Origin of the sequence: Sphaerisporangium album, from assembly GCF_003323745.1 — a bacterium.
Taxonomy (GTDB): domain Bacteria; phylum Actinomycetota; class Actinomycetes; order Streptosporangiales; family Streptosporangiaceae; genus Sphaerisporangium; species Sphaerisporangium album.
On record NZ_QOIL01000003.1, the window covers coordinates 1 to 53,620 of the forward strand.

A 53,620-nucleotide genomic window follows, 5' to 3' on the forward strand; every position below is an offset into this window, starting at 1 on the left:
TGCCCTTCGTCGGCGAGGTGCCGCCGCCGACGAACTCCCCGGTCACCCGGAACATGCATCCGATCTTGTCGGCAGACAGGATGCCGCATTCCGCCCACTACATCGGCATCTTCAAAGTCGTTCAACAACATGTCCTGCGTGCCCGGGTTCGACATCGACCAGGTACCCGCCGACGCCCTGCCGGGGCTGGCCGAGCGATGCGGGGCCCTCCTTGACCAGATCGCCCTCCACCTCGCCTTTAACCACCAGGAGCTGAAGGGCGCCCGCCCGGTGATCCGGATCGGCACATCCGTCGGCGACACCTGGTCGATCTGGCATCCGCCCACTCCGGAGCCTCCCGTCCCTCGCTGAACCAGACCCGCTTCCCCTCGCACGCAGACTCACCCAGGAGCACGCCGTACATGGCCCGCAACCCCAACCAGCGGTTCATCCCGACCGCAGAGACGATCGAGAAGGAACGCCGGGCGTTGGAACTCCGCCGCGCCGGCGTCACCTTCGACGTCATCGCCGAGAAGGTCGGGTACGCCGACCGCTCGGTCGCGAAGAAAGCGATCGATCGAGCGCTGAGGCGGACGCTGCAGCCCGCAGCCGACGGACTGCGCGAACTCCAGGGGGACCGCTATGACCGGCTCCTAACCGCCTTCTGGCCCAAGGCGCTGGGCGGCGACTACCACGCCGCGGATCGGGTGCTCAAGACCATGGCCGCCATCAACGAACTGTTCGGGCTCCGCCACTCCGACGGCATCGCTGAACGGCAAACCCGCATGGCGGAGGAGCAGGCCGCGCAGGTCCTCGGCGTGCTCGGGCGCGTCTTCGACCGGCTGAACCTGACGCCAGAGCAGCGCGCGCTGCTGGGCCGCGTGGTGCCGGAGGAACTCGCCGCGGTGGCGGCCCTCGAGGCGGATGCGGTCCTGGACGTCGAGGTCCTCGACGAGGGCCAAGACGACGAGGGCGACTCATGATCATGCCTCAGCCCGGCCACCGCTGACCACTCATCTGGCACCGCGACCTGCACGAGGCCGGCCCCGCCAACGCCCTGAGGGTCGTGGCCGCCAAGGGCGCGAGCGGCCACCACGAGATCAACCGACCATCCCTATCGACCAGGAAGAACAGTCCGATGACCACGCCCCTCATGATCGACCGCGAAGGCACCCTCGACCGCGACGACGCCATCCACGTCCAACCCGACAGCCACGGCGGCTGGTACCTCACCGTGCACATCGCCAACGTCGCCGCCGCCCTCCAAGACGGCAGCACCTACGACACCCAGGCCCGTCACCGCGGCCACACCGTCTACGGCCCGACCTGGACTCGCAGCATGCTCCCCAAGGAGCTCGAACAGCAGCTCACCCTGCACGAGCACCGGCCCAATGCCACCCTCGCCATCACCCTGACCATCCGCGCCGACGGCACCGTCGAAGACACCTGGATCACCCGCGACACCCTGCGCGCCCCGGTCGCCATGTCCTACGACCTCGTCCCCGCTGCCCTGGCCGACTACGCCCACCCACATCACACGACGCTCAGCCTCGCCGCACACCTCGCCACCACGCTGCTGAGCAAGCGCCGCGCCGACGGCGCGCTCGCCGTCTACGACCTCATCCGGGGCTGGGCCACCAACGACGACGGACAGCTCATCAGGGTCGACGCCCCCGAACGCAACATCGGCTACATCATCGTCCAGGAGGCCATGATTGCTGCCAACGCGGCGCTCGCCGCCTGGGCCATTGAGCGCGACGTGCCGATCCTGTTCCGCAACCACACCGCCGCGGCCGCCACGCCACCCGTGCGCGATCTCGCCGCCGACCTCGACCACGTGATCGCCAGCGGCGTCACCAGCGCCTTCGAAGCGACACAGCGACGCCTGGCGCTGGTGATGCGGCCCGCCCTCTACGAATCGACCGTGCGCGGCCACTACGCGCTCACCCTCCCCGCCTACAGCCACGCCACCTCGCCCCTGCGCCGCTACGCCGACCTCGTCACCCAACGGCAAATCATCGCCGCCCTCGACGGCCGCACCCCGCCGTACACCACAGGCGACCTCGACCAGATCGCCGACGAGCTCAACACCGCCGCCCGTGAACGACGTGAACGTCGCAGCCAGGCGCTCAAGGACCGCGCCCACACCGCGGCCCGCACGAAGGCCGCGACCGCCGACGACCTCGCCGACCTCACCCCCGCCCAGTTCGCCCCCGTCCTGAAACGCGCCTGCAAGGAGGGTGCCTACTCCGACGACCTCGCCGCCGAGGTCATCCGCCGCAGCCACGCCGACGAGCTCGCGCTGCTCGACCAGCACATGGTGCTGTCGGTGGCCACCGACCCGAGGTGGGCGCCCGCGCGGCGGGTACTGCTCGACCACGTCGCCGCCGACCCCCAGGACGCCGTCAGCCTCCTGAACATGCGCTCCCAGCAGCACCGCTGCACGCCGGTCTCCTTCACCACCACCGTGCAGGAAGGCCCGCCGCCGCTGTTCACCGCGTTCGCCACGATGCAGCTCGACAACGGCAGCGCCTGGGGAGCCGGCCGCCGTGCCCCGGTGAAGAAGCTCGCCCAGCAGCTTGCCGCCACCAGCCTCCTGGCGGCGCTCGCCGGCGTCGACGACCCCACCGGGGACATCATCCCCTCCGAGTCGACCCCCGCCGAGGACCCCTTTCTATCCCCTGGCCTTCCGCCGGCACCGCCGCCCGGCCAGCATCCGGTGAGTTCCCTCACCGAGTACACGCACAAGGGGTACGCCTCTGACACCCAGTGGGACGTCAAGCGCACCGGGCCCGACCACGCGCCGAAGTTCACCGCGTGGGTCACCGCCACGATCCGCGGCCGCGGCGAGCTGACCGCGTCCGGACAGGCCGGGTCGAAGGCGGGGGCCCGCGAGCGCGCGGCCGCCGCGCTGCTTGAGCAGATCCACGCCGCTCCCCTTCCGCAGGTGGAGGTCTCCGATGTCGCCTAGCCGTGCCAAGATCCTCACTTCGCCGCTCCCGCTCGCTGTGCCCTGCGGCGCCTGCTCGGTCTGTGCAGGCCGCGTCCCCGGCACCACCGAGTGCCTCAACGCCGACCCCGCCCGCCACCAGGAAGCCGTCCAGGTCGCCCTCGCCAACATTCAGCACCTCGCCCACGCCTGGCACGGCGACGCCGCCGAGCGCGCAGCTGCGGCCACCGATCCCGCCGAGCAGCAGTCTTGGCAGACCGCCGCCCAGACTTGCAGCAATATCCTCGCCGCGTACACCACGCCCGGCGCCGGCGCCACCGGATGCCCGCACTGCCCCGACGGCCACGCCCGCCCCCTGTCCCGCTCTTGGGGCGTCTACGTCGCGCCCACCCGCGACGGCGACGGCCAGCCCACCACCATCCACATCGCACGCTCCGACGGTTCCCATGTCGCCGCATCCGACGCCGAATGGATCCGCCGCCTGATCGACGGCGACCAGACCTCCGCCGCACAGATCATCGACGAGCTCCTCGCCCCGTTGAACGCGCAGATCACCGTCGCAGAGTACGAGCAGCGCCAGGCCGTCGAGCGAGCCAACGCCGCGTACGCCACACTCGCCCAGGCGCGGTACGCGGCGGGCCGCCTGACCGCCGTCCTGATCGCCGTGGCCGACCGGCTCGACCAGCCATACACCAACGCGCCCGAGCAGACGCCATGGACCCGGTCCGTGAAGCCCGCGCTGAACGCGCTCAAGACCGCGCTCAGCGGGGCCGGCCTCGCGCCGGAAAGCGATGCGGAGGCCGCCGTCGCACGGGTCCGCGAGTGGGCCGAGGTCCTACGCACCCAGAGCCCTGACGGGCTCGGCGGACACTTCCACGCCACCCTGCTGCAGCTCCTCGTCCAGCCGCCCGCCCAGCAGACCGGAGACAGCGATGACTGACCACCGAATCCTCGGTTTCCACGACGGCGGCGACGGCGAGTGGGGTGTCGTCTCGGTGGAGCGCGGTGACGGCGCCCGCGCCTTCCGCCGCCACCCCTGCGCCGGGATCACCCCCTGCCCTTGGCGGCGTGACGCCCCAACCGGGACCTTCCCACCCGAAGTCTTCCGGCACAGCGCCCGCACCACCTACGACCTGGCGACACACACCTTCGGCTGCCACGCGAGCGGTCGAGACGCCCCCACCACCTGCGCCGGATTCCTGCTCCGCGGCGCCAGCGACAACCTCGCGGTCCGCATGAGCTACGCCAGGTACTTCGGAGTGCATACCACCGTCGAGCTGTACGACGGCTACCAGGAGATGGCCATCGCCAACGGCGTCCACCCCGACGACCCAGCCTTGGTCCTCTGCCGGGGCGATCGGCCGATGGAGTACCCGCCCGCCGTGCAGGCCGGAGGCGGCGATGGCTGATCAGACGGCCCGCACCCCCAGCAGCCACCCCGAGACGCCCAGCCGCGGCCTAGCGGCGGTCGCCGTGATCGACGACCCCACGCGGCCCAAGGTCATCTGCCTTGACTGCGAACACCTGCGCGCCCACGACGGCCGAGGGCTCTGCCACTACTGCTACGGCGCCCACCAGTACGCGGGCACGCTCGACCAGTACCCCGTCCTGCGCACCTCGGTGAACCACCAGGCCCGTATGGAGTCCTTCGCCGAGATGTACCTCCGCCGCCCCCGGCCGACGCTCAAGGAGCTGGCAGCCGAACTGGGCGTGGGCGTGCGCTCCATCGAGCGCTACCGCGCGGCCTACCTCCGCCAGCACGCCCAGGCGGTGAAACCGTGAACCCCTCACGCGGCCTCCCACCCGCTCCCCGGCCTGAGGCTCCCATGGTCGATCGCACGAGCTCCCCCGCCCGCACCCTGCTGACCCGCGCCACAGCGAGCGTCCTATCCGCGCTGCTCGCTTCACCCGACAGGGCCCTCTACGGGCTGCAGCTCCTCCGCGCCACCGGCCTCAAGAGCGGCACTCTCTACCCGATGCTCCACCGCCTGCAGGCCCGCGGCTGGCTGTCCTCCCACCTGGAGGACGCCGACCCCGAGGACGAAGGCCGGCTACGGCGCCGCTACTACCAGCTCACCCCCGCCGGCGCCGAGCTCGCCCGTACCCGCCTGGCAGACCTGCCCGCCCACCGGCACCCGGCCATCCCGGACCGCCAGGTATACCCGCGCCCAGACGCCAGCACAGCGGCCGAGCACGTGGCCACCGCCTGGCGCGACGCCGCCCTGCAACGCGGAGATGCCGCCACCGACCCGGCCGACCAGGCGAAGTGGCGCGCGGTCGGCCACGTCTGCGCCAACATCCTCGCCGCCCTCCAGGGCGCCGACCCCAAGGAACTGCTGCCATGACCTTCCGCACGCCCCGCCGCCCCGACCCCTTCCGCATGCTCGCGACCACGTTCACCCTGCTCGCGCTCTGCGCCGCCGTTCAGCTCGTGATCTGGCTCATCGGCGGGGCTGTGCTCCGAACCTACGCCGATCTCCATCTCGGCCTGGTGCTGCTCGTGCTGGCCGGCGTCGTCGGGTTCGCCGTGGACCACTGGCGCGCCCGGCGCCGGTTCAGGCGGGGGCGCCGATGAAACGCCGGCACACCAAGGACCTCAGGCTGGACCAGCAGCAGCGGCCCGGCGAGAGCTGGGGCCAATGGATCCACCGTCTCTTCCCCAAGCAGTGCGCAGCCGCCGAGCTTCGCCTGACGCGCAGCGAGCTGCTCTATCGATGGCCCCGCGTGAACGTCGTGAAGGCCACCTACCGCCGTCGGAGGAGGGCCCGATGACCTGGGTACGCCGCGCCACCCCACAGTCGCACCGCTGCAAGGCCCCCAACGACGGTCATCGCGGCAACCCCACCGGGCAAAGCGGCGACCTGTGGCGATGCGACGAGTGCCACGCCCTATGGCGGATCGGCCACGCCTGTGACGCCTGCGACCGCTACAGCACGCCTCATCCCGGCGCCCACGCCGTCGGCCTCGCCTGGCGCCCCGCGCGGTGGTGGCAGCGGCTCCGATACCACCGAACGGGATACCCCCAGCTCAGGAAGGACAACACCGCCCCGTGACCACCCCCACACGCACACCGGCCGAGATCATCGCGTCAGTCTTCGCCCTCACAGACGATCCCCCTGGTCCCGTCGAGCTCGCCTGGCCCCGCGAAATTCTGCGCGCCCTGGCGGCCAGCGGCTACGCCGTCGTTCAACTGCACCCCGACGCCACGATCCCGGCCGAGGCGCTCGCAGCCGCCGCCGAGGCCCTCGGGGTCGAGGCCAGCAACGTCACCCACTCCTGGTCCGTTGTGGTCAAGGTCGCCGTGGCGGCCGCAGCGCCGTACATCACCGCGCAGGCCCGCGCCCAGCAGCATCGCTGCGACAACTGCGACGGCATCGACCCGGCCAGCTGCCTGAACGCCACGCCCGCGGAGCGCCCCGCAACCGCCCCAGAACTCGGCGCTCTCCGCGATCTCATCGCCCAGGCCATCCAGGCCGAGTGGAACGGGCACGCCGTCGTCTGCGAACACACCCAGCTGATCCCGTTCGGCGCGCTCGCCGACACCGTCATGGACACGCTGCGCACGCACGCCTCGATACCACTCCGCTGCCAGGAACTGAACCACGAGGCACGCCTGACCAACGCCGAAGAACGCCTCGCCGCCACCGCGGCCCTATGCCTCGGCCAGCCCGCGCGCGAGGCCGCACGGATCCGCGCCGCGCGCGCCGACGGCCCGGCCCGGCCGAACCTGGACGACGCCACCCCGTCCGGCCGGTGCCGGCACGACGTCGAACACGGGCCCTGCGACGGCGACTCGGTCGAGTGCACCACTGACGCCGCTCGCGGCCAGATTGAACTCGCTCAGCAGCAGCGCCGCAGATGGTACGCCGAGGCGCTCGCCGCGAAGTTCACCGAGCCTACCTCCCGCTACGACCGGATGACGGACACCGAGACGGTTGAAGGCGCAACCCCGGCTGAGCGTGTTGATCGCCAGATGCGGGTCAGGTTCCTCGCGGGCGATGGACACCCGTCCTTCACGGGAGTCACCTGCACGGAGGCGGCCGAGGTGTGCGCCGCCGTACGCGACGACGCACTCGCCGAACTCCGCGCCCAGGCCGCCTTCGAAAAGCACCGGGGCGACACCTTCGCCGGAGACCTGCAGTTCCTCGAACTCCAGCACCGAGGGTGGAAGGCCCTCGCCGAACAGGCCGAGGCCACCCTCAAGGGGACCACCCACGAGCGTGACCTCCTCCGTGCCGCGCTCGCCAGGGTCATCGCCCTGGCCAAGGACATGCGCGACTGGTGTTCCCCGTACGGCGTTGTCCGCGCCTACTCCGACCGCATCGCCGAGGCCGTCCTCGGCGCGCCCTACCCGCACCGCCCAGGCGAAGCCATCGCCAAGCTCGAGGGAGACCTGGCGGCCGCGCTCCAGGGCTCCGCCGACGACTGGCGGCAGGAGGCGGCCGACACCAGCGACCGGCTCGTCCGCGCCTACGAGCTGCTTGCCGAGATCCTCGCCGTGTTTCCCCCGATCAACGGCCGGTTCAGCATCCCTGTCACGTACAGCGCATCGGTCGCTGGCAACGACCTCGAACGATGGCGCACGGAGCACCTCAAGCTCCTCGCCGCCAGCAACCGCACCCCGGAGGGGGGCCGATCATGAATGACCTTCCCCGCGCCTTAGCGAGCATCGCCGCCGACCTCGCCGAGCACGACCAGCTCACCACCGACCTCGGCCAGGACCCCTCCGACTACGTCGAGGTCCGGCGCGAGGACCTGGCCACGATCGTCGCGGCCGCCGAGCGCCACCAGAACGGCCACCGCCGCGGCTGGATCAACCTCGGCCCCGGCGGGCTCGCCAAACTCCGCGACCACCTGGAGACAAACCATGGATGAGGCGACCCACGAGTGCGCCGCCCGCAGCTGCAACGTGCGGATCCCGGCGAGCAAGCTCATGTGCGCGAAGGACTGGGCCCTGGTGCCTGAGCACGTCCAGCGCAGCGTCAACCGGACCTACCGCGCCCGCCCGAGGGACTGGGCCGCGTACGCGGTCGCCGTCCGCGACGCGCAGGACGCCGTCGACGCCACCACCTACCCTGCCACGCTCCTGCAAGCGGCCAAGATCCTCCGATCCCGGGCCGAAGCGGCCGGCGGCCAGCCGTGGGAAGCCGCCCACTTCCCCGAGGGCACCATCGTCCGCCCCGCCGGGAGCATGGTCAGCCTCTTCCGCCTGCACGCCACCGGCCCGCAGCGCCCCTGGGGCACGCCGTACGTCACGCCAGAGATCGGCGACTTCCTCGCCACCATGCATCCCGGACTGGCCAGCCTGTTCGCCGACCTCCTCGAGGAGGCCGCCGCGACCGCCACGGCCAACCTGCAGAACACGCGCCACCACCCGCGCGACGTCACCAAGGCCGTGGCCGCGGCCCACCAGATCACCGGAGACGACCATGCGTAGGCACACCCTGGACGGAATCAGAGCGACGCGGGCCATGCGCCGTGTCCTGCTGGTCCTCCTGACCGACGCCGCCAACCTCGGCGGCTTCACGATCACAAAAGCCGCCGGCGTCGGAGCGGGCTCCACTTACGTCTGCCTCGACCGACTGGAGGAACGCGCCTGGGTGACCGGCGAATTCGCCGACGGACCGTACCCCCGGCGCCGCTTCTACCGACTCACCCCCGCCGGCTGGAAGTACAGCCACCAGCTCCTCGGCCTCATCCCCTCAGAGGTGCGACGTGGCTGAACGCCTCCCGCCCATCGCGCGCCCCGCGATCCTCCTCCTAGGCGGCAACGCCGTGATCGTCCACGGGATCCTCGCCCACTTCGCCATCCGCACCGACCACCCGATCATGGCCGCGTACTGCATCATCGCCGGCGCTGGCCTCGGCCTGACAGCGGCGGCCGCTCTGCGCAGCCGACCGCGCGCATCATCACCCGAGCAGCCGACCGGCTCGCTGCCCGACGACCTGGACGTACTGGCCGAGTCCATCATCCGTACCGCCGAGCGCAACGCCCTGGCCCTGCGCGAACCCGCCGCCGACCTGGCCTATGCCTACCACCGGCTCGGCAGCGCGCAACGCCACCGGCTGCGCGCCGATCACCCGGACCTGCACTCGGCCATGGCGCAGATCGCGACCCACTTCGAACCCCGAGGAAGGAAAGGCAACACCCAGCGATGACCACCTCGTACAAGCAGATGTTCCGGTACGCCGTGCCGATCGACGACAACCCCCATCTCCTCCGGCTCGCCGCCGACCCGGTGAAGGTCGCCACGTGCACCATCGGCACGATGACGCCGGGCGTGGAGTTCTGGGCCGAGTGGCGCCACGACGTCCAACTCGCCGAGCGCACCTTCCAGGTGTTCGGCACCGGACACCCCGTGCCCGTCAACGCCATTCATCGCGGCACCGCCGAACGCGACATGCACGGTCTGGTCTGGCACCTCTACGAACTGGAGCCGAACCGTGGCTGACCAGCCGTACACCAACCCCAAGCCGCTCCCTGCCACTGCTGCCGCCATGCGCCAGGTCGAGGAGATCCTCACCAAGGCCGGATACGACCCCGCCGACATTTACTACCGGGTCGACCACGATCCCCTGCTCCTCAGAATGCCCACCAGAATGCCCCGCGACGAGGCCCACCAGCACCTCACGCGTTACGCCGCGGCCCTCATCGCCGCAGGCCTCGGCGTGGCCACCTGCGGCCGAGGGGAGCACACCGAGCGGCTCATCGTCGCCGGCGATCAAGCCACGGCCGACCAGCATGCACCTCACATCCAGGCCGACCTACGTCCGCTGGTCGCGCCCCTCGCGGCACCCCAACGAGAGAACAAGGGCCCTGAAGGAGCGCAGCATGGTTGACGTCTGGGGCCGGGAGGACCTCACCTGCCCCGCCACCCGCCAGCAGATCCGCCGCCTCGTCCGCATGGCCTACGCCCGCCCATGGCGCGGCGACACCACCGCGGACCGATCGCACTGCCTGGACACCACAGCGATCACCGAGCCAGGCAGGCTCACCAGGATCATGTACACCCTCGACTACGGCTACCACGCGTCCGGATGGTTCGCGAACTCCGACTACGAGCGGTGCCTGCACCTGTCCGTATCGCACCCCCGGCCCGACCTGCCAGTCGAAGTTCGCCAACTTCCCGCCGACCTCGGCCCGGGAGCGTATGCCGCCATGCGGACCGAGACCCCCAACGACGACGAGGTCCGCGCCTGGGGTCTGGTGCTCTTCCGCGAGCACGCCACCAAGGCATGGTTCGAGCCGGCCGTCGGGCCGAACGATCCGTACCGGGCGCCGAACGTGGTGCACCTGCGGCTGTACCTCGATCGCGAGAACCGGCCGATTCTGCCACGCGGCGAGGTGTACGACCTGCGGCCGTGGGACGACGGCACCTCACCCGCGAAGATCACCGAAGGACGGGCGGGCGCCGATGTCCGTTGAGCACCCCGACCAAGTCCGCCCAGAGGACATCCCCAAGGACCTGATCGCCAAGGTCTATCCGGTCGCTCTCGCCCACGGAATCCCCTGGCACGACGAAGCCCTGCGTATCATCGCCGCCGCGGTGCTCACCGAGGCTCACGCGCGTATCGCTCCGACGATCGAGCCCAACGGCGAGACAAAGGATCTCGACCTGGACGCTGCGGCCGCCATCGTCCAAGTCCTGCATAACCACGGCTTCCCCAATGCGGAGCACCGCGCCCGCACCGCCGCGCAAGCCAAGGGAGACATCACGGGATGCCCCGGTGTGGTCTGGAAGGTCCGGAGCGGCGGCACGGCCCGCAGCGCGTCGGACGCTCAGATCGAGGCATGGCTGACCGAGACCATCACGGAGAAGCTCGACGCGGGCGCTGGCGCAGGAATCCTGGTGGTGCAGCGCGCCGGAGCCGACCCGGCCGACGCACCCTGCTGGTGGGCGATCATGCGCGCCTATCAGCTCGAGTGCCTCATCAGCCCGAACGGCCTGTGGACGGTCGGACACAAGTTCCCCATCCGCATGCTCCTGACGGACGCGTGCACCCTGCTGCGCAGGGCTGGGTACGGCAGTCCGCTGCCTGACGAGGTGGTGGCGTGATGGCCGCGCGCGCCCCGATGTCCAGGCTCGCGAAACTCGCGCGCATCCTCGCCCGCCCGGAGATGGAGCGCCGCTCGTACTGGCGGCTTCTCGCCGGCCGCGACCATTGGGCGGTCATCCTCATCACCCACGGCCGCCCCGGCGAGCCACCCGAGCGGCAGCCTCAGACCCCGAGGATCCGCCCTGAGTTCCTCCGCCGCACCGGCGCCGACCTCACGCCCGAGCAACTGCTCCACGAACGCATCGGCCAGTACCTACGCGCCGACGCCCAGGGCGCACACCAGATGGACGTCGCCGCCGCCGCGGCGATCGCCACGACGGCCGCCGCAGTCACGCTCGCCGAACTCGGCATCGACCTCACCACCCTCGCCCGCCGGGCCGACCAGCGGCCCTCCACCCTCGAAAGGCGCCAGCCATGAGCGTTCCCCACGCTGTCCTCGCCTACGGCTACAACCTCGGCGGCTCAAGCTGGAACATCGCAGAGAAGGACGAGTACGGCAGCCCCGCCGTGCCCTGGTACAACCCAGACCATGGCGACTTCATCCGCCAGGCCGAAGCGGTGCTCCTCGCAGCGGCCGGCGTCGAGGCCGACCCCTGGGATCGTGACGAGCAGCTGAAGGCTCACTTCGGCCTCAAGTTCGAGAGGTACGTCTCCTGGGACGACGCCGAATACATGCTGGCCGCCCACGTCATCAGCACCGACTGGGAGAAGACCGAGGAGCTCGACCTGGCGGCGCTGATCACACAGGCCGCCGGCGAGGGCTGGGACGACAAGCTCCGCGCCGCCGTTGGCGTGCTCGGCATCACCCCAGAGCAGGAGCAGCCCCAGTGGGTGCTGTGCGCGTATCAGTCGTGAGCGCCATGCCTGAGCAGTCACCTGGCGCCGAGGGCGAGCAGGAGCAGGGGAGCCAGGACATCCCACAGCAGGCATTCGACGCAGCGGAGAAGGCGTTCCGCGGCGGGGTGCGCATCCGCCCGGGAGCGCGCGCTGCGGCCCAGCTCGCCGCTGGACAGTCGATCATCTCGTCCGGCACCGAGGCCGAACACGCCGCGCGCCTCGGCGTGGCGGCCGCCGCCCCGATCATCGCCGCGCACGCCCTGGAGACCGCGACGCGCGAGTACGCCACCGCCGCGATCGAGGGCGTCGTACGCCAGGCCGTCGCCGAGGCCCGGCCGCAACTGGAAGAACTGAACGAGAAGATCGTCGCTGAGACCCTCCAGGCCCACGCCAAGAAGTTGTTCGACCAGTTCCGTGCTGAAGTCGTCGCCGGGCTGCCCAAGGCGCTGGCCGATCAGGGCCGTGTCATCGTCGCCGTCAGCGACCTCGAAGCCATCCGCGCCGAGCTCGTACCCGACGGGCGCATCGGCCGGACCCTGCTCACCGGCAGCCACCCCACCGCCGCCAACCTCGCCCGCGACGAGTGCCTCGACCGGCTCCGCGCCATGCTCGCCGGACTGCTCCCCAAGGAGGACCTGGGTGCCTGAGCAGCCCCCGCGACACACCGCCACCGGGGAGACCCGCGTCTACTGGATCCCCGACCTGCCCAACCCCGACGCGCCCACGGTCGCCGATCTCAACCGGCCGGACGCCGTTCTGCTCGGCACCGACCGCCCGCTGCTTACGATCATGATCGACGTCGGACCGTTCGTCCGAGCAGCCGATGGCGTCCAGCGTGCCCTGGCCGCGGCCGCGCGCACCCTGTTCCCGGGCCTTCTGGGCAAGACCTCCCGATGGCAGCACGAGATCGAGAACGGTCCCCAGTACGCCCGGCACCGGCGCCGCTGCCGCGCCTGCAACCCGGCCGGCAACCCGCGGCCGCTCCCGATCAACGGCCACGAGTACGCCCGCCGGCGCCGCGCCCGGGCCCGACGGAGGAACCGATGAGCACAGACAAGACCGCCCTCGGGGACAGGATGAAGGCCTACGAGGCCGTGACCCGGGCCCTGCTCCCGCGCCGTACCTACGCGATCATCCGCGTCGACATCCGCGCAGCGCACTCCTACCTACGCGGAGCCGACAAGCCGTTCGACAGCGACTTCATGACCGCCATGAACACCACCGCCCGGGCGCTGTGCGAAGAGGTCTCCGGCGCGGTGGTCGCCTACACCCAGTCCGACGAGATCAGCGTCTTGGCCACCGACTTCGGGTCCACACACACTCAGCCGTGGTTCGGCGGCGTCACAGCCAAGGTGGTGTCCATCTCCGCGTCGGCCGCGACCGCCGCGTTCAACACGGCCGAAGGCGGCCGCAACGGCGCCCTGGCCCTGTTCGACGCCCGGGTATTCACACTGCCGAACCCGGTCGAGGTGGCCAACTACTTCGTCTGGCGGCAGCGGGACTGCATCCGCAACTCGATCTCCATGGCCGCGCAGGCCCGCTTCTCCGCTCGGCAGCTCCACGGGAAGAGCACCGGGGAGATGCAGGAGATGCTCTGGTCTGAGCACAACATCAACTGGAACGGCTACCCGGCCGACGCGAAACGGGGCCGCGTGTGCACCCGCACGACGGGGGAGCGGGAGGTCACCTTCGTCGACCGGCGCACCCACGAGGAGACCACGACCCTGGCGATCCGCTCGTGGTGGGAAACCGACGCGGCGCCGCACTTCACCGCAGAGCCGACCGGGTGGCTAGCCACCGTCATTCCGCCGCTGCCCGTGCTGCACCAGGAGCGATCGTGAGCCGCGTCTACTTCCACACCCCCACCGACGAGGCCGAGCTGCTCGGCGCCGAGCGCGCCCATGCCGGCGTCCTCACTCACGACCTCGCCGCTCAGCACATCACCCCCGTGCTCGACCCCCTGGGCGAGCTCACCGCCCACGGCCGACTCGTCGGCACCCCGCGCGCCCAGCTGGCCGACCGCTTCAACCTGTACGCGCGCACCGGTGGCACCCCGAACCTGCTCATCTGGCACGGCCGCGAACTCCGCGCGTCATCGCTGATGCTCAACACCGCGCTGGAACTCGGCGACGACGGCGTGAAGCTCATGGCCCGCCTGTACGGCCAATGCGAGATCCACGCCTACGTCGAGGGGCCGCACCGCGCGTGGCTCGCCGACATCATGGAACGCGGGCTGGCCACCGGCGTGCTCCGCCGCGGCATGGGCTGGGAAGGAAAACCCGACCACCCGCACGGCAAAGGCCGCGGCGTGATCCCGCTTCTGCGCTCCCGCGACGACGAACCGGTCGTCATGTCGTACTCGGTCTGCGACGGCTTCCCCAACCCGGTCGCCTGGGACTGGGAGCCGCCTGCGGAGTGGCGGCCGCCAAGCTGGACCGCCGAGGAATGGGCCGAACTCGACGGAGACGATCAGGAGGACTACCGGGCGAGCGCCGTCGACGAGGCCTTCGGAGCCCTACCATCCGACGAGCGGTGGCGCATCGCGATGGGCGCGCTCCGCGCCCGCTCGAAGGCCGGCCTCCTGGAACTGACCCCGGACGGCTGGGACGACTTCTGCTTCGGCCACGAGCTGTCGCTGTTCGACCTGCAGGCGGACGACTGGCGCGACCGCGTCGAGCGGGCATTGGACGCGCAGGCTCAAATCGAGGCTCTGTGGGCCGCGCGCAGCGACACAGCGGACTGGTTACGAGAAAGGTGAGGAAGATGGGCGGCGACGACTCCTCGAACGTGCTGATGAACATCCGCTTCTGGCACCAGGTCCTCGAGGACTCCAAACGCACCATCGCATGCTCCGCAGCCGACGCCCCCAGATGGCGCGCCGCCGTCGAAGCGGTCGCGCCGGGCACCTCATCAAAGTCATCGTGAGCCCGATCGTGCCGGACGGGGAGGCGTACGTGCTCGACGAGCAGGCCGTCGAGGCGGACTCGCGTGCGGAAGCTCAGCGGGGGGTGCACGACTGGTCGGGCGCTCTTCTGCGCCGCGGGGAGTTCATGGACCGGCCAGGCCGCGGTGGCTTCTCATGCCCCCGAGGACGTGGAAGGGAGGACTGTCATCTTGACCGCTGACCAGCAGGCCCGGGCGCTCCGCGTGCTCGCCGGCCTCTGCCGCGCCTGCGCCGCAGAGGCCGGCTCTACGTAGGGAAATGACGATCGAGCACCTCGGTGAACTCCGGCAGCGTCACGAAGCCCGTCCGTCCCTGCTGGAGAGTCACCAGCTCCACCAAGGCGGCGACGAACGGATTGCTCTGCTCGTGCAACGGCAGGGCGCCCATCGCAGCCTTGAGCCGGTCGCAGGCTGCCGGGAAAGCCATTGCCGCCCATTCATCGCGCTTGCACCTTTTCGGCGTTGACCATGAGATCCCACTCCAGTTCCAGGTAGGAGGGGCATTCGGGCGTGTGCCAGTTCTCAATCACTGTGTCGCCGTCGGGCCACATGACCGCGACGTTCGTCTCCGCTGGCTCAGCCAGGCAGATGGGACAGAGGTTGAGTCGCCGAGCGGGATCTTCTGACGGAACGGACATGGAGCTCACCTCGCTGCGGAAGAGGCCCATTGTGGTCCGATAGATGGATTTATGCCATAAACGATGCCGAAACGGTAGGTCGTAAACTACATATCCCTCGTAGCCGTCCCGGCGCCCCGCAGCGCATGGCATCCCACACCCATCTCGACGCCGGCAAGCAGGCCGCGACCATCCACCAGGAGCGCGGCCGCGTCGAAGCGATCCGTGACGCCCTCGCCGACATGGAGTGGAAAGCCTGCCGCGAAACCCAGCACACCCCGACGCCCGCGATCACGCCCGCGGCGCGATCCGTTCCCTGGCTGGCATCTGGGGCACCGTCGAGGAGCTCGAGCGAATCCCGGGGCGCCTGCCGAATCGACGGACGCCCCGGGATCGGCCTAGTCCCGATCGCCGCCAACTCCAGTGATCTTGGAAATGCCGTCTTCGAGCTCGGCGAAAGCCTGTTCAGTGGCCCCTGCCTCCAGACGCTGCATCTCCTCGGTGTCCTCGCGGGCGGCCTCGATCGCCTCGCGCTCCCGGCGGGCCTGCTCGTAGATCTTGAAGCGTTCGGCGACCATGGCCTCCATGTCCTTGTGGGAGACACGGCCGGCATTGGTCAACACCGCGTACTCGTTGAACTGGATGAAGTCGTTGGTCTTCACGACCCACTCGGCCATGGTGATCTGCTGGCGGCGCTTGGCGCGCGTCTCGGCGTAGTCCAGGAATTGGGTCGTCAGCCGGTTGAGGTCGTCGATCTCGTCAGCGTTCAGGTAGTTCTTCGCGACGGTGGTGTCCGCCTTGCGGACCTTGGCTCCCTTCCAGGAGGTGAGTCCCATGTTCGCCTTGGAGGGATCGGCACGCTTCACGACCAGCTCGGCGGCGGTGTAACCGGTCACGGCGAAGACCAGCTTGTTCTGGATCGTGGCGAAGAACGTGCTGGCGATGTCGGACTTGCTGTCGTAGTCCACGCTCGTCTGGGCGAAGACGTCCCTGACCTTCTGGTAGAAGCGCGCCTCGGAAGCACGGATGTCCCGGATCCGCTCGAGCAGCTCGTCGAAGTAGTCCACGCCGCCCGGGTGCTTGAGGCGCTCGTCGTCCAGCACGAAACCCTTGATCAGGTACTCCCGCAGGACGGTGGTGGCCCACTGGCGGAACTGGATGCCCCGGGGCGATCGCACGCGGTAGGCAACGCCGAGGATCATGTCCAGGTTGTAGACGTTGATCTGACGACCGACGAGCCGCGAACCCTCCTGTTGAACTATTTCCAATTTGGAAATAGTTGCCTCGGTCAGCTCGCCGTCCTCCAGGAGGTTCGCGATGTGCTTGTTGATCGCGGGAATGCCCGTGTCGAACAGGTGCGCCATCTCGGCCTGCGACAGCCAGACCGTGCCGTTGACGGGCCGCAGCTGCATCTGGACGAGCCCGTCGTCGGTGGTGTAAAGGATCAGCTCCCCCGAGGACTCTGCCACCTGGCCGCTCCCTTGATCTAGATGTGACCTTATCTTCCCCTTACGGGACACCAGTATGGCACTCTTTGGGCACGGCATGGGACACTCTGACGGCCAGTGATGAGCATCTCATTCCATGATATGCACGTTGAGCTGGGCTTTTCTTGCCGATAGCATGGGACATGTGAGCCGCCATCACCTTGAGACACACCCATGGATCAGCTTCAAGCTTGATCTAGAACGCCAGATCGACAGTCGGATGTGGATGCTCCTCGGCGAGGTGATCTCCAAGTCCGAGCACATCGCCGGCGCCCCCCTCAAGCCCGGACTGGCCGAGCACCTCAACGAGATCTACTTAAGCAAGGGCGCCCACGCCACGACATGGATCGAAGGCAACACCCTGACAGAGGAAGAGGTCCTGCAGCGCGTCCAGCGAAAGCTAGACCTCCCCCCCTCGCAGGAGTACCTCGGCCAAGAGATCGACAACATCGTCAAGGCGTACAACGTGATCATCGACGACATCGTGCACAGTCGATCCCTCGCGCTGACCCCAGAACGGATCGCCTTGTTCAACCAGTACGTCCTGGAAGGCGTGCCGATAGACGAAGGGGTAGAGCCCGGCCGGATACGCACCAAGGGTGTCGGCGTCGGGACCGACTACCGCGGAGCACCCGCCGAGGACTGCGAGCACCTGCTCGATCAGCTATGCATCTGGTTCGACGAGTTCCCCAACCAGCTTGGCGAGGAGTACCGCCAAGCCTTGACGGTCATCGCTGCACTGCTGGCCCACCTGTACATCGCGTGGATTCACCCATTCGGCGACGGCAATGGCCGGACCGCCCGCCTCGTGGAATTCCAGTTGCTCAACCACGCCGGCGTCCCAACCCTGTCCGCCCATCTGCCCTCGGACTACTACATGCGAACCCGCACGCAGTACTACCGAGTGCTCCAGCAGACCAGCCGCCCGCCTTACCCGGTTGGCAAGTTCCTGCGATATGCCCTGGAAGGCTTCGTCGACGAACTACGCGATCAGGTGAAGATCATCCAAGCGCAACAGCTCGACGTATCATGGGTCAACTTCGTCCACGAGATGGTCAGCGACGGTCACACACCAGCGAGCGTTCGCCAACGCTACTTGGTGCTAGACCTGCTTCCTTACCAATTCACGCAGATCAGCAAAATACCCGAGCTATCGCCCAGGCTAGCGGCCGCGTACGCGGGAAAAACTCGCCGGACGGTAAGCCGGGACATCAACGCCCTCGACGAACTCGGGTTAATCGTTCGCGAGCGCGGTGCGGTACGACCGTTCATCGAGCAGATGCAGGCATTCCTACCCCTGCGGGCTCGTACAGATGAGCCCGACAAGGAGTAGGCCGGTATATGCCGTGTGAGTCCCGTCCCTTTCAGCGCAACCGAGGCAGGCCACCAATTGCGCGCCGGCCCGGCCTCATACTCACCCCGGCGCTCGGCCGCGCGCCCTCCTGGCAACAGACCCCCCTCGAGCTCCTGGAGAACGGGCTGTATGACCGCTTCCAGCAGCTGCTCGTCGTGCCGTATGAGCCGCCCGACATGGCGGCGGTCGCACGGATGCGCGCGGAGCGGGAGGCCTCGGAATGAAGGCGTGGCGGACGACGTGAACCAAGAACACGAAGAACTGATACGGCAGCTCCCCGCCCGCGCCTCGCGCTGCCCCCATCGGCCCGCCACGGCCGCCGCGGGCCCGTATCCGCCGCCACACCCGCAACAAGATCGGTGACCGTGAGGGGTGGATCTGCGGGTACTGCCGCACCCACGTCGACCGCGACCTGCGCTGGCCCCACCCGCTCTCGCCCAGCACCGGCCACATCCTGTGGGTCGGCTTCGGCGCCGGCGGGACGGAAGACCCGGCCAACCTGCGCATCGAGCACCTGGCCTGCAACATGAAGAACATCCCGCACACGCTGCTGACGACGCTCAGCCCGCGCGCCCTGGCCGAGCGGGAGCAGGCCGGCCTGCCGCCATACACCGATGACGAGCGGCGGGCCATCATCGCCGAAGTCCTCGACAACCCGGCGCCGCCAGTGCCCCGGGACGAGGCTGTCCGCCGGTACTGGTCGCCGCGCTACGTCTCATGGAAGCGGTGGCACGCCGAGAACCCCGGCGCCTGCGACTGCACACCCGACCAGCCGGGCGCGTTCTGCCTGCCACCGCCTCTGGCCTAAGGGGGTGGTTCACCGCCCGGCTGTCGTGGACAAGGTGCGGGCGATGCCCTCCTCCCAGGTCCTGCCGTAGATGTCAGGCGCCAAGACGGCGGCGTCCTGCTGCCGCATGTTGGCCGTCTTGACCTTGTCATTGGCGTCATGGTCTGAACATTTCTCGCATGGACAGCTCATTGCAGGACATGGTGGTCATCGTTACCGGGGCCGGCACAGGCATCGGCCGTGCGACGGCGCGGATGTTCGCGGGGAGAGGCGCGCAGGTAGTGGCGGTGGGCCGCAGGGCGGAGCCACTGGCGGAGGCCGCGACCGGCTACGACAGCATCCATCCGGTGATCGCTGACGTCACCGCCGAGGATGCCGCGCAGGAGATCATGCGCGGCGTGATGGAGTCGCACGGCCGGTTGGACGTGCTGGTCAACAACGCGGCGATCGTCCGCAGCGCGGCGCTCGGGAAGTTGACCCGAGATTTGATCGAAAAGCAGGTGACGACGAACCTGGTTGCGCCGATGCTGCTGGCGCAGGCCGCGTTGCCAGCGCTGGAGATTCGTGGCGGAGTGATCGTGAACGTGAGTACGTCGGTCGGGCAGCGTGCTTGGCCGGGCAACTCGGTGTATGCGGCCACGAAGGTCGCCCTGGAACTGCTGACCCGCAGCTGGGCGGTGGAGTTGGCGCCACGCGGGGTCCGGGTGGTCGCGGTGGCCCCCGGTGGGATTGATACCCCGATCGGTGAGCATCAAGGGCTGTCGCCTGAGCGGATGGCCGCGGTCAGGGAGTGGCAACTGGCCCACACGCCGCTGGGGCGGATCGGGCGCCCCGAGGAAGTGGCGTGGGCGATCACGCAACTCGCCTCGCCACAGGCCTCATTCGTCACGGGGGCGGTGCTCCCGGTGGACGGTGGTGCGGTGGTCGCGTGATAGGACTGGCGGCGGAGGTGCGATCGGTGCGTATCGGCGAGTTGGCGCAGGCCACGGGCACGACCCCGCGTGTGCTTCGGCACTACGAGGATGAGGGGTTGATCACCTCCAGGCGGGCGCCCAACGGTTACCGGATCTACGACGAGGGCGTGGTGGTACGGGTCCGTAACATCCGCCATTTGCTGGCCGCTGGTCTCACCCTGGCAGATGTCCGTGCGTTCGTGCCGTGCCTGGATGGTGACGTGGTGGCCGCGCCACCATCAGGCAGGGGCATTCAGGTCGCGCTGGATCGCCTTGCGGTCCTCGAGGAGCGCATTGCTGTCCAGATCGAGGCACGCGACCGGCTGGCGGCGGCGTTGCGACAGGTGGTTGAAGGGAAGATTCGCTCGGTTGCGTGATCTGTGGTCGACGGTCACAGCCGTACCGCTGCCGACCGCAGCACGCGTTCAGAACGCGCGCTGCCTCTGCCCCTCCCGCAGAGCAGCGAAGGCCGCGTTCACCGGGTCCCGCCTGCCGACGGCCACCTGCTGCTCAGGCTCTGGGGTCGCCTCTGGCCGGTCGACCCGGCGACGGCCATGGGCACGCCCACCGCCACGGGCGGCCGCCTGCTCGGCCTCGTACCTGGCAGCTGCACGGCGCGCAGACCGCCATCGAGCGCCGTGCCCGTCAGGGATCTCAGCCCCACTGCCCTCCCGGCAGAACTGGCCGGGCCGGGCCAAACACCGAGGGCACCTGACCCCATGCACCTCCGCGACCGTCACCCGCACCTGCACCCGTAGGCGCTTCACGCGCATCCCGGGCTGATGATACGGAGCCGCCTTACGGGTGCCGGCGCCGCGGCCCCCGCGCGCGGCACCGGCCGACTCGGCGGTGCCGATCGCCTTCGGCAATTCGCCGGCCCTGCCCACGCCCAGCTGACGGCGGTACTCGGCGTCGTTGCGGGCGCGCTGCTTGGCCAGAGCGGCCTTGCGTTCCCTCTTGGTGGGCTTGCGCTTGCTCACGGCGATCACCGTAGGGGGAGGGGGCTGGTGTTCGATGCCGGTAGTCCGAGGGTTGACCAGCGCATTGGAGACCGAAGAGCCCGCCGCTCCGTGGGGTGCGGCGGGCTTCGTGGGACTGTCTGGCCTACGCCCTGTTGTCGCCGGTGCGAGCGAGCTGGGCGCGCAGGGCGCGGTCCTGGTTGGGCGTCGCGTTGATGTGCATGTTCTCCAGGCCGCCCCACCCGCGCCGGTACTCGATCAGCGCGCGGTAGTTGTCGGGGATGGTGACGGTGTAGAAGTAGCCGCCGACGCTGACTTCCACGCGGCCCCCCAGGTTGGTGCGGGTGATGTGCTGGGTGGCGGCCTTGGCGAAGGCCTCGTCGCTGTTGCTGTCGGTCGTGATGTTCATGCCCATTCCCTAACGTTGTCCCTATATACGGACAATGTTAGGGCGACCCCTTAACAATGTCCATACGTACGGACAAAGAAAACCGTCGGCCGGGAACCCGCCACCTACAGCCGCGGGTCATCGACCAGGACGAATCCATCGGCGTCATCCTGCGTGAGCCGCTCAACCGCGAACCGCCGCCCGGGAAGCTCATTCGCCGGCAGCCCGGCCTGCTCGGCGATCCGCTCGGCCGACACCTGCAGCGGCGCGGCCGCCGGATGCAGCGCGGTGACGAGCTGGGCGACGTCGCCGACCACGAGCAGGACGAGCGCCCGCCCGGGCGGCACGCTGACGGAGCCGGTGCTGAACAGAGACTTCCGCGGGCGGCCACCGCCGACCCCTCGGCCGGGGCGTGCCGCGATCGCCACGTCCAGCGTCGCGCGGCGGATGTGGTCCACGCCCTCCACGTCGAACCACCCGGGCAGGCGTCCGAGCGACTTGTCGGCGCGCACGGTGGAGTAGTCCACCTCGAGGTACTCGGCCGCGTCCTGCTCGTCGAGCAGGTCGTCCGGGTGCTGCGTCGTGCCGACCGGCAATGCGGGGAGCGGGCGGCCGTCGCGGGCAGCTTCGACCTGGGCGCGGTCGTACAGCAGGGTGCGCCGCCCCGGGTTGAGCGGCCGCAAGCCGTGCTTGTCCGCCAGCTTCTGGTTGCGCCAGGTCTGGAGCGACTTGCCGAGGATCTGCGCTGCGGTGCGGGCGTTGACCGCCTGGTGGTCGTGCGGGATCACAGGTTCTCCCTGTTGAGCGGGACGTACGGCTTGCCGGGGTCGGGGTTGTAGTAGCGGAACATCACGGTCTGGCCGTGGGCGTCGACGACGCGCAGGCGGACCCACAGGTCGTCGGCGCCCTCGCCGTTGGCGACGGCCTGGGCGTGGGCCTGCGCGCATAGCTCCTCGAGGGCCTGCTCGGCGAGTGGCACCGTGGCCGGCGCGTCGAGCACGTTGCCGAGCTCGTCGCGGATCTCGTACATGGTCTTCTCCTCTGGTGGATGTCTCAGGGTGTGCCGCGTTGCCGCGGCGAGGGGAGCCCGAATGGGGTTCTGTGGATAACCCCGGGAGGGGGCGGGCGTCGGGCCCGTCCCCTCCCGGTTGCGATCACTCCGCTGAGAACACCTGCTTGGCGAGGTTGAACGCCTCGCCCCAGATCCCGACCTGGCGGTTGGCCGCGTCGTGGTCGTCCATGATGACGATCAGCGACCCGAGCCGTACCTTCATCTCCCCGCAGCCGCTGGGGCTGAGCGGCGGGGAGCCTGCCTTGGATGTCGCGGCCCTGGAGCCAGCCGTGCAGGGTCACCGAGGTCCAGACGCGGGACCCGTCCGGGGGCTGGTAGCCCGCCGCCTGGTCCTGGGTGGGGAAGATCTTCGGGATGGCCCGCTCGGCGTCGCGCCAGACCCGCTCGGCGGAGCGGGCGGCGTCGGCGTCCCCGATGGTGATCGCCACGTTGGGGAGGTAGATGCGGACGGTGCCCTGGTGGATCTCGGTGCTCGCGTGGTGGTGGCCGGCGTACCGGAGGGTCACCATCGCGAAGTTGTCGATGTTCCGTGTCGTCCTCATTGAGGGCTCCTCTGTTGAGTTTTCAACCTGCTCGCCGCGTGGCTTCCGACTTCCTCCCGACACCTGAAACTATACAGCACTTACGTACCTATCGCGAGCGAATGGGCGAACGAGATTACTGGAAAGAGAGCGCCCGAATCACTGGCACTAGGTATGTAACTGCTGTATAGTTTCAGGTGTCGGCAAGGGGGATCGGAACCCCGAACCGGCAGGCAGGTTGACAAATCAAGAGAGGAGAAACGGTGGAAGACCACCACAAGCGCGAGTACTCGTTCGACGAGCTCTCCGCGATGCTCGTAGGGGGCTACATGCTCATCAGCAAGCTCCTCCTGCGACTCCCCATCCCGATCGCCCTCCCGGCGATCACCGAGGACGGCCTCGACGGGGTCATCGCGGTCGCAGCCGTGGACAAGGCGCGGCGGGACATCAGCGCCCTCCCCATGGACGCCCTCACCGCCGCCATGATGCAGCAGGTCCTCCTGGAATGGCTCACCGCACATGACCAGGGCCTGGTCATCATCAACCTCGGCGAAGAGCCCCGCCGCCTGGCCGCCATGACCGCGACGCTCACAAGGCTGACACACCTCGGCGACCACGCGGAGATCCGGCTGGAGCTCGAGGAGGAAGACGAGGAGTGAGTCACCCGCCGCCCCGGGCATCCAGCTCGGGGCGGCACCCCCACCGGATCCCTCTCTGACACCTCAACCCTGCCCGGCAACCCAAAGGGACCGGCGAGGCGGCACTCGCCCGCGCAAGCGGGGGTGCTGAAATCGGAAGCCTCGCCGGTCCCTGCAGGTTGAACACTCCCAGAGGAGTACTCCCAGCGTACCCCGCGCGGCATTGCCCGGCGGGGTTGTTTCGCGTTCGGGGCCGGCTTCCCCGGGGGCGACTTCCGGGCAGATCGCGCCGGACTTCTTTGTCCTGATGAGTGGACATTGTCCGGTTCGCTCGCTAACGTTGTCCGTATATAAGGACAAAGTTTTCCACGAAGGAGGGCACCCGAATGACCACTCCCGCGGCCCCCGCCACCCGGCTCCACAGTGGCGAGCTCCGCCGCCAGGTCGCCGCCTACCTCGCGGACAACCCCACCACCGACCACACCCCCACAGCCATAGCCCGCCACCTCAAGCGCTCCTCCGGAGCCGTCGGCAACGCCCTCAAGACCCTCGCCGCCGACGGCGCCGCCACCCAGACCTCGCCCAAGCCCCTGCGCTACAAGGCAACCGCCACCACCCGAGCCGCCGCCGCAGGCACCTCCGCCCCGGCCTCGGCCCCAGCCCCGGCACCCGCGCCCACCCCGGCCCCCGCCGCCGCGCCCCGCCCGGCCGCCCCCACCAGCGCCACGCCGGTCACCGGCCCCATCGCCCGGCCCAGCGGACTGCTCTACCACCCCCGCACCCTCTCGGGCATGCCCGACGTCACCGCCCTGCGCAAGCTCCGCGAGAACGGCGTCGCCGCCCTGCTGTACGGCCCGCCCGGCACCGGCAAGACCTCGGTGGTCGAGGCCGCCTTCGGCGACGTCATCACCGTCCAGGGCGACGGAGACACCACGGTCGCCGACCTGGTCGGCGAGTACACGCTGACCGGCGACGGCAGGCCGGTGTTCATCCACGGCCCCCTCGTCCGGGCCATGCGCGAGGGCCGGGCCTTCTTCATCGACGACGCCACGCTGATCCCACCGACGGTGCTCGCGGTGGTCTACCCCGCCATGGACGGCCGCCGCCAGATCATCATCAAGGCCAACGGCGGCGAGGTCGTCGACGCCGCCGAGGGGTTCTACGTGGTAGCCGGACACAACCCGGGCGTACACGGCGCGGTCCTCTCAGACGCCCTGGCCTCGAGGTTCGCCGCGCACATCAAAGTGACCAGCGACTATCAGCTGGCGACCCAGCTCGGGGTGGACCGGCGGGCGGTGAAGGTCGCGCAGAACCTGGCCACGCGGATGGAGCAGGGGGAGTCGGGGTGGGCCCCGCAGCTGCGAGAGCTGCTCGCCTTCGCCAAGATCGCCGCCGCGCTGGGGGTGGACGCTGCGGCGGGGAACCTGATCACGATCGCGCCGGATGAGGACCGCGAGGTGGTGGCCACGGTGGTGCGCGAGGTGTTCGGCAAGCCGGTCGAGCCGCTGGCGCTGGGCGAGCGGATCTGACCCCGGCCGCCCCGCCCCCGGACGGGCGGGGCGGCCGGGAGTCGCCGATGGCCAGCCTCAGATTCTTTGTCCGCACCTATGGACAATGTGCCGACCGACAACTACCTTTGTCCATACATAAGGACAATGTTTTTGGAAGGCCCCCATGACCAGCCACATCGCCCCCACCACCGCCACCCCTACCACGATCAGCGACCCCGCCTGGCTTCGCCTCTCCGCCGCCCTGACCTGGGAAACCCCCGTCATCGCCGACCGCGATGACCTCATCGTCACCATCGCCCCCGGCGCAGGCCACGGCGCGCCCGCCTGCTTCCTCCCCACCCAGGCCCGGATCGAGCTCGACGGCGAACACCTCAAGATCCACCCCGGCAGCGCAACCCCCGACCGCGCCTCCGACCGCACCCGCTACCCCGCCGTCTGGGGAATGCTCACCCACGAATGCGCCCACGCCAAGCACTCGGTATGGGAGACCCCGACCGGCACCCCGGCCGACGTCGCCGCCGCCGCCGAGCTGCTCGAAGAGGCCCGCATCGAGGCCGCGCAGATCGGCCGCCGCCCCGACGACCGCCACTGGCTCCGCGCCAGCGCCCGCGAGATCGTCCTCGCCGACACCCACGCAGGCGACCCCACCAAGGCCCCGGCCATGACCCCCCACGCCGCCGCCCACACCGCCGCGCTGCTCCTCGGCCGCGCCGACGGCGGCATCCTCACCCGCTCCGAGACCGCCCCCGTCGCCCGCGCCGTACGCGGCATCCTCGGCGACCGCACCCTGCGCAAGCTCCGCAAGATCTGGCGTGAGGCTCTCACGGTGGCCGACGGCGACGCCGCCGCCATGATCGAGCTCGGCCGCCGCTGGGTCGACATCCTCGGCCCCGACCCCGCCGCCAACCCTCCCGCCTCCGCCGCCGGCGCCAGCGGCGCACCGGCCGGGCCCTCCCCCCTCGCCGACGCCATCAACACCACCCTGGGCAAGGTCGACCGCGCCGTCGCCCGGCAGATGCCCTCCGCCTCCCCCGCCCAGAGGCCCACCCCCGCCTCCGGCACCCCCTCGAGCGACCCCGCCGAGGAGGCCACCGCCCGCGTCGCCGACGCCGTGTTCGGCGGCGGCTCCACCACCGGCACGGCCGCCCCACTCGGCAACACCCGCGCCCCCGAGCCCGCCGAAGCCGCCGCAGCCCGCGCCCTGGCCCGCGCCCTCAGCACCGCCGGGATCCGCGACCGGGTCACCACCAAGACCACCTCGCCCATCCCGCCCGGACGGCTCCGGATGCGCGGCGTCATCGCCCGCGAGGCCCAGCGCGCCGCCGGACGGATCCCGACCGCCGAGCCCTTCGCCCGCACCACCCGCAAGGTCGCCCCCGTGCCGCCGCTGCGCATCGGCATCGCCTGCGACGTCTCCGGCTCCATGTCCGCCTTCACCGGTCCCGTCGCCTCGGCCGCGTGGATCCTCGCCCAAGCCGCCCGCCACACCTCGGTGCCCACCGAGACCGCCACGGTGACCTTCGGCAACCAGGTACGGGCCATCACCCGCCCAGGGGTCGCCCCCGCCAAGGTGACCGAGTTCACCGCCCCCGACTCCTCCCACGCCATCGACACGGCGATCGACGCCCTGGACGGCGCGCTCGGCCTGGCCCGCCCGGGCGCGGCCCGGCTGCTGGTGATCGTGTCCGACGGGCGGTACGAGGCGGACCGCCGGATGGGCGGGCAGAAGCGGCTCGACCGGCTGCAGGCCTCCGGATGCGCGGTGCTGTGGCTGGCCACCGGAGGAAAGGACGAGCCGATGAAGGGCGCGACGGTGCACGTGCTGGCCGACCCGGCGGCGACGGCCACCGCGATTGGGCGGGCAGCTACGGCCGCGCTGCGAGCGGCCCGGTGAACGGGCTCACCTCCCGGCCCTCGCCTGCGGGCGGGGGCCGGTCCTCTCTCGCCCGTGATCTCGTCCGCGATACATTGTCGTCACGTGTGGACGAGAGGGAGAGCATCATGGCCCCGATCCGGTATGTGGGCGCCAAGCAGGTCGGCGCGTGGTTTGGCGTGCCCGCGGCGACGGTGTCCAAGTGGGTGAGCCGATACGCCCAGACCTACCCCACGCCCGAGCCGGACGCGCTCGTCGGCGATGAGGACGGGGCGGAGTTCCGGGCCTGGCTGCCGGCACGCGAAGCCGAGTGGCGCGAATGGGAGCGAGGCCGGCCGGGCCGCGGCGCCGGCGGCGGACGCCCCAAGAAGCAGCCGGCATAACCTCCGCGCACCCAAACCCCGTCGATGGTCACGACGAATAGCACTCCCGCACGGCGAACCGACTCCTGCGACGCAGCTCGCCGAGACGCTAACTCCAGTGAGGATTCATGCACCGCAGCCCGTACGAGACATGGGTCGAGATCAAGTTCATCGACGAGTTCATCGTTCTTCCCGAGCACATCGCACTCCTGCGCCGGGGCTGCGCCTCTTGGGTCGGGGACGACTGGCGCGGAGCCCCAGGACTAGACCCCAAACGTCCGTTCCGTAACAGCGACGTGTACGGGGACATCGCGGCGATCGTGGACGGCCGTGAGGTCTACGGCCACGACGACGAGCAGGTCTCCGATGCGGACAGGGCACGCTACGACCGACTGTTCGCCGAATGCGTGCTCGCGCTACAGATCGTGTTGGAGACGGGCTCGTTCGAGCCTGGGCGCTACGTCCTGGCCGGCCTTCCGGGGCGATGGCAGCGCGCCAAGTAGCCCCATCCACCATCATAACGATCTGATCTCGGCATGGCCGTGTGTCCGTGGTGTCCGAAATCAACGTGTGAAATCCACGTCCACTCGCTAACGTGGAAATCAGTTCATCGGGCCCGGAGTGGGCACGGGTCGAATGGGCGTCGGTTATCTCTGGTATAGATTCTCCCGGCGCTGTCTTACACATCCGTACCGACTCCCGGCCTGATGAACTGGTCAGATCTGGTGCCAGCACGGGTCGAAAGCTCGTCGGTTACCACTTCTAATGGGGTTGTCGCGGGTTCAAATCCCGCCGCAGGTTCGCCTGTGTAGCTCAGTTCGGCTAGAGCGCCTAAAACCCGGTGAGCGGCACCATATCCGTGCCGGCTCCAGATCTGATCGTTCGTCATCCCGGCCGGTGGCACGGGTCGAATCCATGTCGGTTATCGCAGGTTCGATTCCTGTCGGCCCCCCGCGCGGGGCCGACGCCCAGTTGGCGGGCACCCGGCCGGACCCCACATCCGTGCCATCGGCCGGGATGACGAGCCCCCAGGGGAGAGCGGGTCGAAGTCACGTCGGTTATCGGGAGCCGGGTACGCAGGTTCGAATCCTGCCGCCCTGCACTATGCGGGGCGTCGTCTAGTGGCCCAGGACACCGGCTTAAACACCGGCAGGCACCACCACATCCGCTCTCCCCCCATCCCTCCCACATCCGCCACTCCGGCGGGTCGAACACACGGAGGCCGCCATGCCGCGTGACCCCCTCGCGTCCATCACCACCCACGCCACCCCGCAGACCCAGCGCATCCCCGGCCGGACCGACCAGGTCCGCAACGCCGCCGGCGGCTACGTCTACCCCAAGGACACCTGGACCCGGCTCGAGGACTTTCTCATCCTGGGCACCACCGGCGGCACCTACTACGTCGGCGAGGACAAGCTCACCGCCGAGAACGCGGGCCTGCTGTTTCAGGCCATCGCCGAGGACGGCCCGCGCGTCGTGCAGCTGCTCACCGACATCTCCACCGCGCGGCCGCCGCGCGCGCCGAAGAACCGGCCCGCGCTTTTCGCGCTGGCGGCATGTCACGCCAAGGGTGACGCGGCGACCAGGCAGGCCGCGAAGGACGCGCTGCGGAAGGTCGCCCGGACCACGGACCATCTCAGCACGTGGTTCGGCTACCTGAAGAACCTCGGGGGCAAGCAGACAAGCCGGGGTACGGCGCCCGTGGTTGGCTCCGCCCTGCGGAACGCGATCAGCGGCTGGTTCCTGGCGGCTGACGTCGACGACGTGGCGTTCCGGGCGTGCAAGGCGATGCAGCGGAAGACCCCGAACGGTGAGGCGTTCCACCTACGGGACGCCCTGCGTATCGCCCATCCCAACCGCCGTCGCGGCGCCGGGTCGCGACAGCTGCTGGACGCGCTGGACCGCCGTGTCCTGCTCGGCTGGATCACGGGCAACGTGCCTGACGACTTTGCCCGCGATGAGCTGCCTGTTGTGGACAAGTTCCTCACCGCCAAGGCCGTCACGACGCCCGAGCAGGCGGTCCGCATCGTGACCGAGGCCCGGGTGCCGTGGGAGTTCCTCCCCGACGCCATGCTGCGCGAGGCGATCGTGTGGGACGCCCTGGTGGACACGATCGGCATGACCGCCCTGCTCCGCAACCTCGCGCGGATGACCCGGCTCGGCACGCTCAAGCCGCTCGGCGACGCCACCCGGCGCGCCGTCGCCCGGCTCACCGACGCCGGCGCCGTCCACCGGGCGCGGATCCACCCCATGGACGCCTGGCTCGCCCTGCGCGTCTACGCCTCCGGCCGCTCTCAGCCCAACCCGCGTGCCGACGTCCACACCTGGAAGCCGGTCCCGGCGATCCTGGACGCCCTGGAGGAGACCTACGACCTGGCGTTCGGCACCGTCGAGCCATCCGGCAAGCGGCTGCTGGTCGCCGTCGACTCCTCCGGCTCCATGAGCGGTACCCACTACACCATCGGCCCGGTCATCGTGGGCGGTTCGCCGATCGGCAGCCCGTACGAGGTCGGCTGCGCGATGGCCGTCACGCTCGCCCGGATCGAGAAGGGCAACGTCCACGTCATCGACGTCGACACCACCGTGCACACCTCCAAGGTGACCCCGCGGACCAACCTCCGCGAGATCGCATCCTGGCGGCCATCCGGCGGCGGCACGGACCTGTCCCTGCCCTTCGCCTACGCCCAGCGCGAGCGCCTCGAGGTCGACGGGTTCGTCGTCTTCACCGACAACGAGACCTGGGCCGGCCGTTCCCACCCCTCTCAGGCCCTGACCACCTACCGCGGCTCGATCAACGCGGGCGCCCGCACGATCGTGGCGGCGATGACCGCGACCGGCCACAGCATCGGCGACCCGCACGACGACGGCGTGCTCAACATCGCCGGGATGGACGCCTCGCTGCCCTTGGTGGTGAACGGCTTCATCCGCGGATAGGCTCGCCCGCAGACTCCCACTCAGGGACGACGCTCAGGGATGGGTAGACCAGCCCCGGCCCGTGGCCGCCGCGCTGGCCGGTCGCCACAACCGGGAAGTGGCTCCCTGTCGTCCCGCCCACAAAAGGTAGACCCCGGCGCCGAACCACGGCTGGGCGCCGGGCATACCCATCGTTAAGATGCCCGCTCCAGGACCTTCACCAGCTCCTGTACCCCGGACATGCGCGGCCGCGAGACCACGAGGTCGCCAGCGATCCGCCGAATCGTCGGCCGATCCCTTACCTCGCTCGGCGCGTGCCTGTAGGCGGACAACAGCGCACCGGCGGTCTGCTCCGGTTCGCCCTGCAACCACCACGCCACCGCGAGGTTGGTGTGCAGCCTGGCCCGACGCTCCGGTGTCGGGTACATCTCTTCCCGCAGAGGCCTCCCGGCGTGCAGTGCCGCGCCAGGGTCGCCGAGAGCGGTGTGCAGGGTGATGTGGAAACTCTTGACGAAGGGCAAGGCTCCGGCGAGCCGTCTCGCCGCCCGTTCAGCTTCCGCGATCTGCTCGAAGGCCCGTTCCCGGTCGCCGCCACTGCACGTCGCGTACGCGGCTGCACACATCAGCCGCACGTACACGTCCGCCTCGCGGGCCGTGCGCAACCCGAGCGCGTCCAACCGGCCGGCGGCACGCATCAGGGTTTGCGCGGCGAGTTCGTTGCGTCCGAAGCCGCGGAGCATCATGCCCATGGCGCGAGCGGAGGCGGCCATCGCGACCGCGTCACCGGAACGCTGCGCGTAGATCACTCCCCGGTCTGCGGTGATCGTCGCGGAGTCCTTTTTGCCGACCTTGTTCAACACGTCCGTCGAAAGGTTGTAGCAGGAGGCCAGCACTGCCCACCCTTCCTGCGTGTCGGCCTTTTCCGCGCACGCCTTGGCCATGGCGAGCAGACCGGGCAGCCCTGCCACAAGCGTGGGTAGGGCGCTCACGTCGTACTGGCGGCGCGCCTCCTGAAGCCGCTGGCGAACATCGGAGAGCCCTTCCGCCCGTTCGGGCTCGGCGGGCAGGGCGAGGGCGTCGTCGAACCGTTGAAGCAGGCTCCACGGGATGCTCAGCCCTGCCGCGGCGAGCAGTGTCCGTCGTCGCATCGGATCGTCCCCCTCGATCTCGCGGTCCCGGGTCACTGTAGTCGCGCGGCGACGCCCGGCAGAGGGTCTGCGCGCGGGTGTCGCCCACGGGTTGGATGGGAGCCCCAACTCCTTGGGGGACACGCCGTAGACCTTGGCCAGCGCCGCGGCGTGTTCGTCGTTAGGCGTCACCTCGCCGTGCTCCCACCGGCACAACTGCGCCGAGTTCACCCCAGGCGCCGGCAGCCCCTCGGCTTCGTACAGCCGGGCGATCTCGGCGAGCACCTGGGGCCTGGACCAGCCGTTGGCCAGTCGGCGCACCTCCAACGGCAGCAGATCAGGAATCTCCCGGCGGATCGCCTCCGCCACCAGTGCGACGTCCTCACCGCGGCGTTGGCGAGCGATGCGGATCTCCTGGGCGCGGCGTTGCAACTCCGCGCGTCGTGCTCGGCTCATGGCCATCGTGGACCTCCGGCGCGAACAACCCCTGTGCCGACAGTAGCGCCACCACCACCGCCCGCACATTGCCGTGGGCGGCAATGTCGGTGCGCGTGGCATTGATGGCCGCCCGGTCACCCGCGACCGTATGCGCACAAGCAGCCGTACGACCACCCGAAAGGGGAACCCATCGTGCACCGGATCGTGCTCACCTGGCTGTCCACCGCTCGCGGGGGCGCCGAGAAGTCCGTGGTCGAACTCGCCGACCATCTGGCCCGTTTCGGGCTCGGGGTCGACGTCATCTGGTGGCGTCAAGGCGGCCCGCCCTGCCCTGCGCCCGGCGACGGCGTCCGGGTCCTGGAGGCCTGCGACATCCACACCTACCGCCGACACCTGGCCACGGCGCTCGGTGACGGCGCGGGCGCCGTGCTGATCTCCACCCAGCGCACCGTGACGGTCGACCTGCTGCACCGCGGGGCCGCGCCGGTGCTGTCGGTGGTGCACGGCATCATCCAGCCCGACCACCCGCTGCGCGCCACCGACCCGGCGAGCGGAGAGCTGGTGGAGTACCCGCCGGACGCGTGGATGAGCGCGGATCTGCGCGCGGTGGACTGCTGGGTCGGCATCAGCTCGGCCTCGGCCGCCTCGATCCGCGGCGTGCTGCCGGCGGCGCGGGTGGAGACCATCTTCAACGGCGTCACCGTGCCCGAGCGTCTCCCGCAGCGGCCGCCGCGCGGCAGCGTGCTACGGGTCGCCGCGGTGGCGCGTGCGGTGCCCTGGAAGCGGCTGGAGGACATCATCCGCGCGGCTGCGCACCCCAGCCTCACCGGAGGGGTCCACCTGGACCTCTACGGCCAGGTCGATGCGTCCACGCTGGAGGCTCTGGCCTGCGAGCAGGGCCTATCGGCCACCTTCCACGGCTGGGTGGAGGACCTGCCGCACCGCCTGGCCGGCGCTGACATTCTGGTCGGCGCGGCCCTGGTGGAGGGGTTCGGCCGGTGCGCCATCGACGCCGCTGGGGTAGGTACCCCGGCCATCCTGCCGCGCGCCGGCGCGGGCCCGGAGGTGGTACTGGACGGGCTCACTGGCATCCTGTACGACCCGCACACCCCGGGCGCCCTGGTGGCCGCGCTGCGCCGCGCCGTGCAGGCCGATCCCGCCGAGCTGGATGCCATGGGCCGTGCCGCCCGTGCGCGGGCCCGCGCCTGGTTCAGCCCGCAGCGGTGCGCCGTCCAGTACCTGGACCTGGCCCACGAGCTGCTCGCCAGGCACCGGCACCTCACCGGGGCTGCCGCATGACCCGGGTGCCTGTGCTCGGTGACATCGTCCCGCTGGCAGACGACGCTCTCCTCGCGGCCTGGGGTGTGGCCCGCGCGCTGGAGCGGCGGCCTCTGGACCGTCTGGGGGACTTCGTCGGTGAGGCGTTCGCCGCTGCCCGTGCCGTCGTCCCCGGCCCTTTGGTGCACCCGACCGCCGTGATCTCCCCGCTGGCCAACATCGGCCCAGACGTGGTGATCGGACCGGGCTGCGTGGTGCACGAGTTCTCCACCGTCCGCGGGCACAGTGTCCTGTCGGCCGGTGTGCACGTCGGCTTCGGCTGCGAGGTCACCAACGCGGTGATCGGCCGCGGTACCCGGCTCGCCCATCAGGTCTGCCTCGGCTACAGCGTCGTCGGCCAGGACGTCCACTTCACCGCGGCGCTCACGGTGGCCTCCACCCACCTGTGGAACCCCGATATGGCCTGCCCCACCCGCCCGATCGTCATCCGCCTGACCGGTGGCGAGCTGTGCGTGACCGGGCTAGCGAAACTGGGCGCCCTCATCGGTGACCGGGCCCGTATCGGCATGCACGCCGCCCTGGGGCCCGGCCTGATCCTCGGCGCCGACACCGTGGTGTACCCCGGCGTGACGGCCGCCGCCACGAGCGTCCCTGCCGGGCACATCATCCGCCCCGCCTCCACCACCGTGGCGGTGCTCCCCCGCCACCAGCCCCTGACCTCCGCTCTGGCCTCGATCCCCTCCCAGGAAGGACCCCGACCATGAAGTACACCGCGCAGCGCCACCAGCTCCTCCACCTGGCCGAGCAGCTCCAGCGCTGGGACCTGCTCAACCCCTCCGGTGGCGCGCTCAGCATGCGCCTGGACGACGGCAACATCCTCATGTCCACCGCCGGGTCGGCCTTCCACCGCTGGAACATCGGAGTACGCGACTTCATCGCCTTGACCCCCGGCGGACAGATCGTCGACCGCACCGGCGGGCTGGGCGCCGCGGCGACCACCACACACCTGGCCATCTACCGGCGTTTCCCCGCCGCCGGGGCCTGCCTGCACGCCCACACCCCCTACGCGCTGGCGTTCGCCTCGCTCGGCATCGCCGTACCGGCCGTCACCAACCGGCTGGACATCCTCGGCGAGGTCCCGTGCCTGGCCGCCGACGACACCAGCGTCAAACGCGGCTTCATCGCCGACCCCGTGCCGCTGGACCTGCCCGAGGGCATGACACCGCGCGCCGAGGCGGCCGCGGTGAACCTTCTGCACATCGAACCCCAGATCGAACGGGTGTTGGGGGCGCGGGAGAGCGAGCTGGCCCACCACGGGCTGGCGTTCCTGCTCTACCGGCACGGGGTCTTCGTCTTCGCCCGCACCGGCGAGGAGGCGTTCGACAACCTCGCCCGCGTCGAGGAGGCCGCGCGCACCGCCCTGCTGCAGGCCGTGCTCGGCGGCGGCCGCGACGGCATCCACCTCAACCCGCTGTTCCCCGCCGCGCCGGCCGCCTGAACCGCTATCCTCCGAAACTCCACCCGGTGGGGGCCGCACAGCATTCGTGCGGCCCCCACCGCCGTGTCTCCCTCGACCCCAGGCACACCGAGGTAAGACAGTGCGCTCCTGCACCCGCACACTCCGACGATGGAAGTGAGACACGCGTGAATCTCCAAGGCGGCCCCCAGGTCATGTCCTCCGACCGCCACCGCTACGCCATCACGGGCCGCCGGCCCCTGTCCGGCGCGGTCGAGGTCGCCGGCGCCAAGAACGCCGTCACCAAACTGCTGGTCGCGACGCTGCTCACCGAGGACCCCTGCACCATCTCCGGCGTCCCCAAGATCGCCGAAGTCGGGATCGTGCTGGGCATGCTCGCCGACCTCGGCACCGGCATCGAATGGGTCGACGACCGCACCGTGCGCCTGACCACCCGCCACATCGCCACCGCATCGCTGTCGGAGGCCTACTCCGGGGTCAACCGCATCCCCATCTTGATGATGGGACCGCTGCTGCACCGCGCCGGGGAGACCACCATCCCGCTGCCCGGCGGGTGCCGCATCGGCAAACGCCCCATCGACTTCCACCTGGCCGGGCTGCGCGCCATGGGCGCACAGATCACCGAGCAGCCCCGCTCGGTGTCGGTCAAGGTCGCCGCCGACGGACTGCGCGCCGCGCACATCACCCTGCCCTACCCCTCGGTCGGCGCCACCGAGAACCTCCTGTTGTCGGCGGTCCTGGCCCGCGGCACCACGATCATCGACAACGCCGCCGTCGAACCGGAGATCATGGACCTGATCCTGATGCTCCAGCAGATGGGCGCCCTGGTGTCGGTCGAGGTCGACCGGCGCATCGTCATCGAAGGAGTACCACGCCTGCGCGGCGCGTCCCACCGGCCGCTGCCCGACCGGATCGAGGTCGCCTCCTTCGCCGCCGCCGCCGTCGCCACCGGCGGCCGGATCGAGGTCATCGGCGCCGTCCAGGAGCACGTGGCCACCTTCCTGAACTACCTGCGCAAAGTCGGCGGCGAGTTCGAGGTGACCAGCCGCGGCCTGGCGTTCTACCAGGCCCGGGAACTGACCCCCGTGCCCGTGCAGACCGACGTCCACCCCGGGTACATGACCGACTGGCAGCAACCCCTGGTCGTCCTGCTCACCCAGGCATCCGGCGCCTCGGTCATCCACGAGACGGTGTATGAGAACCGGTTCGGCTACGCCGAGCAGCTCAACGCGATGGGCGCCGGCATCGCCCTCAGCACCGCCTGCCTTGGCGGCAAGGCCTGCCGTTTCGCACTGCGGGACTTCCAGCACTCCGCCGTCGTCATAGGCCCCACCCCGCTGCGCGCCGGCCCCTTGGAGATCCCGGACCTACGCGCCGGATTCGCCTACATCATGGCCGCGCTGATCGCTGACGGCACCAGCGTGATCACCGGCACCCGCTACCTCGAACGTGGATATGAGGATCCCGCCGGTAAACTCCGATCTGTCGGCGCGGCCATCGAGACCATCCCGGTATGACCGCCGGTCACCCCGCCGGGTACCCGTCCTCCAGATAGCACGCGCCACCGGCCAGGCAGCGTAGAGACGCACGCACCCGCCGAGCCAACTCCGGCGGCAGCAGAACCTCGGCCTCCTCCGGCCCAGCGAACACGAACCGATCGAGCTCGCTGGGCTGAAGCCGAATCCCACCGGCCTCGCCCGCGGTGAGCACCCCGCCGTCGAAGACGAACATCAGCCCGCCGTCCCACGGCGGCCGCGGCGGAACCCAGTCCACGCACAGCATGTCCCCCAACTGCGCAACGATGCCCAGCTCCTCCTTGACCTCCCGCACGCACGCGGCCCGAGGCGACTCTCCGGCCTCCAGCATGCCGCCCGGGATGTCCCAGCGGGGCTTGTAGGTCGGACGCACCAGGAGAACCCGACCCACCTCATCACGGATGAGCGCGCCCGCAGCGGCACGCACGCGCACCAGGTCAGCGATGTACGACGGATCCGGGGTACCCATGTGATCACCGTAGAGCCAGACCGGGGCGGCGCGTCACCGGCTCGCCACCAAGTCACCGCGAACGGCAGCCGCATCATCACCGGGCAACCAGTAGCCGCTGCCCATGGGGGCAGTCGCAGCTCGGGCCAACAACCGCCAGACAGGGTTCGTGCCAGGAGACCGGACCGGAACTGATCCAGCGACACTCCACAGCCGCGATTTCCTGGGACAATGGTCGTAATGGAATCCCCACTCGCCCCGATCCTCGCCCACCCGCGGCTGCCCGTGCAGCTGTACCGCGGGTGCCGCCCCGGCGAGCTTCACCTCCTGGCGCTCGCCGTGCCCATCACAGGCGACGATTGCGAAGATCTCGGCGCCTGGCTCGCCGAGCACGGCCGCGCGCTCACCCGCGCGCACCTCGCGCTGGCGGCCTCGGAATGACCGCCCTCCGCCGGCGACATCGCGCCCGCTGACCCTCCACATGGGTGCGGCTCCCCGCCGTCACACGAGGAGCCGCCCAACCCATCCGCCGCACGACAGCAAGATCACGGTCTCCCAGCATGCTACCCGGGGGGAGACCAACATGCCTTATGACGTGCACAGCGACCCGAACGCCGACGACGGCCACTGGCGCACCGGAGACCTCGCCGAGTGCGCCCGCGGCGACCAATGCACCGCCCCCCGCCTCCTACCGGTCGCCGGCGGCACCGTGCGACTCGCGCCCGCCCTCGCTCCCCGCGCGTTCTGCGCCGCTGACGAAGCCGTCATCGCCACCGCGCTGGCCACCCTCCCCGCCCGCTGGCACGACGTCCACGCCGAGCTCGGCACCAAAGGCCGCGCCGCCGGGCCGAAGGTCGCCATCTCCAAGACCGCGCCGCTCCCGCTGTCCGAGACCGCCGACGAGCTGCTCCGCGACATCGTCACCATCCTCACCTCCTGGGAGGAACGCGTCGCCGCGGTGGCCCGCCTCGCCATCGATGCCACCGCCGCCCGCCGGCGCCGCGACCACGTCGCCGTCAAGGCCGCCGCCCGCACACTGACCGGCCACCTCGCCGTGCTCCTGGCGCTGCCCGCCGAGCCCATGACCCGCATCATGTCCCTCGCCCACGCCGCGACCCTCCCGACCGGCACCACCGGAGTGGTCCGCGAAGCGGCCGGGTACGCCGAGGCCAACCTGGAGCTGTCCGGCGCCGACGCCGGCCTCGAGGTCCTGACGCTGCACCGCCGCTGCCGCCGCCTGCTCGGCGAAACCGCGCCGGCCCCGCGCCTGCTCGACGGCGTGGCGTGCAGGACCTGCGACTTCACCGAGCTCCGCGAGGTCCTCGACGACGACGGCGTCTTCGCCGGCGCCCGCTGCTACGAGTGCGGCGCCGAGTACACCACCACCAGCTACACCGAGCTCGTCGACGAGCGGAAGCGCGCCGCCGCGGAGGCGGGCTACCGGCGCCGCGGTGTCCACGGCGCCTCCAACGACGACGTGTCCGCGCGCCGGGCGTGACCTGGGCTCGCCCCCAGTTGATCAACGGGTGTGCAGTGTGCAACACTTCCCGCAGCGGACAAGCTATGCCCTCCCACCACGTGGAGGGCATTTTGCGTTCGGGGGGTGCCCATGCCCCCAGTCCTCGACGAGCCCCCAGAGCCGGTCACCGTGAAGATCGCAGCGCAGCGGCTCAGGAAACGTCCCGGCACCATCCGCTCGTGGGGCACCCGATACGGCGCCCGCAAGCTCGCCCAGCACGAACGCTGCACGGTGTACGACTGGCACGACCTGAAGGTCATCGCCCGCCAGGTCGACCTCGGCGAGCCGGTCCCGCAGACCCCCGAGGAGCGTGACGAGCTGCGCGCGCAGCTGCGCGCCGCCCGCCAGTCCGCCCTCCCCTAGACGGCGCGCCGCCCAGCCCCCGCGGTGACGCGCCTTCGCTGCGCCGGTCCATCCCCCCGGATCGCCGTGGCCCCACCCCGGTACGGCCCGGCTCGTTCTGCACTAGGGCCGCAGAGCGCCGGGCCGTACCACCCTCCCGGCCCTGGAGAACGCGCGTGGAAGACAAGCTCAACGACATCGAACGCGACAACCTGCGGAAGGTCATCAGCAGGCTCGTGGACATCATCCTGTGCGTAGCCGCCGTGGCGGCAGCTTGCACTGCGGCTGCGATCTGGTTCGGCGAGTGGCGCGTCGCTGGACTCGCGGCCCTGACGTGGCTCGGCGTCGTCGCGCTGTTCCTGCTGGCGTGTTACCTGGCCCATCCGGGCAGCGAGGCATCGCTGGCGAAGCACCTTCGAACCGCTGAGCGGGCGAAGAAGGCGAAGGAAGACCAGCGGCGGCGTCACGTTGAGACCCCGGAACGTGGCCTGTCTGGCACGCAGAGCTGACCGGTGGCCACGCGGTTGACCGCCCAAGCCGTCGGCGAGGTCGCCGAGTGGATCCGCCGGTGGCGCGGGCCGGACCTGCCGGTCACAGTCGACGCTGGGCCGACGATCGTGCTCCAGCAGCAGCACGGGCAGTTCATGGTGTTCGAGGCTGACGCCGTACGTCGGCTCGTCCTGGAAAGGAGGCCGATCGGTGGCTGAGGAGATTGGCGCCATGCCCCGCCCAGTCGGGCCCGCCCTGGTCTACGTCTCCGAAGGCGTCGGCTGGACGGCCACTGTGATCGACCGTGCCGACCTTACCGCCATGCCTCCCCGCGATCGCGCTCTCTGCCGGGCGCTGCTCAAGCACGCGCTCGGTGCCCTGGACGCCCTTGATGAGACCCGGCCGCGCCTGGTGCTCGACAACTACTACGAGGTGCCGAACGGCAGCAGCGCTCGGACGGCCGAGGAACTCAACTTCCTCACCCAGCGACGCTAAGACCTGGGAGGTCACAGTGTTTCGCCGTGGTCTGGCCCGGCTGCTTCGCGCGGCCGCCGACGCGCTCCACCCCAACCCGCCCGTGGCGCACTACGACCTCACCGGCAGACGGATGGACCTCCTGATCATCGACGACCTACCCTCGCAGGACTTCGCTGCTGGCTGGCCTATCTTGGACCGCCTCTCCCGGCCGCCCGCCAAGGAGGAACCCCTGTGACGCGCTCCGGGCCGCCCACCACCGGCACCATCGTCCGATATACCGGTAAGCACGGTCTCAACGCCATTCGCGCCGCGATCGTCACCGCCGACGTGCGCACCCTCGACCCGCGCGGCGTCGAAGCCGGACAGGTCCCCGCACTGGACTCGGAGTGGCACTTGCACCTGTGGGTCTACACCCCGAGCGAGGCCCTCGGCGGCGGCTTCGCCGAGTTCAACGTCCCGTTCGGTGACGAGCCAGGCATGTGGCACTGGATGCCCGAGGAGCCGGCGTACAAGGACTGGGACAACGAGCCCATGTCCAACCGGGACGTCTGATAGACACCGCCATGAACCAGACGGACCCCCGAGTAGCGTTCATCGAGGCTCGCCTCGCTGAAGACGAGCAGGAAGCCCAGCAGGGGTACCTTCTCGTCCCGACGCTCCAGGATGTGAGCAGGCCGAAGAGCGAATGGCCTCGCGTGCCGGGCGCTCATCCAGATCAGCGCATGCTCCACGAGATCGAAACCAAGCGGCGGATGCTGGCCGAGATGATCCCCATCCTGAACGATCTCGACGAGATCGCTTCCAGCCAGGGCCTGGCACCGAGCGATCCGAGGCGTCCTGGCGAGTACCTGAGAGAAGACAGCGACCCGGTCGCGTACCTGCTCATGTTGCTCGCCCAGTCGTGGTTCGGCCACGACGACTATGCCGCCCTGTTCCCGGGGAGCGTCCATGCCTGACAACCGCGCGCGCGTAAGCGTGAGATACGCGCCCTGATGGCCGAGACGGGCCTGAAGTACACGCAGGCGATGCGAGAGCTGGACCGGCGACGAGAAGCGGCGGCACGCGAGCAAGAGGCCGCAGGCCTGTCGTCGCCTCCTCCTCTCTCTGAGGAAACGCCCACCTGAGGGTCCTTGCTGCTGTACGGTCTTCTCTCAGACGGCTGGCGGCGGAGTGTCCGGTCATGGTTCTTCGACCGCCAGGCCACAATGGTCCGCGCACGGCAGGTCAAGAGGCTTTCAACGCAGTCACACTCGCCTGCCGTGCCCGGCCAGGCTCCCCGCTACTCGCTCGCTCCCGGCCTGCTCAATCCGCGACACCCTCGACGAACCAGCCCCGGGCGCCGCGCTGGACGAGCTCGACCTCGGCGGCCCGCAGCCTGCGCGCCACTACCTGGTAGTGCCGGACTCGCAGCTCCTCCCAGGGCTTGCTGGCGTTCTCTGGTGTCCACCATGGTTCGCTCTCCTCCCAGTAGAAGAGCACCTCCTCCACCTGGTAGGGGCGGTTCCACGCGACGAACATCACCGGGACGCCCTCGGTGAGCCGTACCTTCGCGGGTTCTTGGTAGCGCCGCATACTCGAACACTCTCGAACATCGCTCATGAATGCCAGCAGGCGCCCGGGCCGGGCTCCCACACGGTGCGTCCGCTGACGCCCGGACCCACCTCGACCCCGGACTGAGCCGGCCTCGCGGCCACCAACCCCCAGGGAGGCCGCCGTGACCGACTACAACCTCTTCACCGGGAACGGCCCCAACACCTCCGACGCCGACGCCTCAGTAACCGCAGGCGTCGAATGGAAGACGACCCGATCCGACCTTTACCTCAAGGGCTATCGGGTCTACCGCGGCGCGACCGACGTCGACTGCTCCGACGTCGCCACGTGGGCGCACGACGGCGGCACCATGCTGCCGAACTCCCAGACCGCATTCACCCCAAGCGGCACTGGCTGGCAGACCGTCACCCTAACCACCCCCTACCCGGCGGTCGCGGCCAATACCCGATACGTCACCGGTGTGCTGTTCACGTCGCACTACACCTCCACCAGCGGCTACTGGTCCTCAGGTGCCGGGGCGAGCGGAATCGGGGACGCCAACCTGTCGGCGCCCGGCATCAACGACAGCGCCGGCGGACAAGGCAAGTACGTCGCGGGCGCGACCCTGGCCAGGCCCGTCACGAACGCGAACGGTCTCAATTTCTGGGTCGAGCCGATCTTGAGCGACAGCGACGGCTCCGGCGGCGGCGACCCCGGCCCAGACCCCGAAGAGGTCGGCACTGTCGCCGCGCAACTGGTCGGATCGGCGATCGTCGACGCGTTCTCCGGCAACATCGACTGGGAGAACGGCACCGTCGTCGCCACCCTCCACACCGCCGAGTGGACCCCGAACCTCGCCACCTTGTCCCGGGTCTCCGATCTGGCCGACGAGATCCCCAGCGGGCATGGCTACGTCCAGGGCGACGGCGAGCCTGTCGACGGCCGCACCTCGACGTTCGTCCCAGCCGCCAACCTCACCGCGCGCGCCAACACCACGGCGTACGCAGTCGGGGACCTGCGTCGGCCGGCCAGCTCCAACGGCCACGTCTACCGGTGCGTCACCTCCGGCACCTCGGGGTCCAGCGCGCCGACCTGGCCCACCACATCCCTGTCCACGGTGACCGACGGCACGGTCACCTGGATGGAGTGCGGCCGCGGCGTCGCGATCCTGGGCTGCGACCTCGTAGCGTTCGGTGGCATCTCCGGTGAGGCGCTGTACCTGGTGATGTCGGACCGCACCGCGACCGACCCCGCCGACCAGCCGGTCATCCTCGTGGTCCAGTTCGAGAGCCCGCAGTCCGGGACGACGCAGTTCGATTTCGAGCCCGCCGGCGCCGGGCTGGTGCACTTCCCGGTGTTCTGATGCCACTCAAGCTGATCACCGGTTCGCGCCTCGGCCGACTACGGCCGCGATTCCCGACCTCGGCCACCACCGGCCCTGAGGCGTGGCCAGGCTGGACCGGGAGCTACTCGCAGACGATCGAGGGCGACGACCTGATCATCCACGAGGGCGGCACCGCGGAGAACCCCCGGGTGATCTCCGGCATCCACATGATCGGCGGCACCATCCACACCGCCCCTGGGGTGCAGCACCTGCATATCGTGGGCTGCTGGGTGCAGGGCTGGCAGCCCGGCCTCGGCGGCGTCAACCTCTCCTACGGAGACAACTCCGACTGTCAGATCCGTTACTGCCGGATCTCGGCGCTGTCGAACGACGACAACACCCCCGAGTCCTACGACAACACCCGGCTCAACTACGGCATCAGGGTGTTCGCCGACGACCTGCTCATCGAGCGGAACGAGGTCTTCTGGGTGCCCGACGGCATCCAGATCGCGGGATCCCGCAACATCATCCGCGACAACTTCGTTCACGACGTGACGTTCTGGGACGACGGCCAGGGCGGCGTAGGGGCTTCGCCCGGTGGCGACCACAACAACTGCCTGCTCCACAACGGCGGCACGGTCACCGACCTGACGATCACCGGCAACGCCTTCATCCTGAACCGCCGCGGCGCCGGCATGATCCAGACGGGCGCGCTGAGCCTCCAGCAGAGCGTGGAGTTCCCGGGCCAGTACGAACGCGTCGAGGTCTCCAACAACCTGATCGGCGGCGGCGGGTACGCCATGTACTCGGGTTATGAGCCGGGCAAGGAAGGCAACAGCCCCGGGACCGAGTTCGTGGTCACCAACAACCGGTTCCTCACCACCTACTTCCCTGGCGCCGGGAACTTCGGGCCGGCCACGGCCGCGCAGCCCTGGGGCGTGAACGGCAACCTCTGGCAGGGCAACCGGTGGTCCGGCGGCCTCCGCGACGGCCAGCTGGTGGACGCCCCGTAGAGGGGAGCGCGTCGTGACCATCATCCGCCAGTCCTCGCCCGCCTTCGCCCTCACGATCACCCCGGACGCCGGGCTGGAGACCCAGTCCATCAGCGTCTTCGGCTGGCCCGCGCTGGTCCTGGCGATCGGCCCGCCCGGGTCGCTGACGACGGCCGGAAGCGACGAAGCCGTCGCCGCGATCATCCGCCAGACCGCGCCTGCGCTCGGCCTGGTGCTCGGCGAGCCCGGTGCCCTGCTGATCGCGGGCGCGCCCGCGGCCGCCGTCGTGATCCGGCAGAGCAGCCCCGCCTTCGCGCTGGCCCTCGGCGGAGCCGGCACCGTGCTGGCGATCGGCCAGCCGACTGCGCGGGTGGTCATCCGCCAGTCGACGCCAGCGTTCGCGCTCGCGCTGCCCGGCCCGGCCGGGACGCTCGAGACGGCGAGCCCGCCACCGCTGGACATCAGGATCGTCATCGGCGCGCCGCGCCGCCGGTGGGCCGCAGGCCGGGTGTGGGCGTGAGTCGGGGCGGAGGTGCGCCGTGCTGCAGAAGCGCATCCCCGCCGGGTCCAAGGAGTTTCTGCATCTGGACTTCGACGTCGCACCGGGGAACATCACCTCGCTGCCGGTGGAGATGGCGATCACCGTGTACCCACGGGGCCCGGTCGACGCGGACTGGGCGGACGCCGAGTGGACGCCGAGTGCGGCTCCGCCGGCGTCGCGCCTGCTGATCGGTCCTGGGTCGTCACGGCCGCTGGGGCGCGCGACGTACTGCGTGTGGGGCCGGGTGACGGCGGCGCCGGAACTGCCGTTGGTCGAGGCGCCGTGGGTGCTCACGATCACCTAGACAGGCGGCAAGAACCTCGCGGGCAGCTAGCACAGGTAGGGAGCCGCGGCGCACCCCAGACAATGAAGCTCTCGTCTCTGAGGAGAAACCTGTGACCTATCCAGCCGAATCTCGGGTCGTCTTCGCCAGCTGGACGCCGCCCGATGTCACCACCCTTGTCAAGATGTACTGGGTGTGCGAGCAGGGACACGACGGCATCGATTATCCGGGCATGCGTACCGTTTGCGATGGCTGCAAACGGGCGATCGTCGTCCCCACGTCGCCGACCTCCACCGACGTTCATGAGGTCAGCGACGGTGTAGATGCCCTAGATGCCCGACGAGAGCGAGACCGCGCCGAGGCGGCCATCAAGCTCGCCGAGCACATGCTCAGCAAGTTCACCGAGGAAGGCGTTCACAACGGAGTCACCTCGTATCCAGCAGGTGGGTCAGCGCGGGCGGAGTCGAGAACGGGTGGCGGGCGCAGCTCGCGGCGTTGAAAGGCGCGCCGACGCATTGAGCGATGTCTTTACTTAGGGCGACCGCGGGCACTGGGCCCGGATTGCTCGCTCACGCGTGTACGAGTAGCCTCGAGGCCTCACGTTCGTCCTCTGGTGTGGACGAGAGCGGCTCCCTGTTGGCGCGGGGAGCCGTTCGTTTTGAACGGCCCCGTCGGCTCGTTGTTCAACGGGCTGGCCATGTGAATACGAAAGCCCCGCCGGGGCGGGGCTGATCAGGGGCGGGTCAGTCCTGGCATTCGCGGCGGTATCCGTACTCGGCCTCGCGGCCGATCGGCGGGCCGCCTCCCCAGCACACCCCGCTGGGCAACATGGTCCCCCGCCCTTGTAGTGCACCCAGGACCCGATCGAGTGATGCGGCGAGCTGCAGCGCGGCCTGCTCCTCCAGGTCGAGCTCGGCGGCCGCGCGCCCGTCGGAGGGCGCGGTGCCGTCGACGTCGTCCCAGAGGGCCAGGAGCCGCCGGGCACCGGCGGGCGCCGGGAGGTCGCGGGTCGGGTTGTCCATGATCTTCTCCAGTCTCAGGCGGCCGCGAGGATGGTCAGGGCGGCGCGGTGGTAGCAGGCCCGGTTCTTGATCCCGGCGGGGCAGGTGCATGCCTGGCGGGCGACCAGGTAGGTGGTGTTCCCGTCGCCGCTCACCGCGGTGTAGAGGTTCGGGCGGCGGGTGCGCAGGATGCCGCCCTGCTCGATGAGCTCGGTGGCCTTGGCGATCTGGGCGGGCTTGAAGTCGGTGAGGTCGGCGGTCTTGGCGGCGCCGCGGATCTTGGCGGCGCAGCCGGGGCCGTAGCCGGTGGCGATGCTCTTGGCGCTGGTGAGAGCGCGGTGGCAGCGGCGGCACTTCGCGGGGTCTACGGCGGTGGTGGTCATTCCCGACTTCCTAACGTTGTCCTTACATATGGACGACGTTAGCTCAACCGATAAACATTGTCCATACATACGGACAAAGAAAAAAGAGGGGGGTCGGCCGGCCCAGACCCCGGCAGGGGGGCCATGACCGCCACCATCTGGGACATCGCCGCCCGCAGGGCCGCCGCCATCTACGGCACCCCCACCCACCGCTGGACCACCCCCGGCCAGCTCGCCGCCGCGATCGACCCCAGCACGGTCCAGACCGAAGCGCTCGACCTCATCGACGAGGCGCTCGTCGACGTCGCCGAAGGCCGCTGCGACCGCCTGATCATCACCGTCCCGCCGCAGGAAGGGAAGTCCACCCGGGTCACCACCGTCGGCCCGCTGTGGATGCTGACCCGCAACCCCGACCTGCGCATCGCGATCGCCTGCTACGCCCAGGACCTGGCCGATGAGTTCGGCCGCAACATCCGCAACCACATCACCAGCAACGACGGCACCGACGGCAGTCTCGACCTCGGCCTGCGCATCGCCCCCGACAACGGCGCCGCGCGCCGCTGGCGCATCGCCGGCCGCCGGGGCGGCGTCCGCGCCGTCGGCCTCACCGCCGGCCTCACCGGCAAAGCCGCCGAAGCGATCTTCATCGACGACCCGATCGCCGACCTCATCCAGGCCAACTCCACCGCCTGGCGCGAGGTCGTCTGGGGCTTCTGGACGGCCGTCGCCAACACCCGCCTGGCCCCCGGCGCGCCCGTGGTAGTGATCTTGACTCGCTGGCATGAGGACGACCTCGTCGGCCGCCTCCTGGCCGCCGAGGACGCCCACCGCTGGCGCGTGATCAACATCCCCGCGCAGGCCGACCACGACCCGGCCAAGGGCGAGACCGACCCGCTCGGCCGCGAACCCGGCGAGTACCTCAACTCCGCGCGCGGCCGCACCGTCGAGCAGTGGGAGCAGATCCGCGTCGCTGTCGGCTCCCGGGTCTGGAACGCCCTCTACCAGGGGCGGCCCACGGCACCCGAGGGCGATCTGTTCGAACGCGGCTGGTGGCGCGAGTACACCTCGCCGCGGTGGATCGTCCGCGACGACGGCTCCTACTGGGCGATCAACCCCGACGAGGTCATCCAGTCCTGGGACATGGCCTTCAAGGACACCGACAGCAGCGACTGGGTCGTCGGCCAGGTCTGGGCCCGGTGGGGCCTGCAGGTCTACCTGCTCGACCAGGTCCGCGAGCGCCTGTCGTTCGTCGAGACCCGCAAAGCCGTCCGCCGCCTGGCCGTCAAGTGGCCCCAGGCCACACTGAAGCTCGTCGAGGACAAGGCCAACGGCACCGCCGTCATCAACAGCCTGCAGCGCACCGTGGCCGGGCTTATCGCAGAAGAACCCCACGGCAGCAAGTACGCGCGCGCCGCCGCGATCTCCCCCTTCGTCGAGGCCGGGCAGGTTCTTCTTCCGGCTCCCGAGCTCGCCCCGTGGGTCGGCGAGTTCATCGACGAATGCGTCATAGGATCGACTGTGATCATTACACGACACGGTCTGATTCCTGCCAGCGAAATCAAAGTCGGCGACGAGGTCCTCACACATCGCGGACGCTTCCGCCCTGTCACCGCCACGTCCGTACGGGAAGCACCCGAGCTCGTCACAATTCGGGCGAAGACCCTCGACCCGATCACCCTCACCCCGAATCACCCGGTATTCGCTATGACCGTGCGCCGTAACGTCGCCGGATTACTGGCGCCCATAGGCAAGGAATGGGTGCCCGCTGGCGAGGTGTCGTGCCGGACAGCCGTGCTCTCAGCGCGCGGCGAGATCGAACCATCGCACAAGCCCCACCACGCGATGACCTTTCCCGTCTTGGACCCGGACCAGGAGTTGCAGGAGATCGATCTACGCGCTTGGTTCGACATAAAGCTCCCCGAGGCCAAGACGGAGGGGCTCGGCAGGAAGACGTATGCCATCGTGGACGACGGCGAGACCATCCGCATCAACTCCGCCCGCGCCCAGTCGCTCCGGTATCGCCAAGTGCTTGACCGACGCTTCGGCCGGATCTGCGGTCTCTACCTCGCCGAAGGCAGTTACAGCACCGGCCGCGTCTTCTGGTCGCTTCACAAGGACGAGACCGAGTTTGCGGAGGAGATCACCTCATTCCTCCGAGAACGCTGGGGGATCAACAGCCACGTCGCCAGCCTAGGAAAGGCCAACCCGAACTGCATCAACGTGACCGCGAGCCTCAGGCGGATGGAGCGCTTCTTCGCTGAGTTCGGTCGAGGAGCGGCGAACAAGCGCATCCCGTGGTGGGCTTGGGAGGCACCTGCAGCGTTCATCGAAGGCTTGGTCTCCGGCTGGCTGGATGGCGACGGCCACAAGACGGCACAAGGCTGGAAGGGGACCACCACGTCCCCCCACCTGGCATGGGGCATCAGGCTCCTGGCAACCCGGCTGGACAAGTGGGCGCTGTTGTCCTGGTCAGAGCCCCGTAAGCCCTCGTTGATCGGCAAGCACACGGTCACGCCACGCCATGCCACGTTCAGCGTGGACTTACTCGACCGGGAAAAGGCGACTCACGTGTTCGACGGCGAACATGTCGGCTTGTGGGTGAAGGAGACCGGGCCTGCCGGCAACGGCACCGTCTACAACTTCACCGTCGCCGAAGACGAGTCATACGTGACCACGGGCGGCGCCGTACACAACTGCGCGTCCTTCCCCAACGGCCGCCACGACGACCAGGTCGACGGCACGTCTCAAGCGATCAACCGGCTCCTGCTCGCGCCGCTGCTCGCCGGCACCCTCATCGTCGGCGACGACGAGTTGGACGAGGAGCTGGACGACTACGAGATCAGCCCGATCTGACCCGTCGAGGGAGGCCTTCGTGGGGATCGCCTCCCGCCTGCAGGAAGCGTGGTATCGGTTCACAGGCAGAACCGAACTCGCCGAGGTCAAGCGCGCCTACCGGCTCAGCGTCCAGCACCTGGAAGAGTCCGTCGCCGGGCTCGAGGCCCGGATGTACGAGCCGGGCTGGCAGCTCATGACGGCCCAGGCCGAGCAGGAATTCACGCGCGAAGGCCTCCGGCAGATCACCTCGGTCAACCGCGTCATGGCCCTGAAGAATCCCCTGATCAAAAGGGGTATCGCGCTGCGCACCGCGTACGTGTGGGGCCAGGGCCTCCAGGTCACCGCGCGCTCGGCCGGCCAGAAGAGCGGGCCACGGCGCCGCGGCCAGCAGGACGTCAACGCCGTCGTCCAGGCATTCATGGATGACGAGGGCAACCGGCGCGCGCTGTTCTCCCAGCAGGCCCACGAGGACCTCGAGCGGGCACTGGGCACCGACGGCAACCTGTTCATCGCCGCCTTCACCAACCCGCGCACCGGCCGCGTCCAGGCACGCATCGTCCCCTGGGACGAGATCACCGAGGTCATCACCAACCCCGACGACGCCTCCGAGCCCTGGTTCTACCGCCGGTGCTGGACGACCCCCCAGGGCGCCATGCAGGAGGCCTACTACCCGGCCATGGGGTACTGGCCCAAGGTCCGGCCCCGGGTGATCGGATTCCGGGGGATCGGCGACGGCGCGGTCCTCCCGGTCCGCTGGGACTCCCCGGTCAAGCACATCTCCGTCAACGGCCCCCTGCACTGGAAGTGGGGGCTCGGCGACGTCTACGCCGCGATCGACTGGGCCAACGCGTACCGGGAATTCCTCACCGACTGGTCCCGCCTGATCAAGGCGCTGTCCCGGTTCGCCTGGCGGCTCACCAGCAAGGGCTCCAAGCAGGCCGCCGCCAAGACCAAGATGGCGACCGCGCCGACCACCGACCCGCTGACCGGCGAGCCGCGCTTCGCCGGCGCCACCGCGTTCATGCCACCCGACATGGCGCTCGAGGCGATCCCCAAGTCGGGCGCGACGATCGACGCCGAATCGGGGCGGCCGCTCGCGGCGATGACCGCCGCGGCGCTGGACGTCCCGGTGACCATGCTGCTCGGCGACCCCGGCACGACCGGCGCACGCGCGGTGGCCGAGACCCTCGACCAGCCCACCGAGCTGGCCATGAACATGCGGCGCGAGCTGTGGGCAGACGTCCTGCGGACGATCTTCAACTACGTGATCGACGCCGCCGTCAAGGCTCCCGACGGCCCGCTCAAGGGCATCGTCAAGCGCGACCCCGACGACCGGGAGATCATCGAGCTCGCCGGGAAGACCGACCGCACGATCGACATCACCTGGCCGTCCCTGGACTCGATCGATGCCGCGCAACTCGTCAAGGCGATCGTCGAAGCCGACAGCACGCAGTACGTGCCGCCGCTGGTCGTAGTCCGGCTGCTGCTGCAGGCGCTCGGTGTCCGCGACGTCGACGAGATCCTGGCCACGTTGATGGACGACCAGGGCAACTTCGTCCGCCCGGACGGCGCGGGCGGCGGCGCAGGCCAAGCGGCCATGGACGCCTTCCGGCAGGGCCGCGATCCCGCGGCCGCGTTCGGCGGCGGCCGCGACAATCCCCCAGACCCGGCCGGCCCGGGCGGCGGGGCGCCCGGTGACGCCGAGCAGGGCAAGCCGGCGGAGAGAGAACGGGTGGCCGCATGAGCCTGCACCTGCTCCCCGCGGGCGAGGTCCTCGCCCACACCACCTCCACCTCCTGCCCGTGCCGGCCTCGCCAGACGCTGGTGACCCACGACGGCGCGCGCCGCCAGGCCGTGGTGCACGGCCACGTCCCCCCGGGCGGAGGCGGCGATGGCGATCACCGAGCGGACCCTGGCCCTGGTCCGGGAGATGCGGGCGAGCCTCGACCGGATCGTTGACGACCAGACCCGGGCGACCACCAAGGCATGGGTCCGCGCGTGGGACGAGCTCATCCGCGTGTTCAACGAAGCCGCCGACGAGCTCATCGCCGCGGCGACCGGCGGCCGGTGGCCCTCCCGCCGGCAGGTCGCCCGCTCCCAGCGCGTCGAGCGCGCGCTGGATCTGGCCGCGCGCAGCCTCGGCGAGCTCGCCCTCAAGGCCTCCAACGACGTCGCCCAGGCCGCCTGGCAGGCCGTGCACCTCGCCGTCGAGGCCACCCTGCCGATCCTGCGCTCCCAGATGCCGGCCAGCCCCCGCGCGCAAGCGGGCATCCGGTTCGACCGGATCGACGAGGCCGCCGTCGAGGCGATCGTGCGCCGGACCACCCAGCAGATCACCGCGCGGCACCGGCCGCTGTCGGCCGACGCCACCGAGGCCATGCGCCGCGAGCTGGTCCGCGGCGTCGTCGTCGGCGCCAACCCGCGCGAAGCCGCCCGGCGGATGGTCGACCGGTGCCAGGGCGCGTTCGCGGGCGGCCTGACCCGCGCGGTGACCATCGCCCGCACCGAGATCATCAGCGCACATCGGGAGGGCGCGCGCGCCGCCCAGGACGCCAGCTCCTCGACCCTCGCCGGGTGGGTGTGGACAGCGGAGCTCAAAGCGCGCACGTGCGCATCATGCTGGGCTCAGCACGGCCGGGTCCACCCGCTGAAGGAGCCGGGTCCGCTGGATCATCAGTCCGGCCGGTGCGCCCGCACGCCCAAGACGAAGACCTGGCGCGAGCTCGGCATCGATCTGGACGAGCCGGACGATGTGATCCCCGACGCCCGCGTGGTCTTCGCCGCGCTGCCGCGAGCGGACCAGTTGAAGATCATGGGCCCTCGTCGGCTGCAACTGCTGGACGCCGGCGAGATCACGTGGGATGACATCTCCGAGCGGCGAGAGAACCCGGAGTGGCGGCCGTCCTACCATGTCCGCTCGGTTCGCGATCTGGAGCAGCTCGCGGCTGATCGCACCAGTTCGGCATGATCTGTGATCGACAAAACACGGGAAACCGGCGATCTACCTGGGATAATAGAGGTAAAGGGGCCCTCGCGACGGCTGCAACCGTGCGAGGGCCGTGGCGAACACCTAATCCTCAGGAGGTGCTCGCGTGCGCGAGCGTACCTGCACGATCGACGGCTGCGTCAAGCCCGTCCTAGCAAAGGGCTGGTGCACGACCCACTACGGCCGGTGGCGCCGCAACGGCGATCCCGTCGTCTTGAAGCCCCGACACAAGATGGAGTCCTGCTCCATCGACGGCTGCGGCCAGCCTCACACCGCTCGGGGTTACTGCGTCCTGCACTACGGCAGGTGGAGCAAGTACGGCGATGCCCGTGCTGAACCGCCCACGTCCCTACGCCCCACGATGTGCACCGTCGAAGGCTGCGAACAGCCTGTGAGAGGTCACGGCTGGTGTGGCCTGCATTACGCCCGCTGGCGGAACACGGGGGATCCGCTCGGATTAAAGCGGAAGCAGGCAGGCCCCTGTCGCGCCGATGGGTGCGAGCGACAGGGTAACGGGGGCTACGGCTGGTGCGAGAAGCACTACAGGCGTTTCCAGCGGCACGGCAACGCGATGGTCACGAGCCGTATCGTTGGTGATGACGTGGCTCGGTTCTGGTCGTACGTGGACAAAACCGGCCCGATCCCCGATACGCGCCCCGAACTCGGCCCCTGCTGGTTATGGACGGGCCTCCTTAACTCCGATGGCTATGCGGTCATGGGGATGACGTCCGGGACCCGGTACATGGCCCGTTGGGGCTATCAACAGTTCGTGGGGCCGATCCCAGAGGGGCACGAGCCGGACCACCTCTGCCGTAACCGCGCGTGCGTGAACTTTGAGCGCCATCTCGAACCGGTAACGCACCACGAGAACTGGCGGCGTGGTCAAAGCCCACAGGCGATCAACGCCCGCAAGACGCATTGCCCCCAGGGCCATCCGTACGACGAGACGAACACCATGCGGGATGCCAGACGCGGGCGAGCCTGCCGTATCTGCATGGGCGAATCTGGCAGGCGCCGCGCTGCCTTGAAGAGTCGTGGGATTCCGGCCAATGACCTGACAGACGCTCAGTGGCGCGAGATCCAGGTGGCCTACCGCTTCCGGTGCGCGTACTGCGGCAGACGTTCCAAGAAGCTGACCAAGGACCATGTGATCGCGCTGTCTAAGGGCGGCCCGCATACGGCCAGCAACGTCGTCCCCGCCTGTGGTCCGTGTAACTTCGGGAAACAAGACGGCCCCGCACCGGCCTACCAGCCACTGCTCTTGTAGGCACACCGAACCATCTCGCGTCTAGCAACTCACCGTCCCCGGCCCGGCTCCGGATGCTCGAGGACGGCGAGATCGCCTGGGAGGAGCTCTCCACCCGCCGGTCAACCGGCGGGTGGAGAGACTGCTACCACGTCACCCCGCTGGCCGCGTTGGCCAAGCGCTGATCAGTTGGGCAGGGGAACGGCCACGTACGTGTCCTGCCCCTCCCACCGCAGCCGCAGCTCGCCCGGCATGTCGTTCTGCGCCGACGGGACCAGCATGAACGTGATCGAGGCGTTCGTCTCGATCACCGCCTTCTCGGGCAGGCCGCGGGTCGGGATGCCCTCGAAAGGCACGGTGTCCGCTGTCACCTCCTGCGCGGTGACCGTACCGACGTTTCTCAGGACGTACTGCTGTCCGCGACCACGCGAGATACGCCAAGCGATCTTGCTGGTGTCCATGATCCCTACCTCCAGGGGTCGATGACGGGTCGTGTTGCGCCCCTTCGCGCGATGTCCGGATCATCGCGGTCGAGGTAGCAACGCGGCGGACTCTATAGATTTCCGCGCTTAGTGTCCCCGCCCGCCGATCTGACCGGGCCGCCCCGAGCTGAGGGCCTCCGGGGGCGCGCTTGACCTGCTGAAACTGCCCGGGGTGCCCTGCTCGCCGCCGCCGATGGCGTGCCCCGGCGCTCCGAAGAGCCGAACCGTGACGCTTGCCTGTCTCGGGTCCGCGCGCGTTCGGCTCACCGGGATCCCGCTGGTCCGCTCCTGAGCTGTCCGCGCCCGGAGGTGACCTCATGTCCGATCGGCGCCTCTTGGCCGCGGCCGCCAGCGCACACCCACGCCCCGAGTATCCGCTGATCCTGGAGCACCTTCCCGGCCGCCATGACCAGAAGACCCATGGAAGGTCTGGTCGCGGCAACAGGCCGGAGTCGAAGGGAGACTCCAGCGCGGCGGAGCGCACGGCTGCGCCACCCCGCCGCGGATCGGCGTCCAGCGGCGGCTCCAAGGCGGGGGCCCGGGCCGCGCGTGCGGCGCCCGTGAAGGACAAGCGGTGGCTCGACGCCCACTACGGCGAATGGCGCAACAGCCTGTCGCCGACGCAGGACAAGGCGATGCGCTTCTACCAGTCTCCCGGGTTCGCCCTGGTGAACGGACAGCTCAGAGGTCTGAAGAAGGGCGAGAT

General features: G+C 69.9%; 71 protein-coding genes (1 of these 71 cut by a window edge). 59 read left to right on the forward strand and 12 right to left on the reverse strand.

All coding sequences use genetic code 11. The features are described from left to right. The first annotated feature begins 138 nt into the window (after positions 1-138). The 26 genes from DQ384_RS05035 (at position 139) to DQ384_RS40995 (ending at position 14,749) form a co-directional block, all read left to right on the forward strand. On the forward strand, positions 139-351 hold the full coding sequence (locus tag DQ384_RS05035; protein ID WP_147268645.1) for a hypothetical protein: 213 nt from the start codon (positions 139-141) through the stop codon (positions 349-351). Between the two features lie 50 nt (positions 352-401). Next, on the forward strand, positions 402-962 hold the full coding sequence (locus tag DQ384_RS40985; RefSeq protein ID WP_181871037.1) for a hypothetical protein: 561 nt from the start codon (positions 402-404) through the stop codon (positions 960-962). A 155-nt stretch (positions 963-1,117) separates the two neighbouring features. Continuing rightward, complete coding sequence (locus DQ384_RS05045; protein WP_114027529.1) at positions 1,118-2,950, forward strand: RNB domain-containing ribonuclease; 1,833 nt, start codon at positions 1,118-1,120, stop codon at positions 2,948-2,950. After that, positions 2,940-3,869 carry a hypothetical protein gene (locus tag DQ384_RS05050; RefSeq protein WP_147268646.1) on the forward strand — a complete coding sequence of 310 codons (930 nt, stop codon included), beginning with the start codon at positions 2,940-2,942 and terminating at the stop codon, positions 3,867-3,869. The genes DQ384_RS05045 and DQ384_RS05050 overlap by 11 nt, the downstream gene beginning before the upstream one ends. Beyond that, positions 3,862-4,338, forward strand: a complete 477-nt coding sequence (locus tag DQ384_RS05055) for a DUF6283 family protein (protein WP_114027531.1) — start codon at positions 3,862-3,864, stop codon at positions 4,336-4,338. Before DQ384_RS05050 ends, DQ384_RS05055 begins: the two co-directional genes overlap by 8 nt. After that, on the forward strand, positions 4,331-4,711 hold the full coding sequence (locus DQ384_RS05060) for a hypothetical protein (RefSeq protein ID WP_114027532.1): 381 nt from the start codon (positions 4,331-4,333) through the stop codon (positions 4,709-4,711). Before DQ384_RS05055 ends, DQ384_RS05060 begins: the two co-directional genes overlap by 8 nt. A 44-nt stretch (positions 4,712-4,755) precedes the next feature. Further along, positions 4,756-5,274, forward strand: a complete 519-nt coding sequence (locus DQ384_RS05065; protein ID WP_114027533.1) for a PadR family transcriptional regulator — start codon at positions 4,756-4,758, stop codon at positions 5,272-5,274. After that, complete coding sequence (locus DQ384_RS05070) at positions 5,271-5,504, forward strand: hypothetical protein (RefSeq protein WP_114027534.1); 234 nt, start codon at positions 5,271-5,273, stop codon at positions 5,502-5,504. The genes DQ384_RS05065 and DQ384_RS05070 overlap by 4 nt, the downstream gene beginning before the upstream one ends. Beyond that, entirely contained in the window at positions 5,501-5,701 is a 201-nt protein-coding gene (locus DQ384_RS40270; protein ID WP_147268647.1) for a hypothetical protein, read from the forward strand. The genes DQ384_RS05070 and DQ384_RS40270 overlap by 4 nt, the downstream gene beginning before the upstream one ends. After that, positions 5,698-5,982 carry a hypothetical protein gene (locus DQ384_RS05075; protein ID WP_114027535.1) on the forward strand — a complete coding sequence of 95 codons (285 nt, stop codon included), beginning with the start codon at positions 5,698-5,700 and terminating at the stop codon, positions 5,980-5,982. The genes DQ384_RS40270 and DQ384_RS05075 overlap by 4 nt, the downstream gene beginning before the upstream one ends. Then, entirely contained in the window at positions 5,979-7,571 is a 1,593-nt protein-coding gene (locus tag DQ384_RS05080; RefSeq protein WP_114027536.1) for a hypothetical protein, read from the forward strand. The genes DQ384_RS05075 and DQ384_RS05080 overlap by 4 nt, the downstream gene beginning before the upstream one ends. Beyond that, positions 7,568-7,804, forward strand: coding sequence for a hypothetical protein (locus tag DQ384_RS05085; RefSeq protein WP_114027537.1), 237 nt, complete (start codon positions 7,568-7,570; stop codon positions 7,802-7,804). The genes DQ384_RS05080 and DQ384_RS05085 overlap by 4 nt, the downstream gene beginning before the upstream one ends. Next, positions 7,797-8,366 carry a hypothetical protein gene (locus DQ384_RS05090; protein ID WP_114027538.1) on the forward strand — a complete coding sequence of 190 codons (570 nt, stop codon included), beginning with the start codon at positions 7,797-7,799 and terminating at the stop codon, positions 8,364-8,366. The genes DQ384_RS05085 and DQ384_RS05090 overlap by 8 nt, the downstream gene beginning before the upstream one ends. After that, on the forward strand, positions 8,359-8,652 hold the full coding sequence (locus DQ384_RS05095) for a helix-turn-helix transcriptional regulator (protein WP_114027539.1): 294 nt from the start codon (positions 8,359-8,361) through the stop codon (positions 8,650-8,652). Before DQ384_RS05090 ends, DQ384_RS05095 begins: the two co-directional genes overlap by 8 nt. Further along, positions 8,645-9,088 carry a hypothetical protein gene (locus tag DQ384_RS05100; RefSeq protein WP_114027540.1) on the forward strand — a complete coding sequence of 148 codons (444 nt, stop codon included), beginning with the start codon at positions 8,645-8,647 and terminating at the stop codon, positions 9,086-9,088. Before DQ384_RS05095 ends, DQ384_RS05100 begins: the two co-directional genes overlap by 8 nt. Continuing rightward, complete coding sequence (locus tag DQ384_RS05105; protein WP_114027541.1) at positions 9,085-9,381, forward strand: DUF7352 domain-containing protein; 297 nt, start codon at positions 9,085-9,087, stop codon at positions 9,379-9,381. Before DQ384_RS05100 ends, DQ384_RS05105 begins: the two co-directional genes overlap by 4 nt. Then, positions 9,374-9,769 (forward strand): hypothetical protein, encoded by a 396-nt coding sequence (locus DQ384_RS05110; RefSeq protein ID WP_114027542.1) that lies wholly within the window; start codon positions 9,374-9,376, stop codon positions 9,767-9,769. The genes DQ384_RS05105 and DQ384_RS05110 overlap by 8 nt, the downstream gene beginning before the upstream one ends. Continuing rightward, entirely contained in the window at positions 9,762-10,355 is a 594-nt protein-coding gene (locus DQ384_RS05115) for a hypothetical protein (protein ID WP_114027543.1), read from the forward strand. Before DQ384_RS05110 ends, DQ384_RS05115 begins: the two co-directional genes overlap by 8 nt. After that, entirely contained in the window at positions 10,345-10,986 is a 642-nt protein-coding gene (locus DQ384_RS05120) for a hypothetical protein (RefSeq protein WP_220182789.1), read from the forward strand. The genes DQ384_RS05115 and DQ384_RS05120 overlap by 11 nt, the downstream gene beginning before the upstream one ends. Continuing rightward, complete coding sequence (locus tag DQ384_RS05125) at positions 10,986-11,405, forward strand: hypothetical protein (RefSeq protein WP_114027544.1); 420 nt, start codon at positions 10,986-10,988, stop codon at positions 11,403-11,405. Before DQ384_RS05120 ends, DQ384_RS05125 begins: the two co-directional genes overlap by 1 nt. Further along, positions 11,402-11,842, forward strand: a complete 441-nt coding sequence (locus DQ384_RS05130) for a hypothetical protein (protein ID WP_114027545.1) — start codon at positions 11,402-11,404, stop codon at positions 11,840-11,842. Before DQ384_RS05125 ends, DQ384_RS05130 begins: the two co-directional genes overlap by 4 nt. Before the next feature lie 5 nt (positions 11,843-11,847). Next, positions 11,848-12,471 (forward strand): hypothetical protein, encoded by a 624-nt coding sequence (locus tag DQ384_RS05135; protein ID WP_147268648.1) that lies wholly within the window; start codon positions 11,848-11,850, stop codon positions 12,469-12,471. Further along, positions 12,464-12,871: a hypothetical protein gene (locus DQ384_RS40990; RefSeq protein ID WP_181871038.1), complete on the forward strand. Its 408-nt coding sequence runs from the start codon at positions 12,464-12,466 to the stop codon at positions 12,869-12,871. The genes DQ384_RS05135 and DQ384_RS40990 overlap by 8 nt, the downstream gene beginning before the upstream one ends. Further along, a complete protein-coding gene (locus DQ384_RS05140; protein ID WP_181871039.1) occupies positions 12,868-13,665 on the forward strand; it encodes a tRNA(His) guanylyltransferase Thg1 family protein in 798 nt (265 codons plus the stop codon). Before DQ384_RS40990 ends, DQ384_RS05140 begins: the two co-directional genes overlap by 4 nt. Beyond that, positions 13,662-14,582, forward strand: coding sequence for a hypothetical protein (locus tag DQ384_RS05145; RefSeq protein ID WP_114027548.1), 921 nt, complete (start codon positions 13,662-13,664; stop codon positions 14,580-14,582). Before DQ384_RS05140 ends, DQ384_RS05145 begins: the two co-directional genes overlap by 4 nt. 5 nt (positions 14,583-14,587) lie before the next feature. Beyond that, positions 14,588-14,749 carry a hypothetical protein gene (locus tag DQ384_RS40995; RefSeq protein WP_181871040.1) on the forward strand — a complete coding sequence of 54 codons (162 nt, stop codon included), beginning with the start codon at positions 14,588-14,590 and terminating at the stop codon, positions 14,747-14,749. 265 nt (positions 14,750-15,014) lie between these two features. Here the strand turns inward: DQ384_RS40995 and DQ384_RS05155 are convergent, their stop codons facing one another. Beyond that, positions 15,015-15,194 (reverse strand): hypothetical protein, encoded by a 180-nt coding sequence (locus tag DQ384_RS05155; RefSeq protein WP_114027550.1) that lies wholly within the window; start codon positions 15,192-15,194, stop codon positions 15,015-15,017. 588 nt (positions 15,195-15,782) lie between these two features. Beyond that, positions 15,783-16,853, reverse strand: coding sequence for a virulence RhuM family protein (locus DQ384_RS05165; RefSeq protein WP_220182790.1), 1,071 nt, complete (start codon positions 16,851-16,853; stop codon positions 15,783-15,785). A 163-nt stretch (positions 16,854-17,016) separates the two neighbouring features. Here DQ384_RS05165 and DQ384_RS05170 point away from each other — a divergent pair, with 163 nt between their 5' ends. The 4 genes from DQ384_RS05170 (at position 17,017) to DQ384_RS05190 (ending at position 20,342) form a co-directional block, all read left to right on the forward strand. Continuing rightward, positions 17,017-18,204: a Fic family protein gene (locus tag DQ384_RS05170; protein ID WP_220182791.1), complete on the forward strand. Its 1,188-nt coding sequence runs from the start codon at positions 17,017-17,019 to the stop codon at positions 18,202-18,204. A gap of 547 nt (positions 18,205-18,751) precedes the next feature. Further along, positions 18,752-19,033 carry a hypothetical protein gene (locus DQ384_RS05180; RefSeq protein ID WP_114027554.1) on the forward strand — a complete coding sequence of 94 codons (282 nt, stop codon included), beginning with the start codon at positions 18,752-18,754 and terminating at the stop codon, positions 19,031-19,033. Between the two features lie 158 nt (positions 19,034-19,191). Then, positions 19,192-19,944 (forward strand): SDR family NAD(P)-dependent oxidoreductase, encoded by a 753-nt coding sequence (locus tag DQ384_RS05185; RefSeq protein WP_114027555.1) that lies wholly within the window; start codon positions 19,192-19,194, stop codon positions 19,942-19,944. A gap of 26 nt (positions 19,945-19,970) precedes the next feature. Continuing rightward, a complete protein-coding gene (locus DQ384_RS05190; RefSeq protein ID WP_220182792.1) occupies positions 19,971-20,342 on the forward strand; it encodes a MerR family transcriptional regulator in 372 nt (123 codons plus the stop codon). Between the two features lie 48 nt (positions 20,343-20,390). On the opposite strand, the gene DQ384_RS05195 is transcribed toward DQ384_RS05190, so the two are convergent. From DQ384_RS05195 to DQ384_RS05210, 4 genes are all read right to left on the reverse strand, one after another. Continuing rightward, on the reverse strand, positions 20,391-20,945 hold the full coding sequence (locus DQ384_RS05195; RefSeq protein WP_147268649.1) for a zinc finger domain-containing protein: 555 nt from the start codon (positions 20,943-20,945) through the stop codon (positions 20,391-20,393). 124 nt (positions 20,946-21,069) lie between these two features. Beyond that, positions 21,070-21,333 carry a hypothetical protein gene (locus DQ384_RS05200; protein ID WP_147268650.1) on the reverse strand — a complete coding sequence of 88 codons (264 nt, stop codon included), beginning with the start codon at positions 21,331-21,333 and terminating at the stop codon, positions 21,070-21,072. Positions 21,334-21,437: 104 nt separating this feature from the next. Continuing rightward, positions 21,438-22,100 (reverse strand): hypothetical protein, encoded by a 663-nt coding sequence (locus tag DQ384_RS05205; RefSeq protein WP_114027558.1) that lies wholly within the window; start codon positions 22,098-22,100, stop codon positions 21,438-21,440. Further along, entirely contained in the window at positions 22,097-22,342 is a 246-nt protein-coding gene (locus tag DQ384_RS05210) for a hypothetical protein (RefSeq protein WP_114027559.1), read from the reverse strand. Before DQ384_RS05210 ends, DQ384_RS05205 begins: the two co-directional genes overlap by 4 nt. An 826-nt stretch (positions 22,343-23,168) precedes the next feature. Here DQ384_RS05210 and DQ384_RS05215 point away from each other — a divergent pair. The 6 genes from DQ384_RS05215 (at position 23,169) to DQ384_RS05240 (ending at position 30,223) form a co-directional block, all read left to right on the forward strand. After that, a complete protein-coding gene (locus tag DQ384_RS05215) occupies positions 23,169-23,564 on the forward strand; it encodes a hypothetical protein (protein WP_114027560.1) in 396 nt (131 codons plus the stop codon). Positions 23,565-23,929: 365 nt separating this feature from the next. Beyond that, entirely contained in the window at positions 23,930-25,072 is a 1,143-nt protein-coding gene (locus tag DQ384_RS43565) for an AAA family ATPase (protein ID WP_114027561.1), read from the forward strand. A 145-nt stretch (positions 25,073-25,217) separates the two neighbouring features. Then, a complete protein-coding gene (locus DQ384_RS05225) occupies positions 25,218-26,948 on the forward strand; it encodes a vWA domain-containing protein (protein WP_114027562.1) in 1,731 nt (576 codons plus the stop codon). A gap of 86 nt (positions 26,949-27,034) precedes the next feature. Continuing rightward, positions 27,035-27,310, forward strand: coding sequence for a hypothetical protein (locus tag DQ384_RS05230; protein WP_114027563.1), 276 nt, complete (start codon positions 27,035-27,037; stop codon positions 27,308-27,310). Positions 27,311-27,417: 107 nt separating this feature from the next. Next, positions 27,418-27,792 carry a hypothetical protein gene (locus DQ384_RS41000; protein WP_181871041.1) on the forward strand — a complete coding sequence of 125 codons (375 nt, stop codon included), beginning with the start codon at positions 27,418-27,420 and terminating at the stop codon, positions 27,790-27,792. Positions 27,793-28,516: 724 nt separating this feature from the next. Then, the gene (locus DQ384_RS05240) at positions 28,517-30,223 is read left to right on the forward strand and encodes a TROVE domain-containing protein (RefSeq protein ID WP_114027565.1); all 1,707 of its coding nucleotides are present in this window, start codon (positions 28,517-28,519) and stop codon (positions 30,221-30,223) included. A 173-nt stretch (positions 30,224-30,396) separates the two neighbouring features. On the opposite strand, the gene DQ384_RS05245 is transcribed toward DQ384_RS05240, so the two are convergent. Further along, positions 30,397-31,791, reverse strand: a complete 1,395-nt coding sequence (locus tag DQ384_RS05245) for a helix-turn-helix domain-containing protein (RefSeq protein WP_114027566.1) — start codon at positions 31,789-31,791, stop codon at positions 30,397-30,399. A 168-nt stretch (positions 31,792-31,959) separates the two neighbouring features. Between DQ384_RS05245 and DQ384_RS05250 the strand changes: the two genes are divergently transcribed. The 4 genes from DQ384_RS05250 (at position 31,960) to murA (ending at position 36,039) form a co-directional block, all read left to right on the forward strand. Next, a complete protein-coding gene (locus tag DQ384_RS05250; RefSeq protein ID WP_114027567.1) occupies positions 31,960-33,066 on the forward strand; it encodes a glycosyltransferase family 4 protein in 1,107 nt (368 codons plus the stop codon). Beyond that, a complete protein-coding gene (locus tag DQ384_RS05255; RefSeq protein WP_114027568.1) occupies positions 33,063-33,809 on the forward strand; it encodes a GlgC family sugar phosphate nucleotidyltransferase in 747 nt (248 codons plus the stop codon). Before DQ384_RS05250 ends, DQ384_RS05255 begins: the two co-directional genes overlap by 4 nt. Next, entirely contained in the window at positions 33,806-34,543 is a 738-nt protein-coding gene (locus DQ384_RS05260; protein WP_114027569.1) for a class II aldolase/adducin family protein, read from the forward strand. The genes DQ384_RS05255 and DQ384_RS05260 overlap by 4 nt, the downstream gene beginning before the upstream one ends. A 146-nt stretch (positions 34,544-34,689) precedes the next feature. Continuing rightward, positions 34,690-36,039 carry a UDP-N-acetylglucosamine 1-carboxyvinyltransferase gene (gene murA, locus DQ384_RS05265; protein WP_245966263.1) on the forward strand — a complete coding sequence of 450 codons (1,350 nt, stop codon included), beginning with the start codon at positions 34,690-34,692 and terminating at the stop codon, positions 36,037-36,039. Positions 36,040-36,046: 7 nt separating this feature from the next. Here the strand turns inward: murA and DQ384_RS05270 are convergent, their stop codons facing one another. Beyond that, positions 36,047-36,526 carry an NUDIX domain-containing protein gene (locus DQ384_RS05270; protein ID WP_114027571.1) on the reverse strand — a complete coding sequence of 160 codons (480 nt, stop codon included), beginning with the start codon at positions 36,524-36,526 and terminating at the stop codon, positions 36,047-36,049. Between the two features lie 219 nt (positions 36,527-36,745). On the opposite strand from DQ384_RS05270, the gene DQ384_RS05275 reads away from it, so the two are divergent. The 9 genes from DQ384_RS05275 to DQ384_RS05315 all read left to right on the forward strand — a co-directional run bounded on the left by DQ384_RS05275 (position 36,746) and on the right by DQ384_RS05315 (position 40,288). Beyond that, positions 36,746-36,946, forward strand: a complete 201-nt coding sequence (locus DQ384_RS05275; protein WP_114027572.1) for a hypothetical protein — start codon at positions 36,746-36,748, stop codon at positions 36,944-36,946. Between the two features lie 142 nt (positions 36,947-37,088). After that, complete coding sequence (locus DQ384_RS05280) at positions 37,089-38,003, forward strand: hypothetical protein (protein ID WP_147268651.1); 915 nt, start codon at positions 37,089-37,091, stop codon at positions 38,001-38,003. A gap of 111 nt (positions 38,004-38,114) precedes the next feature. Beyond that, positions 38,115-38,387 carry a hypothetical protein gene (locus DQ384_RS05285; protein WP_114027574.1) on the forward strand — a complete coding sequence of 91 codons (273 nt, stop codon included), beginning with the start codon at positions 38,115-38,117 and terminating at the stop codon, positions 38,385-38,387. A gap of 155 nt (positions 38,388-38,542) precedes the next feature. Then, positions 38,543-38,875, forward strand: coding sequence for a hypothetical protein (locus DQ384_RS05290; protein ID WP_114027575.1), 333 nt, complete (start codon positions 38,543-38,545; stop codon positions 38,873-38,875). Between the two features lie 3 nt (positions 38,876-38,878). After that, the gene (locus tag DQ384_RS05295; protein WP_114027576.1) at positions 38,879-39,073 is read left to right on the forward strand and encodes a hypothetical protein; all 195 of its coding nucleotides are present in this window, start codon (positions 38,879-38,881) and stop codon (positions 39,071-39,073) included. 13 nt (positions 39,074-39,086) lie between these two features. Further along, the gene (locus DQ384_RS05300) at positions 39,087-39,350 is read left to right on the forward strand and encodes a hypothetical protein (protein WP_147268652.1); all 264 of its coding nucleotides are present in this window, start codon (positions 39,087-39,089) and stop codon (positions 39,348-39,350) included. Between the two features lie 16 nt (positions 39,351-39,366). After that, complete coding sequence (locus DQ384_RS05305) at positions 39,367-39,567, forward strand: hypothetical protein (RefSeq protein ID WP_114027578.1); 201 nt, start codon at positions 39,367-39,369, stop codon at positions 39,565-39,567. Continuing rightward, positions 39,564-39,884 (forward strand): hypothetical protein, encoded by a 321-nt coding sequence (locus tag DQ384_RS05310; protein ID WP_181871042.1) that lies wholly within the window; start codon positions 39,564-39,566, stop codon positions 39,882-39,884. Before DQ384_RS05305 ends, DQ384_RS05310 begins: the two co-directional genes overlap by 4 nt. Positions 39,885-39,895: 11 nt before the next feature. Continuing rightward, positions 39,896-40,288 (forward strand): DUF6221 family protein, encoded by a 393-nt coding sequence (locus tag DQ384_RS05315; RefSeq protein ID WP_114027579.1) that lies wholly within the window; start codon positions 39,896-39,898, stop codon positions 40,286-40,288. Positions 40,289-40,634: 346 nt separating this feature from the next. Here DQ384_RS05315 and DQ384_RS05320 read toward each other — a convergent pair whose 3' ends face one another. After that, positions 40,635-40,904, reverse strand: a complete 270-nt coding sequence (locus DQ384_RS05320) for a hypothetical protein (protein ID WP_114027580.1) — start codon at positions 40,902-40,904, stop codon at positions 40,635-40,637. Between the two features lie 142 nt (positions 40,905-41,046). On the opposite strand from DQ384_RS05320, the gene DQ384_RS05325 reads away from it, so the two are divergent. From DQ384_RS05325 to DQ384_RS40275, 5 genes are all read left to right on the forward strand, one after another. Further along, positions 41,047-42,225 (forward strand): DUF4082 domain-containing protein, encoded by a 1,179-nt coding sequence (locus DQ384_RS05325; protein WP_114027581.1) that lies wholly within the window; start codon positions 41,047-41,049, stop codon positions 42,223-42,225. Then, the gene (locus tag DQ384_RS05330) at positions 42,225-43,199 is read left to right on the forward strand and encodes a right-handed parallel beta-helix repeat-containing protein (RefSeq protein ID WP_114027582.1); all 975 of its coding nucleotides are present in this window, start codon (positions 42,225-42,227) and stop codon (positions 43,197-43,199) included. The genes DQ384_RS05325 and DQ384_RS05330 overlap by 1 nt, the downstream gene beginning before the upstream one ends. A 13-nt stretch (positions 43,200-43,212) precedes the next feature. Further along, on the forward strand, positions 43,213-43,698 hold the full coding sequence (locus DQ384_RS05335) for a hypothetical protein (RefSeq protein WP_114027583.1): 486 nt from the start codon (positions 43,213-43,215) through the stop codon (positions 43,696-43,698). Between the two features lie 19 nt (positions 43,699-43,717). Further along, on the forward strand, positions 43,718-44,023 hold the full coding sequence (locus DQ384_RS05340) for a hypothetical protein (protein WP_114027584.1): 306 nt from the start codon (positions 43,718-43,720) through the stop codon (positions 44,021-44,023). A gap of 91 nt (positions 44,024-44,114) precedes the next feature. Next, the gene (locus DQ384_RS40275) at positions 44,115-44,501 is read left to right on the forward strand and encodes a hypothetical protein (protein ID WP_147268653.1); all 387 of its coding nucleotides are present in this window, start codon (positions 44,115-44,117) and stop codon (positions 44,499-44,501) included. 244 nt (positions 44,502-44,745) lie between these two features. Here the strand turns inward: DQ384_RS40275 and DQ384_RS05345 are convergent, their stop codons facing one another. Then, positions 44,746-45,024 (reverse strand): hypothetical protein, encoded by a 279-nt coding sequence (locus DQ384_RS05345; RefSeq protein ID WP_114027585.1) that lies wholly within the window; start codon positions 45,022-45,024, stop codon positions 44,746-44,748. A 14-nt stretch (positions 45,025-45,038) separates the two neighbouring features. Next, positions 45,039-45,386, reverse strand: coding sequence for a DUF6011 domain-containing protein (locus tag DQ384_RS05350; protein WP_114027586.1), 348 nt, complete (start codon positions 45,384-45,386; stop codon positions 45,039-45,041). 123 nt (positions 45,387-45,509) lie between these two features. On the opposite strand from DQ384_RS05350, the gene terL reads away from it, so the two are divergent. The 4 genes from terL (at position 45,510) to DQ384_RS05370 (ending at position 52,453) form a co-directional block, all read left to right on the forward strand. Continuing rightward, the gene (gene terL / locus DQ384_RS05355) at positions 45,510-48,218 is read left to right on the forward strand and encodes a phage terminase large subunit (RefSeq protein ID WP_114027587.1); all 2,709 of its coding nucleotides are present in this window, start codon (positions 45,510-45,512) and stop codon (positions 48,216-48,218) included. 19 nt (positions 48,219-48,237) lie between these two features. Beyond that, positions 48,238-49,944, forward strand: a complete 1,707-nt coding sequence (locus DQ384_RS05360; protein ID WP_114027588.1) for a hypothetical protein — start codon at positions 48,238-48,240, stop codon at positions 49,942-49,944. 147 nt (positions 49,945-50,091) lie between these two features. After that, on the forward strand, positions 50,092-51,168 hold the full coding sequence (locus DQ384_RS05365; RefSeq protein ID WP_114027589.1) for a phage minor head protein: 1,077 nt from the start codon (positions 50,092-50,094) through the stop codon (positions 51,166-51,168). A 124-nt stretch (positions 51,169-51,292) separates the two neighbouring features. Next, complete coding sequence (locus DQ384_RS05370; RefSeq protein WP_114027590.1) at positions 51,293-52,453, forward strand: HNH endonuclease; 1,161 nt, start codon at positions 51,293-51,295, stop codon at positions 52,451-52,453. Between the two features lie 164 nt (positions 52,454-52,617). On the opposite strand, the gene DQ384_RS05375 is transcribed toward DQ384_RS05370, so the two are convergent. Then, a complete protein-coding gene (locus DQ384_RS05375; RefSeq protein WP_114027591.1) occupies positions 52,618-52,893 on the reverse strand; it encodes a hypothetical protein in 276 nt (91 codons plus the stop codon). Between the two features lie 338 nt (positions 52,894-53,231). Here DQ384_RS05375 and DQ384_RS05380 point away from each other — a divergent pair, with 338 nt between their 5' ends. Further along, positions 53,232-53,620 carry the 5' portion of an ADP-ribosyltransferase gene (locus DQ384_RS05380; protein ID WP_114027592.1) on the forward strand. Its footprint extends 385 nt past the window's final position, so the window shows 389 of its 774 coding nt (coding positions 1-389); its start codon is at positions 53,232-53,234; its stop codon lies beyond the right edge, outside the window.

What these genes read in the sequence shown, in the direction of transcription:
- DQ384_RS05260 (WP_114027569.1), top strand. Translation starts at nt 33,806, where the DNA reads ATGAAGTACACCGCGCAGCGCCACCAGCTCCTCCACCTGGCCGAGCAG.
- DQ384_RS05375 (WP_114027591.1), bottom strand. Translation starts at nt 52,893, where the DNA reads ATGGACACCAGCAAGATCGCTTGGCGTATCTCGCGTGGTCGCGGACAG.
- DQ384_RS05245 (WP_114027566.1), bottom strand. Translation starts at nt 31,791, where the DNA reads ATGGCCATGAGCCGAGCACGACGCGCGGAGTTGCAACGCCGCGCCCAG.
- DQ384_RS05270 (WP_114027571.1), bottom strand. Translation starts at nt 36,526, where the DNA reads ATGGGTACCCCGGATCCGTCGTACATCGCTGACCTGGTGCGCGTGCGT.
- DQ384_RS05320 (WP_114027580.1), bottom strand. Translation starts at nt 40,904, where the DNA reads ATGCGGCGCTACCAAGAACCCGCGAAGGTACGGCTCACCGAGGGCGTC.
- DQ384_RS05255 (WP_114027568.1), top strand. Translation starts at nt 33,063, where the DNA reads ATGACCCGGGTGCCTGTGCTCGGTGACATCGTCCCGCTGGCAGACGAC.
- DQ384_RS05210 (WP_114027559.1), bottom strand. Translation starts at nt 22,342, where the DNA reads ATGTACGAGATCCGCGACGAGCTCGGCAACGTGCTCGACGCGCCGGCC.
- DQ384_RS05365 (WP_114027589.1), top strand. Translation starts at nt 50,092, where the DNA reads ATGGCGATCACCGAGCGGACCCTGGCCCTGGTCCGGGAGATGCGGGCG.
- DQ384_RS05045 (WP_114027529.1), top strand. Translation starts at nt 1,118, where the DNA reads ATGACCACGCCCCTCATGATCGACCGCGAAGGCACCCTCGACCGCGAC.
- DQ384_RS05285 (WP_114027574.1), top strand. Translation starts at nt 38,115, where the DNA reads ATGCCCCCAGTCCTCGACGAGCCCCCAGAGCCGGTCACCGTGAAGATC.
- DQ384_RS05050 (WP_147268646.1), top strand. Translation starts at nt 2,940, where the DNA reads ATGTCGCCTAGCCGTGCCAAGATCCTCACTTCGCCGCTCCCGCTCGCT.
- DQ384_RS05180 (WP_114027554.1), top strand. Translation starts at nt 18,752, where the DNA reads ATGAAGAACATCCCGCACACGCTGCTGACGACGCTCAGCCCGCGCGCC.
- DQ384_RS05105 (WP_114027541.1), top strand. Translation starts at nt 9,085, where the DNA reads ATGACCACCTCGTACAAGCAGATGTTCCGGTACGCCGTGCCGATCGAC.
- DQ384_RS05115 (WP_114027543.1), top strand. Translation starts at nt 9,762, where the DNA reads ATGGTTGACGTCTGGGGCCGGGAGGACCTCACCTGCCCCGCCACCCGC.
- DQ384_RS05155 (WP_114027550.1), bottom strand. Translation starts at nt 15,194, where the DNA reads ATGGCTTTCCCGGCAGCCTGCGACCGGCTCAAGGCTGCGATGGGCGCC.
- DQ384_RS05075 (WP_114027535.1), top strand. Translation starts at nt 5,698, where the DNA reads ATGACCTGGGTACGCCGCGCCACCCCACAGTCGCACCGCTGCAAGGCC.
- DQ384_RS40985 (WP_181871037.1), top strand. Translation starts at nt 402, where the DNA reads ATGGCCCGCAACCCCAACCAGCGGTTCATCCCGACCGCAGAGACGATC.
- DQ384_RS05225 (WP_114027562.1), top strand. Translation starts at nt 25,218, where the DNA reads ATGACCAGCCACATCGCCCCCACCACCGCCACCCCTACCACGATCAGC.
- DQ384_RS05070 (WP_114027534.1), top strand. Translation starts at nt 5,271, where the DNA reads ATGACCTTCCGCACGCCCCGCCGCCCCGACCCCTTCCGCATGCTCGCG.
- DQ384_RS40995 (WP_181871040.1), top strand. Translation starts at nt 14,588, where the DNA reads ATGGGCGGCGACGACTCCTCGAACGTGCTGATGAACATCCGCTTCTGG.
- DQ384_RS05200 (WP_147268650.1), bottom strand. Translation starts at nt 21,333, where the DNA reads ATGAACATCACGACCGACAGCAACAGCGACGAGGCCTTCGCCAAGGCC.
- DQ384_RS05135 (WP_147268648.1), top strand. Translation starts at nt 11,848, where the DNA reads ATGCCTGAGCAGTCACCTGGCGCCGAGGGCGAGCAGGAGCAGGGGAGC.
- DQ384_RS05090 (WP_114027538.1), top strand. Translation starts at nt 7,797, where the DNA reads ATGGATGAGGCGACCCACGAGTGCGCCGCCCGCAGCTGCAACGTGCGG.
- DQ384_RS05130 (WP_114027545.1), top strand. Translation starts at nt 11,402, where the DNA reads ATGAGCGTTCCCCACGCTGTCCTCGCCTACGGCTACAACCTCGGCGGC.
- terL (WP_114027587.1), top strand. Translation starts at nt 45,510, where the DNA reads ATGACCGCCACCATCTGGGACATCGCCGCCCGCAGGGCCGCCGCCATC.
- DQ384_RS05065 (WP_114027533.1), top strand. Translation starts at nt 4,756, where the DNA reads ATGGTCGATCGCACGAGCTCCCCCGCCCGCACCCTGCTGACCCGCGCC.
- DQ384_RS05095 (WP_114027539.1), top strand. Translation starts at nt 8,359, where the DNA reads ATGCGTAGGCACACCCTGGACGGAATCAGAGCGACGCGGGCCATGCGC.
- DQ384_RS41000 (WP_181871041.1), top strand. Translation starts at nt 27,418, where the DNA reads ATGCACCGCAGCCCGTACGAGACATGGGTCGAGATCAAGTTCATCGAC.
- DQ384_RS05060 (WP_114027532.1), top strand. Translation starts at nt 4,331, where the DNA reads ATGGCTGATCAGACGGCCCGCACCCCCAGCAGCCACCCCGAGACGCCC.
- DQ384_RS05315 (WP_114027579.1), top strand. Translation starts at nt 39,896, where the DNA reads ATGAACCAGACGGACCCCCGAGTAGCGTTCATCGAGGCTCGCCTCGCT.
- DQ384_RS05120 (WP_220182789.1), top strand. Translation starts at nt 10,345, where the DNA reads ATGTCCGTTGAGCACCCCGACCAAGTCCGCCCAGAGGACATCCCCAAG.
- DQ384_RS05055 (WP_114027531.1), top strand. Translation starts at nt 3,862, where the DNA reads ATGACTGACCACCGAATCCTCGGTTTCCACGACGGCGGCGACGGCGAG.
- DQ384_RS40270 (WP_147268647.1), top strand. Translation starts at nt 5,501, where the DNA reads ATGAAACGCCGGCACACCAAGGACCTCAGGCTGGACCAGCAGCAGCGG.
- DQ384_RS05350 (WP_114027586.1), bottom strand. Translation starts at nt 45,386, where the DNA reads ATGACCACCACCGCCGTAGACCCCGCGAAGTGCCGCCGCTGCCACCGC.
- DQ384_RS05085 (WP_114027537.1), top strand. Translation starts at nt 7,568, where the DNA reads ATGAATGACCTTCCCCGCGCCTTAGCGAGCATCGCCGCCGACCTCGCC.
- DQ384_RS05240 (WP_114027565.1), top strand. Translation starts at nt 28,517, where the DNA reads ATGCCGCGTGACCCCCTCGCGTCCATCACCACCCACGCCACCCCGCAG.
- DQ384_RS05345 (WP_114027585.1), bottom strand. Translation starts at nt 45,024, where the DNA reads ATGGACAACCCGACCCGCGACCTCCCGGCGCCCGCCGGTGCCCGGCGG.
- DQ384_RS05140 (WP_181871039.1), top strand. Translation starts at nt 12,868, where the DNA reads ATGAGCACAGACAAGACCGCCCTCGGGGACAGGATGAAGGCCTACGAG.
- DQ384_RS05330 (WP_114027582.1), top strand. Translation starts at nt 42,225, where the DNA reads ATGCCACTCAAGCTGATCACCGGTTCGCGCCTCGGCCGACTACGGCCG.
- DQ384_RS05300 (WP_147268652.1), top strand. Translation starts at nt 39,087, where the DNA reads ATGCCCCGCCCAGTCGGGCCCGCCCTGGTCTACGTCTCCGAAGGCGTC.
- DQ384_RS05275 (WP_114027572.1), top strand. Translation starts at nt 36,746, where the DNA reads ATGGAATCCCCACTCGCCCCGATCCTCGCCCACCCGCGGCTGCCCGTG.
- DQ384_RS05125 (WP_114027544.1), top strand. Translation starts at nt 10,986, where the DNA reads ATGGCCGCGCGCGCCCCGATGTCCAGGCTCGCGAAACTCGCGCGCATC.
- DQ384_RS05280 (WP_147268651.1), top strand. Translation starts at nt 37,089, where the DNA reads ATGCCTTATGACGTGCACAGCGACCCGAACGCCGACGACGGCCACTGG.
- DQ384_RS05185 (WP_114027555.1), top strand. Translation starts at nt 19,192, where the DNA reads ATGGACAGCTCATTGCAGGACATGGTGGTCATCGTTACCGGGGCCGGC.
- DQ384_RS43565 (WP_114027561.1), top strand. Translation starts at nt 23,930, where the DNA reads ATGACCACTCCCGCGGCCCCCGCCACCCGGCTCCACAGTGGCGAGCTC.